The sequence below is a fragment of the Streptomyces sp. NPDC093586 genome, from assembly GCF_044764905.1.
Taxonomy (GTDB): domain Bacteria; phylum Actinomycetota; class Actinomycetes; order Streptomycetales; family Streptomycetaceae; genus Streptomyces.
In genome coordinates, this window is record NZ_JBIWJA010000024.1 from 1 (window position 1) to 56722 (window position 56722).

Consider the following 56722-nt stretch of genomic DNA (forward strand, 5'->3'; position numbering starts at 1 on the left):
GAAGACCCCAAGCCGTTCATCTGGACCAAGACCGCCGAGGAAATCCTCGACTCCCTCGCCCGCATCTGCCGACGGATCTCTGGCGCAGGACACTAGGGCCGCGGCAGGGGACGTTCGCCCCGTCGCGACGCCCGGCACGCTCCCCCGGAGGGGGTGCCCTCGCTCGCCGCACCGGCCGGAAGCCCGCGTACGTCCGGTACGAGGGCTTCCGGCCGGCACTCCCCCAGCCTCCGGCCGAGGGACCTCCAGAGCACGCACCGGACGCCGCTCCTCACCGGGCGAACGTCGCCTGCCGCGGCACCAGCGGCGGGAAGCCTCAGTCGGCCGTGGCGTCCAGTGCCACGGCCGGTGCGTTGACGGGGCGGGCCGTGCCCGAGGGGGCGAGGACGAACAGCGGGAGTTCCAGGAGCCCGGCGCGGGCGCGGGCGTCGTCGGTGTACCCGGCGAGGGAGAAGTAGAGGCCCTGCGCGGACTGTGCCATGGCCGTCAGCCACAGGCACTCCACGTCCCGCGCCGAGGCGGGGTCCGTCGCCGGGTCCACCCGGACCACGATCCCCGGCGCGGCCAGCCCGATCCCGGACGGCGGCCGCCGGTCGGCGCGGCGAACGTCCCGGTGGCCGAGGCTCCGCAGGTACAGGACGGCGGCGGTGACCGCGTCGCGGGCCGTGCGGATCGGGACGGCCCGGTGCGCCGGGACCCGTGAGCCGGGAGGCCGCCCGGTACGGCCCGCCGCCCGGTCCACCGGTACGCACAGCACCGCCCCGCAGGGGCAGCCCAGTTCAGGGCGCGGCCACTGGTTCTCGGTCCCGCAGGCCGTGCAGCGCACGTCGATCCACTCCTCGTCCCAGTCCCGGTGGGTGACCACCGTCGGACTCCCGTGGGGGTCCAGCGCCGGGGCGACGGGCGTGCCGCACGCGCACGGGTACGACGGTGCCGTGTAGCGGTGCCGGCGCCCGCAGGCGGCGCAGCACACCGAGAGGGACTCGGACATGCCCCCCATCGTCCTCCGGACGGCCCCGTCCTGTCCGCGTCTTGCCCGGTCCGTGTCCCGGCTCTCGTCCCGTCCGGATTCCGGCTCTCGTCCCGTCCGGGTTCCGGGTCCTGTCCGTGTCCCGGCGGTCCCGGTCTCTTGACGGCCCCCGGCCGCCCACTTACATTACTTCCAGATCGTAGAAAGCAAATTTCGCTATACGGAAAAGCTACGGAACGACTCACCGCGGGGCGCGACGGGAGTGCGAATCCGGCAGCCGGAGCAGGAGTACTCGATGGCTCGTATGACCGCTGCCCGAGCGGCAGTTGAGATCCTCAAGCGCGAGGGCGTCACCGACGCGTTCGGTGTGCCGGGCGCGGCGATCAACCCCTTCTACGCGGCGCTCAAGGCCTCCGGAGGCGTCAACCACACCCTCGCCCGGCACGTCGAGGGCGCCTCGCACATGGCCGAGGGCTACACCCGCACCCACGCCGGCAACATCGGCGTCTGCATCGGTACCTCGGGACCGGCCGGCACCGACATGATCACCGGCCTGTACTCGGCGATCGGCGACTCGATCCCGATCCTGTGCATCACCGGCCAGGCGCCGACCGCGGTGATCCACAAGGAGGACTTCCAGGCCGTCGACATCGCCTCCATCGCCAAGCCGGTGACCAAGATGGCGGTCACCGTCCTGGAGGCCGCGCAGGTCCCCGGCGTCTTCCAGCAGGCGTTCCACCTGATGCGCTCCGGCCGGCCCGGCCCCGTCCTGATCGACCTGCCGATCGACGTCCAGATGACGGAGATCGAGTTCGACCCCGACACCTACGAGCCGCTCCCGGTCTACAAGCCGGCCGCGTCCCGCGCCCAGATCGAGAAGGCGATCGGCATGCTCAACGCCGCCGAACGCCCCCTGATCGTGGCCGGCGGCGGTGTCATCAACGCCGACGCCGCCGACCTCCTCGTGGAGTTCGCCGAGCTGACCGGCACCCCGGTCGTGCCGACCCTGATGGGCTGGGGCATCCTGCCCGACGACCACGAGCTGAACGCCGGCATGGTCGGCCTGCAGACCTCGCACCGCTACGGCAACGCGACCTTCCTGGAGTCGGACTTCGTCCTCGGCATCGGCAACCGCTGGGCCAACCGCCACACCGGCAAGCTGGACGTCTACACCGCCGGACGCACGTTCGTCCACGTCGACGTCGAGCCCACCCAGATCGGCAAGATCTTCGCCCCGGACTACGGCATCGCCTCCGACGCCAAGGCCGCGCTGGAGCTGTTCGTCGAGGTCGCGAAGGAGCTGAAGGCGGCCGGGAAGCTGCCCGACCGCTCCGCGTGGGCCGCCTCCGCGCAGGAGCGCAGGGCCACCCTCCAGCGCCGTACGCACTTCGACGACATCCCGATCAAGCCGCAGCGCGTCTACGAGGAGATGAACAAGGCCTTCGGCCCGGAGACCCGGTACGTCTCCACCATCGGCCTCTCGCAGATCGCCGGCGCCCAGATGCTGCACGTCTACCGGCCGCGGCACTGGATCAACTGCGGCCAGGCCGGCCCCCTCGGCTGGACCGTCCCGGCCGCGCTCGGCGTCGCCAAGGCCGACCCCGAGGCGCAGGTCGTGGCGCTCTCCGGCGACTACGACTTCCAGTTCATGATCGAGGAACTGGCCGTCGGCGCGCAGCACAAGATCCCCTACGTCCACGTCCTGGTGAACAACTCCTACCTGGGCCTGATCCGTCAGGCGCAGCGCGGGTTCGACATGGACTTCCAGGTCAAGCTGGAGTTCGAGAACATCAACTCGCCCGAGCTGGGCGTCTACGGCGTCGACCACGTCAAGGTCGCCGAGGGCCTGGGCTGCAAGGCGATCCGGGTGACCGACCCGAACGAGCTGGGCGCCGCCCTGGAGCAGGCCAAGAAGCTCGCCGCCGAGCACCAGGTGCCGGTGATCGTCGAGGCGATCCTGGAGCGCGTCACCAACATCTCCATGTCGGGCACCAACGACATCGGCAACGTCGTGGAGTTCGAGGAACTGGCGACCGAGCCGGGCCACGCCCCGACCGCGATCCGCCCGCTGAAGGTCTGACCCGCACGACCCGTACGGTCTTCGAGGGCGGCCCGTCTCCCGGACGGGCCGCCCTCGCGCATGTCCGGGGCCGCTCAGTCCCCGCCCCCTGAACCGCAGCCGCCCGTGTGCTCCCCGTGGCCCGCACCCCAGTCGCCCGAGACCGATTCATCGTACTCGTCGCGCCACCTGAGGAACCTGCGCCGGCCCAGGGAGAAGCGCACGGCCCCGGCCGGGGCGCCCCGGGCGTCCCGGGCCGTCAGCCCGGCCCGCAGCGCGAAGCGCGGCAGGAGCAGGCGCAGGGCGGCATCCCCGTGCAGGGCGACCGCGAGCAGTGTGCCGTCGTCCGTCAGCCCGTGCCTGGCCGGCGGCAGCGGATGCCGCTCCCGCCAGAACGCCACGCGGCGGCGGGCGCTCCGGGTCGGCCTCAGTGTGGGATAGCGCAGCAGTCCCTCCTCCGCGAGCGGGATGCGGCTCAGGGCCAGCGCGAGGCGCACGTCCGGGTGCCGGACCAGTTCGCGAGCGGTGAGCGGCTCGCGCAGACAGTCGAGGACGGTCCCCTCGAACGGCCCCAGCCCCTCCGGCTCCGGCCCCGTGGCGCACAGCGTCCGGCGGGGGCCGGTCTCGACGGCGCCTTTCAGGTGCAGGGCGACCACGGCCACCGTGACGGCGGCCGGCGGCCCGCCGCCCAGCAGCGCGATCTCGTGCGGCTCCCATCCGATGTCCGCGGCACTGTCCATGGCCTCACCCCCACGTGTGCCCGGGGATGTGCCCGCCGCGGGGCGGTTCAAGCACGCGGCGGGCGTTCTCGGAGGAGGACGTGAGGGATCCGTACGCGCGTTCAGCCCTCGTGGTGCTCGTGGTGCTCGTGGTGTTCGTGCAGCCCCGGCCAGTCGTCCGGGCCGCCGCCCTGCCACTCGACGAGGTCACTGGTGGCGACGTCGGTCACGTACAGGTCGGCCAGCCGCAGGATCTCGGCGACGTCGTCGAGGTGCGAGGCGACCCCGAGCGTCTCCTCGCCCGAGGTGACCCGGCGGGAGCCGTCCAGGGCCGGGGGACGGACCACGATGCGGGGATGCTCCGGTGGATGTGCCATGACTCCAGGGTGCTGCGGCCGCGGGGGGACCGCACCCCCGGCCCGTACCGGTACACGTGGCGGGACGGGGCCGGGCGCGCGAGCGCCGGACACGAAGAGGCGCCGGATGCGGGACCGTCCGCATCCGGCGCCTCTCGGCCCGGTGAGGGTTTTGGTGGGGAGGGATTGCCCGGGTGGTTCCCGTCCGACGGCGCGAGGCTGGGCGCGACAGGTCGTTCGCGCCGCCGGACGGAGTCTGTGGGCCTCTCGGCGTCCGCGGGCCTCTCGGCTCGTCGGGTCGCCGGAGGCGGAGGGGCTGGGACCGCGGCGGTTCACGACGGGACCGGTGACTCCTCCCCTCAGGTCGTAGGAGAAGCCCCGGGCCCTTGACCACCGCACTGGCTCGCAGGCCGCCGCGGTCCTCGCCCTGCCCGCGCCGGCACCGGGCGGCCACCCCTCATCCGGGCCGTTCCGGTGCCTGCGCGGGCCGCGCACACGGCCTCGACCTCCCCGTCGAGTCCCGTGGGCGAGCTGGTGGATCAGTCCTCGCGCAGGGCGCGGACCGCCTCCTCCACGCGCTTGCCGTACTCCGTGTCGGCGGCGTGGAAGTGCGCGAGGTTCTTCTGGACGACGTCCTCGCGGGAGACCTGGGACAGGCCGCCGGCGATGTTGGCGATCAGGCGCTTCTTCTCGTCCTCGGACATCAGGCGGTAGAGCTCACCGGCCTGGAAGAAGTCGTCGTCCTTGGTGTGCAGCGGCGCCTCGTGGGTGCCGGTGTGGCCGGAGACCGGGAGCGGCGCGGCCAGCGGGCGACCGGTCTCGACCGGGCCGTCGTACGAGTTCGGCTCGTAGTTCTTGGCGGCGCGCCCCTGGGAGTTGGACGCCATGAAGCCGTCGCGGCCGTAGTTGTTCGCACCGCCGGGCACGGCCTTCGGGGCGTTCACCGCGAGCTGGGTGTGGTTGACGCCCAGGCGGTAGCGGTGCGCGTCCGCGTAGGCGAACAGGCGGCCCTGGAGCATCTTGTCGGGGGAGGGGCCGATGCCCGGAACGAAGTTGTTCGGGGAGAACGCGGCCTGCTCGACCTCGGCGAAGACGTTGTCCGGGTTGCGGTCCAGCACCAGCCGGCCCACGCGGCGCAGCGGGTAGTCGCTGTGCGGCCACACCTTGGTCACGTCGAACGGGTTGAAGCGGTAGTTGGCCGCCTCGGCCACCGGCATCAGCTGCACGTACAGCGTCCAGGACGGGTGCACGCCCCGCTCGATCGCCTGCACCAGGTCCGTCTGGTGCGAGGTCGGGTCCTCGCCCGCGAGCTTCGCGGCCTCTTCGGCGGTCAGGCAGCGGATGCCCTGGTCGGTCTTGAAGTGGTACTTGACGAAGAAGGACTCGCCCTTGGCGTTCGTCCACTGGTAGGTGTGCGAGCCGTAGCCGTTCATGTGGCGGTACGACGCCGGGATGCCGCGGTCACCCATCAGCCAGGTCACCTGGTGCGTGGCCTCGGGGGAGTGCGCCCAGAAGTCCCAGACGTTGTCCGGCTCCTGACGGCCCGTGAACGGGTCGCGCTTCTGCGAGTGGATGAAGTCGGGGAACTTGATGGGGTCCTTGATGAAGAACACCGGGGTGTTGTTGCCGACGAGGTCGTAGTTGCCCTCCTCGGTGTAGAACTTCACCGCGAAGCCGCGCGGGTCGCGGACCGCGTCCGCGCCGCCGAGCGAGTCGGCCACGGTGGAGAAGCGCAGGAAGACCTCGGTGCGCTTGCCGACGGTGTTCAGGAAGTCGGCGTGCGTGAAGCCGGTGACGTCGTCGGTCACCTCGAAGTGGCCGTAGGCGCCGGAGCCGCGGGCGTGCACGACGCGCTCCGGGATGCGCTCGCGGTTGAAGCGGGCGAGCTTCTCCAGCAGGTGCTGGTCCTGGATCAGGAGCGGGCCGCCGATGCCGGCGGAGGCGGAGTTCTGGTTGTCGGCGACCGGGGCGCCGGACTCTGTCGTGAGCACGCGCTGCGACATCGGGGACCTTCCGTGCGAGGGGTCAGCGGAAAGCTGTTTCCGCTTCGTGGAGCCTAGATTTGGGGTGCTGAGCACGTCAACAGTTTGTTGAAGCATGGTTCCGGGGGGCGCCGCCGCTCGGGCGCGACAGGACAGGTGTCAGCGGCGGCGCCACCCGGAGATCTCGGGGCGGTGCGTCAGACCTGGGCGCCGGAGAGGCGCTCGACGGCCCGCAGCAGGGCCGAGTGGTCCAGGCCGCCGTCGCCCTGGGCGCGCAGGGACGCGACCAGCTGGGCGACCACGGCGCCGACGGGCAGCGCGGCGCCGACGTTGCGGGCGGCGTCGGTGACGATGCCCATGTCCTTGTGGTGCAGGTCGATGCGGAAGCCCGGCTTGAAGTCGCGGGCCAGGAAGTTGTCCTTCTTCCGCGTCAGCACGGTCGAGCCGGCCAGGCCGCCGTTGAGGACGTCGAGGGCGGCCTTCAGGTCCACGCCCGACTTCTCCAGGAAGACCACGGCCTCGGCGCACGCCTGGATGTTCACGGCGACGATGAGCTGGTTGGCGGCCTTCACGGTCTGGCCCGAGCCGTGCGGACCGCACAGCACGATGGTCTTGCCGAGGGCCTCCAGGATCGGCTTGGCCTCGTCGAAGTCGGCCTGCTCACCGCCGACCATGATGGACAGGACGGCCTCGATGGCGCCGGCCTCGCCGCCGGAGACGGGGGCGTCCAGGACGCGGACGCCCTTGTCCTTGGCGGCCTTCGCGAGGTCCACGGAGGTCTGCGGGGTGATCGAGGACATGTCGATCAGCAGCGCGCCGGACCTCGCGTTCTCCAGGATGCCGTCGGGGCCGTAGGCGATGGCCTCGACCTGCGGCGACGCGGGCACCATGGTGATGACGACGTCGGCGTCGCGCACGGCCTCGGCGATCGAGCCGGCCGCGGTGCCGCCGGCGGCGGCCAGACGGTCCAGCTTCTCCTTCTCCAGCGTGTAGCCGGTGACCTGGTAACCCGCCTTGATCAGGTTCTCGGACATGGGGGAGCCCATGATGCCGAGGCCGATCCAGGCGATCTTGGGAAGCGTGCTCATGATGGGTGCCTCTCTGAAAACTCTGGAAAGTTCCTGCGGGGTGGCGCTCAGCGGGCCGCGCGGGCCTCGGCCGGCAGCCAGGCGAAGGACTCGGCGCTGGGGGTGTCGCCCGGCTTGTACTCCAGGCCGACCCAGCCGTCGTAACCGGCCTTCTTCAGCTGGTCGAGCAGCTCCTCCAGCGGGAGCGAGCCCGTGCCCGGGGCGCCGCGGCCGGGGTTGTCGGCGATCTGCACGTGGCCGGTCTTCGCGGCGTACGCGTCGATCACCTGCGGGAGGTCCTCGCCGTTCATGGACAGGTGGTAGAGGTCCATGAGGAACTTGGCGTTGCCGAGTCCCGTCGCCTCGTTGACCTTGTCGACGACCCCGATCGCGGCCGGCGCCGACACCAGCGGGTACAGCGGCGACTCGGGCTTGTTCAGCGCCTCGATCAGCAGGATCGCGCCGATCCGGTCGGCCGCGCGGGCGGCGAGGACCAGGTTCTCCAGGGCGAGCCGGTCCTGCTCGGCCGGGTCCACACCCTCGACGCGGTTGCCGTACAGGGCGTTGAGCGCCGTGCAGCCCAGGGACTGCGCGAAGTCGGCGGCCACGTCGATGTTGGCGCGGAAGCGGTCCGACTCCTCGCCGGGGACCGACAGGGCGCCCCGGTCGGGGCCCGGCAGCCGGCCGGCGTAGAAGTTCAGCCCGGTGAGCTGGACGCCCGCGTCCTCGATCGCCTTCTTCAGGGCGTCGAGCTCGGACTGCTCGGGGGTGGGGGAGTCGATCCAGGGCCACCACAGCTCGACCGCGGTGAAGCCGGCCGCGGCGGCGGCCGCGGGGCGCTCCAGGAGCGGGAGTTCCGTGAAGAGGATCGACAGGTTGACGTTGAAGCGCTGGTCTGCGAATCCCATCGGGTGCCGCGCTCCCTTCCGTTGCGAGGGTGTTTCCGTATTACGGAAGTTCGTTTCTGCTTAACGGAAGATTGCCGAAGTCGGGCGGAGCTTGTCAAGAGGGGGCGGCGGAAAACGGGCACCGCGCGTTAGGTTGACCGGGTGCGATTGAGAGTGGAGTTCACGACCGAGCCCTTCGATCTCGACGAGGCGCCCGCCCACGCGGTCGTCGCCCGGGAGGTCGTCGAGGCCGCGGAGCTGGACGAGGTCGACGTCGGCCCGTTCGGCAACACCGCCGAGGGCGGCGCCGACGCGGTGCTCGACGCCGTGGACGCGCTGCTGCGCCGCTCGCTGGAGGCCGGCGCCACCCGGATCTCCCTCCAGGTCAACGTGATCGAGGAGGGCGAGCGGTGACCGGCCCCGCCGAGGAGCCCTTCATCGCGGCCGTGAAGCCCCTGGTCGACGCCATCGGCGGCGAGATGCTCCCGCCGGACGAGGCGAGTGGGGACGACGTCGTGCTCGCCTGGGAGGGCGCCGACGTCGTCGCCGTACGCCTGCCCCAGCTCGCCGACTCCCTCGACCACATCCTCGCCGCCATGGAACGCCGGCAGGGCAGGCCGCTGTCCGAACTGGACCGCAGGGCCAAGCAGGAGGTCGTCCGTACGCTGGAAGCGCGCGGCGCCTTCTCCGTGCGGCACGGCGTGGAGACCGTCGCGAGCGCGCTCGGCGTCAGCCGTTTCACCGTCTACAACTACCTCAACCGCGAGAAGGACTCCTGACCCGCACGGGAGCTCCACACGGCCCGCCGCCGTCCCGTAACCGGGCGGCGGCTTTTGTTACCCCGAATTTTCAACAAAGTGTTGACGCGTTGTTTCCGAGGGCGTTAGCTATCGGCACGCCCGTCCAGCACAAGGCCACGGAGGCTCCCGTGACGTCCACTTCCGCGTCGGGCCTGGCCCGTTTCAACGCTCTCGAGGAGACCGCGGCGCTCGCGGAACTCCATGAGGCGTGTGCCTCCACGGCGTGGGCCCGGCAACTGATCAGCGCCCGCCCCTTCGCCACCCCCGAGGACCTCTACACCGCGTCCGACGCCGCCATGGCCGAGCTGACCGCGGCGGACCTCGAGGAGGCGATGGCCGGGCACCCGCCGATCGGCCGCCCCAAGCCCGGCGACCCCACCTCCTCCCGCGAACAGGCGGGAATGGCCGGGGCCTCCGAGGAACTCAAGGCGGAGATGCTCGAACTGAACCTGGCCTACCAGGAGAAGTTCGGCCACGTGTTCCTCATCTGCGCCACCGGCCGGACCGGCGAGCAGATGCGGGACGCCGTCAAGGAACGGATCGGCAACTCGCCCGAGCAGGAACGGGAGATCGTCCGCACCGAACTGGGGAAGATCAACCGTATCCGGCTGGCCCGGCTGCTCGACGCCGCCTGACCCACCGCAAGCCGACCGACGTCGCTGCACACCGCAAGAGGACATCGCATGAGCACCGAGACCACCGCTTCCGTGTCCACGCACATCCTGGACACCAGCGTCGGCCGCCCCGCCGAGGGCGTCGCCGTCCACCTCTCCGCCCGCGGCGGACCCGAGGCGGACTGGCAGGCGCTCGGCGGCTCCGCGACCGACGCGGACGGGCGGTGCAAGGACCTGCCGGCACTGCCGGAGGGCACCACACACGTACGGCTCGACTTCGACACCGAGACGTACTTCGCCAAGAAACAAGCCGCGGCCCAGCAGGACGCCCCCGCGCTCCGGGACAGCGAGAACGGCCGGCCGGTGTTCTTCCCCGAGGTCACCATCACCTTCGCGGTGGTGCCCGGTGAGCACTACCACGTTCCGCTGCTGCTCAACCCGTTCGGCTACTCCGTTTACCGAGGGAGCTGACCGACACATGACCCGTTTCGTCCTGGGACAGAACCAGTACGGCAAGGCAGAGAACCGCGTAGTCAAGATCACGCGTGACGGCGACACGCACCACATCAAGGACCTGAACGTCTCCGTCGCCCTGTCCGGCGACATGGAGGAGGTCCACCGCAGCGGTTCGAACGCGAACGTCCTGCCCACCGACACCACCAAGAACACGGTGTACGCCTTCGCCAAGGAGCACGGGATCGAGAGCGCCGAGGACTTCGGCGTCAAGCTCGCCCGCCACTTCGTGGACAACACCGCGTCCATCACCCGGGCCCGCATCCGCATCGAGGAGTACGGCTGGGAGCGGATCGAGACCTCGCAGTCCGGCGCCCGCTTCGTCGGCTCCGACGAGATCGCCCACTCCTTCGTCCGCAAGGGCCAGGAGACCCGCGTCGCGCAGATCACCTACGACGGCCACGGCATCCAGGTGCTCTCCGGCTTCAAGGACCTGACCGTCCTGAACACGACCAACTCCGAGTTCTGGGGCTACCTGAAGGACAAGTACACCACCCTGAAGGAGGACTACGACCGCATCCTCGCCACCACCGTGTCCACCTGGTGGCGGCACAACTGGGACGGCATCGACTCCCACGCCCCGGCCTGGGACCGCTCGTACAACGGAGTGCGCAAGCACGCGCTCCAGGCGTTCGCCGAGACCTACTCGTACTCGCTCCAGCAGACCCTCTTCGAGATGGGTGTGCGGGTGCTGAACTCGCGCGACGAGGTCGACGAGATCCGCTTCTCGATGCCCAACAAGCACCACTTCCGCTCGGACCTGTCGCCCTTCGGGATCGACAACGAGGCCAAGGACGGCGCCGTGTACTACGCCGCCGACCGCCCGTACGGCCTGATCGAGGCCACCATCCTGCGCGACGGCGCCGAGCAACTCATCCCGGTCGACATGACCAACCTCTGACGCGGGAAGCACGCCGTCGGCCCGGCCTCCACGGGCCGGCGGCGCGCCACACCGGAGGGAACACCATGGCACAGCCTGCAACGGAGCCGGCGAAAGGCTCCTGTTCCACCCCGCCGGAGCACATCGAGGACGCCGTCACGTCCGTGCACCCGGTGGACGAGAAGCTCCACCCCTCGCGGCTCGTCCCCGCCGCACTCCAGCACATCGCCGCCATGTACGCGGGCGTTGTCACTCCTCCGCTCATCATCGGCCAGGCCTGCGGACTCGACCTCGAGGCCCGCACCCGGCTGATCGCCGCGTCGCTGCTCATCGCCGGCGTCGCGACGCTCCTGCAGACCCTCGGCGTCAAGGGCTTCGTCGGCAACCGGCTGCCCTTCGTCAACGCCGCCTCGTCGGCCGGCATCGCGCCGATCCTCGCGATCGCCGAGACCAACGACAAGGGCGACCAACTCCCCGCGATCTACGGCGCGGTGATGGTCGCGGGCGTCTTCTGCCTCGCCGTCGGCCCCTTCTTCGGGCGGCTGCTCAGGTTCTTCCCGCCCCTGGTGACCGGCGTCGTCATCACCCTGATCGGCGTCACCCTGATGCCGGTCCCGGTCGGCTGGGCCCAGGGCGGCGACAAGACCGCCGCCGACTTCGGCGCGATGAGCAACCTCGCGCTCGCCGCCTTCACCCTCGGCGTCATCCTCGTGATGCAGCGCTTCGGACGCGGCTTCTTCAAGCAGGTCGCCCTGCTCTTCGGCCTGTTGATCGGCACCCTGGCCGCCATCCCCTTCGGCATGGCCGACTTCAGCGCCCTCAGGACCGCCCCGGTCGCTGCCCTGCCGACGCCCTTCGCCTTCGGCGCTCCCGAGTTCCAGCCCGCGGCCATCCTGTCGCTGTGCATCGTGATGCTGGTCCTGATGACCGAGTCCAGCGCCGGCATGCTCGCCCTCGGCGAGATCTGCGACCGCCGCGCCGACGCCAAGGTCATCACCCGCGGCCTGCGCACCGACGGCCTCGCCACCCTGCTCGGCCCCGTCTTCGGCGGCTTCCCCACCTCCGCCTTCGCCCAGAACGTCGGCGTCGTCTCCCTGACCCGGGTCCGCAGCCGCTACGTCGTCGCCGTCGCCGGCGCCACCCTGCTGGTCCTCGGCGCCTTCCCGGTCCTCGGCGCGGTCGTCTCCCTGGTCCCCATGCCGGTCCTCGGCGGCGCGGGCATCGTCCTCTTCGGCTCCATCGCCGTCAGCGGCATCCGCACCCTGTCCGAGGCCGGACTGGACGACAGCTCCAACATCATCCTGGTCGCCGTGGCGCTCGGCGCGGGCATCATCCCGCTGGCCGCGCCCACCTTCTACGCCGACTTCCCGGCCTGGGCGCAGACCGTGCTCGGCTCCGGCATCAGCGCCGGCGCGCTCGTCGCGGTCACGCTCAACCTGTTCTTCCACCACCTCGGCACCCGGAGCCGCAGCACGGTTCCGGCACTCGAATCCTCCTAGGGTCCTGCCGTGCCCACCCCATGGGTACCCGACTCCCCGCCCGTGGGCCGCACTGACAGACAAGGAAGCAGCATGGCAGCAGCAGCGCCGGCCGAGCGCACGGTCATCGAGAACTGCGCGATCGCCACCGTGGACGCGCACGACACCGAGTACGCCTCGGGCCACGTGGTGATCGCGGGCAACCGGATCGAGTCCGTCGGTGCGGGAGCGGCACCCGAGGCCCTGGAGAACGTGGTCCGCCGGATCGACGCGACCGGGCACCTGGCCACCCCCGGCCTGGTCAACACCCACCACCACTTCTACCAGTGGATCACCCGCGGCCTGGCCACCGACCACAACCTGTTCGACTGGCTGGTCGCCCTGTACCCGACCTGGGCGCGCATCGACGAGCCGATGGTGTACGCCGCGGCACAGGGCTCGCTCGCCATGATGGCCCGCGGCGGCGTCACCACCGCCGCGGACCACCACTACGTCCACCCGCGGGGCTCCGGCGACCTGTCCGGCGCGATCATCCGCGCCGCCCGCGAGATGGGCGTCCGCTTCACCCTCGCCCGGGGTTCCATGGACCGCGGCGAGTCGGACGGCGGGCTGCCGCCGGACTTCGCGGTGGAGAGCCTGGACGACGCCCTCGCCGCCACCGAGGCCACCGTCCGCGAACACCACGACGCCTCCTTCGACGCGATGACCCAGGTCGCCGTCGCCCCCTGCTCCCCCTTCTCCGTCTCCACCGAACTGATGCGGCAGGGCGCCGAGCTGGCCCGCCGGCTCGGGGCGCGGCTGCACACCCACGGTTCGGAGACCGTGGAGGAGGAGAAGTTCTGCCACGAGCTGTTCGGCATGGGCCCGACCGACTACTTCGAGTCCACCGGCTGGCTCGGCGAGGACGTGTGGATGGCGCACTGCGTCCACATGAACGACGCGGACGTCGCCGCCTTCGCCCGTACGAGGACCGGCGTCGCGCACTGCCCGTCCTCCAACGCCCGCCTCGCCGCCGGCATCGCCCGCGTCCCCGACCTGCTCGCCGCCGGCGTCCCGGTCGGCCTCGGCGTCGACGGCACCGCCTCCAACGAGTCGGGCGAACTCCACACCGAACTGCGCAACGCCCTGCTCATCAACCGCCTCGGTGCCCACCGCGAGGCCGCGCTGACCGCCCGCACGGCGCTGCGCCTGGGCACCCACGGCGGCGCACAGGTCCTCGGCCGCGCCGCCGAGACCGGCTCCCTGGAGGCGGGCAAGCTCGCCGACCTGGTGCTGTGGCGGATGGACACCCTCGCCCACTCCTCGATCGCCGACCCGGTGACGGCCCTCGTCCTCGGCGCCGCCGCCCCGGTCACGGCGTCGTTCGTGAACGGCCGGCAGATCGTCGAGGACGGCAGGCTGCTCACCGTCGACGAGGACGCCGTCGCCCGCTCCACGCGGGACGAGGCACGCCGGCTCGCGCGGATCGCCGCGCGGGGCTGACCGCCGTACCGGGCTGAACACCGTACGACCGAACACCACATGATCTCCGGCCAGGAGGGACGGCTCCCAGGCCGGTAGCCGTGGACCCGAGCGGGGTCCACGGTGGCCGTCTCCGGGGTGCGCGCATCCGTGCGCGCCCCCCGGAACGGTGCCGTTCTCCCCGAACGGACCGTCCCGGTCCCGCACGACCACCCGCACCACCTCCACTGACACCCACGTCAGAGTCGACGTGTACCCGACCGGAGGAACGCCGCCGTGGCCGACCACCCTGTTGACGAAAAACTTCCACCGCTCAAGATGGCGACGACCGGCCTGCAGCACGTGGCCGCCATGTACGCCGGAGTCGTCGCCCCGCCCCTGATCGTCGGTGCGGCCATCGGCCTGAGCGCCACCGAGCTGACCTTCCTCACCGGGGCCTGCCTGTTCACCGCGGGCCTCGCCACCTTCCTGCAGACCCTCGGCATCTGGAAGATCGGAGCCCGCCTCCCCTTCGTCAACGGCGTCACCTTCGCCGGTGTCGCCCCCATGACCGCCGTCGTCGCCTCCACCGAGGACAAGTCCGACGCCCTGCCGATCATCTTCGGCGCGGTCATCGTCGCCGGCCTGCTCGGCTTCCTGGCCGCACCCGTCTTCTGCAAGGCGATCCGCTTCTTCCCGCCGGTCGTCACCGGCACGGTGATCACCCTCATCGGCATCTCCCTGCTCCCGGTCGCCTTCGGCTGGGCCCAGGGCCCCAGTCCCACGGCCGACGACTTCGGATCGGCGACCAACCTGGGCCTGGCGGGGATCACGCTCGTCATCGTCCTGCTGCTGCGCCGCTTCACCCGCGGTTTCGTGAAGCAGATCGCGGTGCTGCTCGGCCTGATCGCGGGCACGCTCATCGCGATCCCCTTCGGCGTCACGGACTTCGGCCCGGTCGCCGACGCGAACGTCGTCGGCTTCCCGACGCCGTTCCACTTCGGCGCCCCGCAGTTCCAGGTCGCCGCGATCCTGTCGATGTGCGTGGTGATGGTGGTCTCGATGACCGAGTCCACCGCCGACATGCTCGCCCTGGGCGAGATCGTGGACCGCCCGGCCGACGAGAAGACCATCGCGGCCGGCCTGCGCGCCGACACCCTCGGCTCGGCACTCAGCCCGGTCTTCAACGGCTTCATGTGCAGCGCCTTCGCACAGAACATCGGCCTCGTCGCGATGACGAAGATCCGCAGCCGCTTCGTCGTGGCCGCGGGCGGCGGCTTCCTGGTCCTGATGGGCCTGTGCCCGATGGCCGCCTCGCTGATCGCCGTCGTCCCCCGCCCGGTGCTCGGCGGCGCCGGCGTCGTCCTGTTCGGCTCGGTCGCGGCGAGCGGCATCCAGACCCTGGTCCGGGCGAGCCTGGACAAGGACAACAACGTCCTGATCGTGGCGGTCTCCCTGGCCGTCGGCATCATCCCGATCGCGGCGCCGGAGTTCTACCACGCCTTCCCGGAGAACGCGAAGATCATCCTGGACTCGGGCATCTCGACGGGCTGTGTGGCCGCCGTCCTGCTCAACCTGGTCTTCAACCACATCGGCGGCAAGAGCCGGGACGCCGAGGACGTGACCCACCCGATGGAGGCGGGGGAGGAGATCAGCGAAACGTCCCGCACCGCCGTCGCACAGTGACGACGGGACCCGGGGCACCCGGGGCATTACGGCGGGCCGGCGCCCGGAGAACAGGCGCCGGCCCGCACTTGTCCGTGCCGGGCGGGCCGGAAGGGGAGGCAGGCCAGCGGGGGCGCTCGCTACAGCCCGAACAGCTCCGGCTCCGCCGCCAGTTCCTTGAACCGCTGCCGCGGATCGGCCACCAGCCTGCGCTCCCGCAGGTCCATGAGCCCGCCGACCGCCTCGATCTCGGCCGCCACGGTGCCGTCGGCCTTGCGGACGGTCTGCAGGATCCGGAACGTCTTCCCCTCACCCCACTCGAAGGCGCACGTCACCTCGACCTCGTCACCGGCGAGCAGCTCCCGCCGGAAGCGGATCGTCGTCTCCAGGGACACGGGCCCGACACCCCGGGCCACCAGGTCGGCCTGCCGGACACCGGCCGCCTGGAGCAGCGACCAACGGGCGTGCTCGGCGTAGTTGAGGTACACGGCCTGGTTCAGGTGCCCCTGCGTATCGGTCTCGTACCCGCGCACCGTCACGGGCACGGAAAACGGCTCGCTCACCGCTACTGCCTCTCCTCGTGGACGTACTGACCGGCCGATCCTGACACGACCGCGGCTCACACCTTGCGGGGGGAGGCCAACAGGTAACGGACCCGCGTACGCGGCTCGGTGTGCTCCCCGACCTGCCAGCCCGCCGCCTCCAGCGTCGCCGCGCAGGCCGCCCGCGCCGTGTCGTCGGCCTCGTACACGGCGACGGCCTCCGGCTGCGGCGTCGCCCGCACCCGGTACCCGTCGTCGCCGTCCGGACCCGCGGGACGGTGCCCGGCGGCCTCCAGCGCGAGCGCGGCGGCCCGCACGAGATGCGCCCGCTCCCACCCGCACGGCCGGTCCACGGCCCCGTCCGGATGGGTCATCCGGCGCAGCTCCAGCAGCCCCTCCCAGGCCCCGCGCACCTCCCGCAGCCGCGCGGGCCCGGCATCACCCGGCCCGACCTCCTCACCACCGACCCGAGCGGCGAACACGCCGTCGGCGGTGGCGGGCGCCGCAGGCTCCGGAGCCTGGTCCGTCTCCGTCCCGGCGGGAGCCTCCCGTATCCGATGCCCGGCCGGTGTCAGGAAGCAGTCGTGCGGAGGCCGTGGGTGCCGGAAGGCGAGCCCCCGCTTCACCAGCGCCGCGAGCTGCGCCTGAGTCCCCCGCAACCGTCCGGTGACGGGATCGGCGGCGTCGATGACACGCCGCTGCGCGGCGGTCGGCGGCCGTGTCACGGCGTCCCCCTTCCTCACCGGCCCCTCACCGGTCGACACCTTCGAAGACTACGACGTGGGTCTGACATTCCACGCGGCGATCACCGGCCGCCCGTGCTCGGTGCCCAGTCGGCACAGCGTCCCTGTCCCCAGCTGGAACAGCGCCCCGTGCGACGGCGGAAGCCCCAGGTGCCGTGCGGTGAGCACCCGCAGGAAGTGTCCGTGCGCCACCAGCACCACGCACCCCTCGGTGTCGGCGAACGCGGCCTCCGCCCGGGCCAGCACCCGGTCGGCCCGCTCGCCGACCTGCTCCGGCGTCTCCCCGGGGTGCTCGGGCGGCCCCGGCGGGACGCCGTCCGTGAACAGGAACCAGTCGGGCCGGGTCCGGTGGATCTCGACCGTCGTGATGCCCTCGTACGCCCCGTAGTCCCACTCGTGCAGGTCGGGATCGACGCGGGGCGCGTGCAGACCGATCAGCTCGGCCGTCTCCCGCGCCCGCTGCGACGGGCTGACGAACGCGGCCCCGATCCGGTGCGACCGGATCAACGGCACCAGGCTCCGTGCCTGCTCCCGCCCGTTCTCGGTCAGCGGGACGTCCGTCAGCCCGGTGTGCCGCCCGGACCGCGACCACTCGGTCTCACCGTGCCGGACCAGAAAAAGATCACCCATACCCCCAGGCTACGGCTGCTCGGCGGGGCCGGCCGTACGGCGCCCCCCCGCCCGGCCGGCACGCCTGAGACCGCGATGCCCGCCCGGCTCACCGGCACGGCGTCACGCGTCTGCCGCGGCCCGTACGACCGACTCGGCCAAACGGCGGTTCTCCGGGGACTCGCCCTGACTCGACGGGAACGCGAAGCGGCGTCGCGTGTAGGCGTACGCCACCCCGCTCGCCGGGTCCGCGAAGGCGAACGACCCCGCGGCCCCGCTGTGCCCGAAGGAGTGCTCCCCGAGGAACGGGTACTGCTCGGCGAGGTACTCGAACCCGAGGCCGAAGTGATTCTCCTGCCCCGTCACGAGGTCCGGGCCGGGGGTGCGCAGCCCGGCGAACTCGGCGATCGTCGCGGAGGTGAGCAGCGGCCCCCTGCCGTCGACCGTGCCGATCGCGGCCGCGTACATGCCGGCCACACCCCGCGCGTTGCCCACCCCGCCGGAGGACGTGGGACCGAGCGCCCGCACCGTCCGGGTGTTGGCGAAGTCGACCAGGTCGGTGGTCTGCGGGGCGTGGGCGTTGAAGGCGACGCCCCGCAGGCTGTCGGGCGCCGCCGCCCGCGCCGCCAGCGCCTCCGCCTCCTCCGGCGTGGGCACCAGGGGCAGCACCTCCCGCCAGCGCGGCTCCAGCTCCTCCGGGAAGCCCACGTAGAAGTCCAGGCCGTACGGCGCGCGCACCCGCTCCTCGTACAGCTCCGCGATGGACCGTCCGGTCGCCCGCCGCACCACCTCCCCGGTGAGCGCGCCGATCACGAACGCGTGGTAGCCGTACCCCGCCCCCGGCTCCCACCACGGCTTCTGCCCCGCCAGCCGCGCGGCCATCGCACGGTCGTCGGCCAGCTCCCCGGCGCTGAACCCGCCGTCCACGCCGACGAGCCCCGCCCGGTGCGTGATCAGCTCGCGCAGCGTGATCCGGCCCTTGCCCTCGGCCGCGAACTCGGGCCAGTAGTACGCCACTTCCCGGTCGAGGTCGAGCACCCCGTCCTGCACCAGCAGCGCCACGACCAGATGCGCGGCGCCCTTGGTGAGGGAGAACAGGGTGGTCACCGAGTCCCCGTCGACCCCGTCCCCGGCCCACAGGTCCACCACCCGGCGCCCGTGGTGGTACACGGCCAACTGGGCGCCGGGGTCGTCCCGTTCGCCGCCGAGAAACGCGGCGAACTCCTCCCGGACCCCTTCGAACCCGTCGGCCACCGTTCCGTGCACGCGCTGCGTCATGTCTTTCCCCCAAGCCGGTGTTCGAGTACGGAGATCACCAACTCGGCGAGTCCTGCCGGGTATTCCCGCCGACCGCACGCCGATGCGGAGCACGAGGGCGACGCGATGCCGCGACGAGGACGCGGACGCGGGGGGAGGATGCCCCCTTCCTCCCGGCGCAGGGACTGGAGAACGGGATCGCGTACGTGCCGCCGGCAGTCCGCGTCACTCCGCAAGTTGCTTGCGCGTGAGAGCGGATCACCTGTCGGCGCTTGACCGGTGCGCGTCCGGGGACGGCGATCCGACCGGCGCCCCAGCCGGCCGTCGCCCCCTGTGCGGCCCGAGGACCAGCGGGAGGAACGACGAGCCCGTCTCCGAGGCCGACACCCTCACCACGGTCCAGTGGTACGCGGGCGGCCCCCACCCGTGAGGAGCGTCAGTTTTCGGCGGGGTCGTCCTGGATCCGCAGGCCGGCCACCCAGAGCGGCATCAGCCAGTGCACGGTGAGGGCGGCGAACAGCACCGGTACGACCAGGCCGTCGAACCGCACGTCCCCGAACCGTCCGGCCGCGCCCGCGCCGACCGCCGCCAGCAGCAGGAGCACCCCGGTGATCCGGTGGGCGATGCCGTGGACGCGGTCCCGCTCGGCGAGCTGACGCTCGTCCAGCATCCGGCCGCGCAGTTCGAGCAGTCCGCGGGTGGCTCCGTTGATGACGCCGGTGGCCACCACCCAAAGGGGCAGCACGGCCAGCACGGCGAACAGCGGCCAGCGCGCATCGCTGAAGAGCGTGACGGCCCAGGCGGCGAAGCCGGCCGCGGTGAGCAGGAGATGGGCGCCGATGACGGCCCGCCTGCGCGTGGCCGTCGCGTACATCGGTGCCGCCGCCCGGTCGTTCATGATGGCGTACATCCGCCGGTCGTACTTCGTCGCGGTCGTCACTGCTTCCTCCCGTAGACCTCGTCGGTGAGCGGCCGGAACGGCTCGAGGGAGAACAGCGCCTCCACCGGCAGTTCGCAGAACCTGGCGATCTTCAACGCCAGGTCGAGGCTGGGGTTGTACTGCCCCCGCTCGATGTAGCCGATGGTTTGGTAATGGACCCCCACCGCCTCGGCGAGGGCCTGCCGTGACACCTTGCGCTCAGCCCTCACCACCGCCAGCCTGTTGTGCACCTGCTCGCTCATGTATAAGGAGTACTACATTGATGAGTAGTCACACAACACGAAGTACGCGACTGTCACCGCGCGGCGTTCCTCCGGGCCCCACCGTGAACAGGACCGTGCGGCCCTTGCTCGTGTGCCTCCTGGCAGTACTGCTCACCGCATGCGCCGCCTTCGACGCTCCACGCCACGAGCAGCTCACACCCATGCCTGACAACGTCCCCAGGGCACCTCGGTACCGGACGGCGGACGACGTGGTCATGGCGCTCGGGCGGGGAGGCGTCGACTGCGCAGTGCTACGACGCAGAGCCGGCGGCCTGGACTGCAGGGCCCGGATCGACGGAGCGTGGGTGGAGAACGAGATCCAGGTGCTGGACCCCGGGAAGTTCAGCCGGAACGAGGTCGGGGACTCGATCGCCGGCTGGCGCACCAGCGGCAACACCGTTGTGGCGGCCGGAAACTGGTTCATCCGCGTCCTGCCGAACGGCACACCCGCCTACTCCCAGAGGATCGCCGAGGCCGTCGACGCGGTCGTCCTCCCTCCCCTGTACCATCTGCCCTCGATCCCCGAGACGCCCAGGTACGGGAATGCCGACGCCCTCGCCGACGCCCTGGACGCGTCCGTCGGCTGCGCTCGGCGGAAGAAGCCATCGGCCGAACTGCTGTGCAGCACGAAGGCGGCCACGACTCGTCCCTGTGGCGCATCAGGTGACGGACGCGACGCCGGGCTGAGGCTCCACGCCAGTGCCTCAGCCCGCGATGACTACATCCGGCTGCTTCTCAGCGACGACCACGTATCCCGCCACCTCGTCACCGCCGGTAACTGGACGATCCGTTTCTGCGACTCCGCCACGGGGCGGGAAGCGGCCCGAGGGCTGGGAGGGGTCGTGGTGGAGCACACGGCGGACAAGCGTTGACGACACCCGCCACGGCCTTCCAGACAACGCTGATCTCTCAAGACTCGCGCCCGCGCCCGCGCCCGGGCCGGGGGCGTGGGGGAGGGTGAACCGGCCCGGGGGACCGGGTCGGGGACCGGCGCGGTGGTCGTCATCGCGGAGGTGTCCGGGCGGTACGGGGCGTAGGCCGGGACTCCCAGCGTTCACCGCGAGCTTCGTCGCCGCAGGTGTCACTGGCTGACGAGGCCGAGCGGGTGGTGCGGGTCGCGGGGGCAGACGGCGACGGTCAGCCGGCCGCGGCCCGGGGAGACCTCGGTGGGACCGTTGGCCCACATGGTGTCTGTGTCGTGCTGATCCTCCATGGGAATCCAACTGGTGGTACTGGGATCCCACTCACGTTCGTCAGCCGTCAGAAGCGGGGCGAGTTCCGCTCCGCAGTCGGAGCAGATCAGCGGTCGCGGACCAGTGAGGTTCCAGGCGATGTATCCGCCGACCTTCCAGCCGGGAGCCGTGGACAAGTCGGAGATGTATCGGTCGCCTTCGTCGTCAGGACCTGCCCACGCCATGATGCGGTCCTGCAGGTTGGGGTCCAGGGCCATCAGGTAAGGATGCTCGACGATCTCCTCGGGGTGGAGCACGCAAGGGTTAGGGACGAGTTCTTCGCGGCCGACGACCTCAGGGGCCGGGTTTTCGGCCAACGGTGTGTCGACGTCCTCGGCCCACCGCCATCGCAGGTGCACATACGGTTCATGGCGAGTGTGACCATGCCGTTCGAAGCCGCACCAGAACACCTGGAGCAGATCGCCCGTCCCTGCATCGGGCAGGCCGGGGACGTCACGGCGATATAGCTGGGCCACGGCAAGCAGGGGAATGGGGTCCGTGTCGGTGAGGTGCGGCGCGTGTCGGCCTCGCTTGAACCCGGCCAATTCCTCGCGCTCCTCGGCGTTCGGCCCGGATCGTGGATCGCGCCGCCAGGCATGTTCCAGAATCTCCCGCTCGCGCAGCACGTCGGAGTAGCGGTAACCGCTGCCTCGCTTATGCGGAATCGTGCAGACGGGCCAAGGCTCGGTAGACGGCCACAGGAACGGACCCCCGACAGAACTGTCATGCATCGTGGGAGTTCCACGCCGCGGGTGCAGTCGGGTTGCGGTCCGGCGCATAGCGGCCAACTCGGGAAAGACCGCTTCGACATCGGTGGGGCGGGGTGGGGTGGTACGTGGCATGAGCCAAGGCTCCCAGGACTCGGTTGGCGGTTCGGGCGGGGATGCGGGGCCGGGGACTGGGTGTGGACTTTACTTGTTCAGGGGCTCCAGCCGGGTATGGCGGTGCGTACTCCAGCGGCGGGATTGTCGAGCCAGCCGGTCAGCTCGAATCCCTGGTTACCGTAAGCCGAATATTCGAGACGGATGGGGATGGGGTTGTTCCCCTCGTAGATCGGAGTGATGTCGTACTGGACGATTTCTCCCCTCTTCTTCACGGCCTTGTAGATCTCGCCCTCGACGAGGTCACGCTGGTACGGGGAATTGGTGGGGTCCTGGGTCTGGGTCACCAGGTTGTGCTTGGCGTTGTGCTTCTTGCCCGCGCCGCCGAGGCGGTCGGCGAGGAGATGACCGCGGGCCTCGTTGAACGCGGTCCCATGGCCGCGCCAGCCAGGTGGTGTGGTCCCTCCCGCCGGGGTGCCCGACTTCAGCATCTCCGGGCGGATGCAGGCGGAGACGCCGGTCGGGCGGCCGAGGTGATCCAGCGGCTTGTACCGGATGCTGCCGCCCCGTCCGTTGCTGCCCTGGGTCCACTCGTAGTGCTCCTTGCGGCATGGAGCGAGGCCGACGGGGTCGTAGAGGTCCAAGGGGTTGTGGACATAGGCGACAGGATTGGGTGCGGGCGCCAGCCCCAGCGGGTCGGGGCTGACGTACCGGGCGGTCTCCGGGTCGTAGTACCGGAAGTAGTTGTAGTGGAGGCCGGTCTCGGGGTCGGCGTACTGGCCGGGGTGGCGCAGTGGGGTGTGGGCGGTGGCGTCCGGGTTGACGGCTGTGGTGCCCCAGACCGTCGTGCGGGTGTGCCAGGCGACCGTCCCGGCCTCGTCGACGAGTTCGGTGGGGGTGCCGACCAGGTCGGAGACGATGGCGAAGAAGCGGGAGTCGACCTCCCGGTCGGACAGCGGCTTGCGCTCGTACTGGACCAGCGGCCGGAAGCCGTCGTGTTCCCAGGTGAGCGTGGTGCCGGTGGCGGTCGTCGTCTGCTCGGCCAAACGGGTGCCGTCCCAGGTGAAGCGAGTCTCGTCGACGACGGACCCGAACTCGTCCAGGCGGTACTTGGCGGTGCGTCGGCCCAGCGGGTCGTACCGGTAGTGCCAGGCGGCACCGTCCGGTGTGGTGCAGGAGAGGAGGCGGTTCTCGGCGTCCCATGCGTAGCGCCACACATCGGGCTTGCGGGACAGCCGCTTCTTGACGCGCTCGACCAGGCGTCCGGCATCGTCGTAGCGGTAGTGGGTGTTTCCGGCGCGCAGGACGCGGGTGCCGGTGTAGTCACGTTCGCCGCGGGCGGCGGGATCGGCGGCGCGGTCCGGCCAGTCGGCGGCGAGCTGGTTGCCCGAGGCGTCGTAGGCGTACGTCTCCGGTCCGGCGGGACCTGTGGCGCGCAGCGGCCGGCCGACCGGATCGAGAGTGTAGGTGGTGCCGCTTCCGGTGACTTCTTCGCGGACGGCGGTGAGATGGCTGTCGGCCCGGTAGGCATAAGTACGGGCGCGGATCCGGTGGCCCGGCCGGGCGGTGAGGCTCTGGTGAGTGAGCCGGCCCACCGCGTCCCAGTCCGATGTGAGGCGAAGGCTCCCGCTGACGACGCGTTCGGTCTCGCGGCCGAGGAAGTCGTGGCCGAAGGTCAGGATGTGCCGGCCGTCGACGGTGAGGGCGGTGCGGTTGCCCACCTCGTCCCAGCCCAGCTCGGTCCGGGCGCCGGTGGGTGTGGTGCGCGAGATCCGCCGGCCGGCCGGGTCGTGGCCGAGGCGAAGGGTGGCTCCGTCAACGGTCTGGGACAGCAGGCGCCCCGCCACGTCGTAGGAGAACTCCAGGGAGCGCTGCGGGCTTTCGGCCGCTGTCAGGCGGGACGCGGCGTCGTAGGAGAATGAGATGCGCGTGGACCCCACAGTCTTGGCGACGAGCCGGCCGTTCACGTCGAACTGGAAACCGACCTCCTCCCCGGCCGCGTTGGTCCGTGTGACGAGCTGCCCGGCGGCGTCGTAGGAGCACCGGCTGGTGCGGCCGTCGAAGTCGGTCTCGGCGATCACCCTGCCGACGGGATCGAATTCGTAAGTCCACGCGAGTCCGCCCGGGTTGACGACCTGGACGAGGCGCTGCTCCGTGTCATGGACGAAGACGTGCGTGTGGCCGTCCGGCGTCGTCCGCGAGGACAACAGATCGAACGGCCCGAACGTGCAGCTGGTGACACCACCGAGCAGGTCGGTGTGGCGGACGCAGTTGCCTTCGCCGTCCCATTCCCACATCTCGCGGCGGCCGTCAGCGGCGATACGCGCGCGGAGCCTGCCCTCGGCGTCCCATTCGAGTCGGCTGCTCCGGCCCAGTGCGTCGGTCAGTTCGACGGGTCGGCCGAAGGAGTCCCGACGGCACACGGTGCGGGCGCCGCGGGCGTCCTCCACACCTACTGGGAGCCCGGCTGTGTCGGCTTCCAGACGAAGAACCGCTCCGAGCGGGTCGGTGATGCTCGCCAAAGCGCCGGTGGAGTGGTGGGTGAAGCGGTAGACGGCGCCGTCCGGGCCGATGACCGCGGTGCGGTTGCCTCGCGCGTCGTACTCCTGACGGGTCCGGGCGCCGTCCGGCCCAGTGAGGGAGACCGGCAGATGCAGGGCGTTGTAGGTGATGCGGGTGACGGTCCCGTCGGGGGCGGTGACGGAGACCAGGTCACCGGCCTTGTCCCATTCCCAGCGGATGGTGCGCCCGAGCGCGTCGGTGTGGGACACCAGGTGGTCGTTGCGGTCCCACTGCTGGGTGGTGGTGTGGCCGAGTGGGTCGGTGATCGCGATGACCTGGCCGTGGCGGTTGGCGCGGTAGACCGTGGCATGACCGATGGAGTCGGTGTAGGTGACGGTGCTGGTGCCGTCGTCCTGCGGGTCGCCGTACGTCACCCGGGAGTTGAGGATGCCGTCGGTCCCGTGGGTCTCGATCACCCGACTGTAGGCGTCATACGTGTAGGAGAACTCGGTACCGTTGGAGTCCTGCCAGCCGGTAATGCGGTGGGCATCGTCATATGCGAAGCGCGTCGCGGCGCCGACCGCGTTGCGTATCTCGGTCAGGTCGTCGGCCTCGTCGTAACGAAAGGAACGTACTCGCACCGGCTCGTCCCCGGCCTGCACCGACAACCCGGTGACGCGGCCCCGTACGGAATCGACCCGGACCCGGTAGCCGCCGCTGTGGGCGACGGTGAGCGGCACGTCGTGTTCGTCGCGTTCCACGGTGACGGCGTTGCCGTTGCGGTCCTCGACACCGACCAGCCACCACACACCGTCATGCGACGTCGCAGGCTCGAAGTGACGTACGAGTCCGCTGTGGGGATCCTGCACCGTCAGGGCGTAGCTGCTGCCCCGTGTCACATAGGTGAGCGGCAGCCGCATACCTTCGGCAGGGGCGACCCGGTCACCGGGCAGGTCGGGAAGACGGGGGTAGGCGAGGGCCGAGCCGTCCTGCCGATACCACCAGAAGCCGCCCAACGCGTCGTCTCTCTCGATGCGTTCGTCGAGTGACGAGGCCCACGACGGCCCGAAGGAACGCCCTGCGGTGTAGCCGGACAGATGGGTGCGGCGCAGCGTCAACGGCAGGACGCCGGGCAGGTCCACATCGGTCTGCGCGAGGATCATTTGGCCGCTGGCCATGTCGATCGGGTCGCCGCACGTCTCCTTGCCCTCCAACGCACGGGCCTGACGGGACAGCTCCGTCGAGTCGATCTTCAGCCCCGCGTCCGGTTTGCGTCCGGATGTGAGAGTGCCGCCGCGCTCCGAACCGCCTTCGGTGTCACCCGCGCTGACGCGGACGTTCCTGGCCCGGTTGCCGACGTCGATGTCAGTGTGCTTGTGCAACCGGGAAGCGGCTTTCACCCGGTCCGGCACGGTCTCGGTGACATGCTTGGTTATCCTGCCGAACGCCTTCTCCGAGCCCTTGAGCGCGCCGTGCAGCACACTGTCGAACGCCTCAGTGAACGGATCGCGGCCCTTGCTCCGCCCGAATGCCTCCCTGGCTCGCGACAGCGGCGACGAGGCGGCCAAGTGCAGCTCACCGCCGTGCCGCGAGACCCTGCCCGCGCCGTCCTCGAACTCGAAGTGGTCGATCCGCGTGGCCTTCTGGGGGCCGTCGGTCCCGCTGCTGCCGGAACCACCGCCGGCCGAGGCGAGCTGCATCCCACTGTGTCCGCCATGCCCCCGGCACCGTCACCGCCTCCCTCTTCGGGCGGCAGCGAGAACGCCCCCTCGGCCAGGTCGAGGGCCATGTCCTCGACCATCGCCTCCAGCTTCGCGTTGACCGGCTCGGTGACCTTGGTCAAAACCTCCTCGACGATCCGGTCGACGGCCTCGTCGATGATCCGCTTGGCCACTTGGCGCATCGCCGCGATCTCGGCCGCGCCGAGCACCGCGGACAGACCGCCGGTCATGAAGGAAAGACCGAGGGACAGCCCCACCGACCCGGCCATGATGGCGAGTTCGGCCTCGGCCTTCCTCTTCATGCCGAAGACGATGTCTGCGAGGACGTCGCAGGCGTCGGCGAACAGCCGTGCCAGTTCCGGCAGTTTCTCCAGGTGGCCGGACTTCACATGGGACCAGTGCTTCTCCAGCGCGCCGACGGTCCAGCCCTCGGAGGAGGACAGGATCCGGGAGACCACCTTGTGGGCGTCACCTCCATGACCTTCGAACGTCTCCGCGAAGTCCCGCATGGCTTCAGCCATGTCGCGGTAATCGTCCTCGTCGACGTTCGGAAACTTGATCCCGATGAAGTCCAGGACCTCGTCCAGCCAATCCGGGATCGTGTACCCCATGCCTGCAGCCCCCGTTGACCTGTGCGTGGTTGCCTCGTACGTCTTCGCGGCAATCGAACTCGTGTTTCTGGCGAGACTCTAATAGGGGGAAGTGGCACCTGTGAAAACGACATAGTTCCTGGTGCTGAGCCACTCATGCCATCGGCCCACCAATACGTTCGAAGGAGGCATGAAGCGCGTCGGCGGGGAGTCCGGTCGCGGCCTGCTGCTCGTCGAGGCGTTGGCTGACCACTGGGATGACGTGGAGAGACCCGTATGCCGAGACTGTGTGGTGCGAGATCGCCCTCAGGGGACGACTCGGCCCTCCTTGGCACTGAACGCGGCGGTCACTGCCGGTACCCGCTCAGGAACCGGCCGATCCGGCCGATCGCCGCCTCCAGGTCGTCCGCGTACGGGAGGGTCAGGATGCGGAAGTGGTCGGGGGAGGGCCAGTTGAAGCCGGTGCCCTGGACGACCTGGATCTTCTCGCGCAGGAGCAGGTCGAGGACGAACTTCTCGTCGTCGTGGATCCGGTGGACCTTCGGGTCGATGCGCGGGAAGGCGTACAGCGCGCCCTTGGGTTTGACGCAGGAGACGCCGGGGATCTCGTTCAGCTTCTCCCAGGCCACGTCGCGCTGTTCGCGCAGCCGGCCGCCCGGGGCGGTCAGTTCGCGGATGGACTGGCGGCCGCCGAGCGCGGCCTGGATGGCGTACTGGGCGGGCGCGTTGGCGCACAGGCGCATGGAGGCCAGCATGGTCAGGCCCTCCAGATAGTCGCGCGCGTGCTGCTTGGGGCCCGTGACGACCAGCCAGCCGGAGCGGAAGCCCGCCACCCGGTACGTCTTGGACAGGCCGCAGAAGGTGAGGACGACGAGGTCGGGGGCGAGGGACGCGGCCGCGTGGTGGACGGCGTCGTCGTACAGGATCTGGTCGTAGATCTCGTCGGCGAAGACCATCAGGCCGTGGCGGCGGGCGAGGTCGAGGATGCCCTCGATGACCTCCTTCGGGTACACCGCGCCGGTGGGGTTGTTCGGGTTGATGATGACGACCGCCTTGGTGCGGTCGGTGATCTTCGACTCCATGTCGGCCAGGTCGGGGTACCACTCCGCCTGCTCGTCGCAGAGGTAGTGGACCGCCTTGCCGCCGGCGAGGGTCGTCACCGCCGTCCACAGGGGGAAGTCGGGGGCGGGGATCAGGACCTCGTCGCGGTCCTCCAGCAGGGCCTGTACGGCCATGGAGACCAGCTCGGAGACGCCGTTGCCGAGGAAGACGTCGTCCACGCCGACCTCCAGGCCGAGGGCCTGGTAGCGCTGGGCGACGGCGCGGCGGGCGGAGAGGACGCCGCGCGAGTCGGTGTAGCCGTGCGCCTGCGGCAGCATCCGGATCATGTCCTGGAGGATCTCCTCCGGCGCCTCGAAACCGAAGGCGGCCGGGTTGCCGGTGTTCAGGCGCAGCACACTGTGCCCCGCCGCCTCCAGCGCGTCGGCCTGCTCGATCACCGGGCCGCGGATCTCGTAACAGACCTCGCTGAGCTTGTTCGACTGCCGGAACTCCATGCGCCGCTTCCCCTCCGCCAACTGGTGTTGCTTGGTTTTACCAAGTGGGAGCTTGGAAAGTCCAACAACCTGTCTAGACTGCGTCGCATGTCACCTCGCCGAAGCTACGACCAGTACTGTTCCGCCGCCCGCGCGCTCGACGCCGTCGGCGACCGCTGGACCCTGCTGATCGTCCGGGAGCTCCTCGCCGGACCGCGGCGCTACACCGACCTGCACGCCGACCTGCCCGGCGTCAGCACGGACGTCCTGGCCTCGCGGCTGAAGGACATGGAGCGTGAGGGGCTGACGACCCGGCGCCGGCTGCCGCCGCCCGGAGCGGCGTACGTCTACGAACTCACCGGGCGCGGGCGCGCGTTGCTGCCGGTGCTGGAGGCGCTGGGGGCGTGGGGTGCCGGGGAGCTGGGGGAGCGGCGGCCCACGGACGCGGTGCGGGCGCACTGGTTCGCGCTGCCCCTGCTGCGGGCCCTGCGGGCGGCGGGCGCGGCGGAGGGGGTCGTCGAAGTCCGGCTGGAGGAGGGCGATTTCCACCTGTTCGCCGGTGCGGAGGACGGCCCGGTGTACGGCGACGGTCCCGCGCCCGGAGAGCCCGACGCCCGGCTGGTACTGGACGCCGGCACCTGCGCGGCCCTCAGTCGGGGGGAGTTGGATCTGCGGGACGCGGTGCGGGACGGGCGTGTCGAGGTGACCGGCGACGGCACGGCGGCCAAGGCGCTCGGCGAGGCCGCCTGAAACGGCGGGAGGCCCGCTCCCCCCTGGAATCCCCAGGTAGGGACGGGCCTCCCGGCCGGGACGCACCGGGGCTCAGGCGCCCGGCGGCACCCGTGACGGGCGTCCGGAGCCGCGTGTCAGCGCGTATCCGCCGATGCCCGCCAGCGCGGCCAGCACCGCGCCGATCCCGGTCCACACCCACCGGTCGGACCACCAGCCCGACGACCAGCCGTCCTCGGGCTCGATCGCGGACAGCACGGCGTCGCGGTCCGAGTCCGAACCGCCCTCGTCCTTGCCGGACTTCATCGCGATGCCCGGCACCAGCGGCTCGGCCAGCGAGCCGTCGACGGCGGCCGCTCCGCCCATGTCCTTGGAGTCGACCTGGATCTCGGCGCCGACCGGCACGCCGAGGTCGGACGTCGGCAGGTTCACCGCCGTCAGCCGGACGTAGTACGTGCCCGGCAGCGGGTCGTTGGCCCACGGCTCGGACCAGGCGCGGACCGTGCGCAGCACGCACGTCAGCTCCACGGAGGGCGTGCCCGGGGCCGCCGTGCGGGTCTGGGCGCCCCACTGGCAGGCCTGTCGGCGGCGCAGGCCGTCGTACACGTCGATCCGCCAGGTCTGGGCGGCGTGCGTCTCGGGCAGCTTCACCGTGGTCTTCACGGTCGGCCGCTGTTCGGCGTCCGCGGGGAACGACCAGTACAGGTAGTCGCCCGCGGAGGCGTTCGCGGTGGCCCGCTGTCCCTGCTCGATCTCCGTCGCCGTACGGAAGGACGTGCCCGCCGCGGTCGGCGCACCGCCCTTTTGGGACGGGCTCGCCGACGGCGAGGAGTCGGCCGCCGCGGGGGCCGCGGCGAGGCCGAGCAGCAGTACGGCGGTGCTCAACGCTCGGGTGATACGCATCAGTTGGTCCTCCAGACCGCGAACCGCCAGCGCGACAGCCAGCCCCACAGCAGGCCGGCGAGGAAACCGACGAGCACCAGCACGCCCAGCAGCCACCAGCCGCGGCCGAGACCGAACGCGGCCACGTCGTCGGCCTGGTTCGGGCCGTCCACGATGTCGACCGTCAGCTCCAGCGGCAGACCGGGGGTGGTCTTCACGCCGGGCGCGACGGAGAAGGAGTTGGTGACCTGGAGGCACACGGTCTCGGCCGGGGCGTCCTCCTCGTCGCTCTCCGCCTTCGGGTAGCGCAGACCGGTCGAGACCACGTCCGTACGGCCGTTGTCCGCCGCCTCGCCGCGCACGATCTCCCGGCCGTGCACCGTGACCGCCCGCAGCAGCACGCTGTAGGACGGGTTCACGGCCCGGTCGGCGGAGACGCTGACGGAGGCGCGCAGCTCGTGGCCCGGCTCCACGTCCACCCGGTACCAGCGCTGCTTGCCGAACTCCTCGCGGTCGGTGTACAGGCCCGACTTCAGCGTCGGCGCCTTCGCGCACGCGTCCGCGCCGTCGACGGCGACCGGCGTCACCACCGGGTCGGCCGCGCGGTCCACCAACTGGTTCACCTTGTCGGTGAGTTCGTCGGTGTGCTCCACGGACGTGTAGGTGCCGCCGGTGGCCTCGGCGATGCAGCTGAGCTGCTGGCGCATCTTGGTGTTGGGGACCAGGCCGAGGGTGTCGATGGTCAGCCCGATGCCCTTGGCGGCGATCTCGCGGGCCACCTCGCACGGGTCGAGCGGGGCGCAGGTGTCCTCGCCGTCGCTGATCAGCACGATCCGCTTGGAACCGTTCCCGCCGTCGAGGTCGTCGGCCGCTTTGAGCAGCGCGGGGCCGATCGGCGTCCAGCCGGTGGGCGACAGGGTCGCCACCGCCGTCTTGGCCTCGGTGCGGTTCAGCGGGCCCACCGGGTAGAGCTGCGCGGTGTCCTTGCAGCCCGTCTTGCGGTCGTCACCGGGGTAGTCGGCGCCCAGTGTCCGGATGCCCAGTTGCACCTCCTCGGGCGTCGCGTCGAGCACCTCGTTGAACGCCTGCTTCGCCGCGGCCATCCGCGTGCCGCCGTCGATGTCCCGGGTGCGCATCGACCCGCTGACGTCGAGCACGAGGTCGACCTTCGGCGCGTCCTCGCCCGTGGGTTCACCGGCGGCAGCACCGGCCGGCAGGGCGATCCCGGCCGTCAGTGCGGCGAGCAGGGCGCAGGCGCCCACCGCCAGCCGTGTTCTTGTGATCATCGGCGGATCTTATTGATCAAAGGTGTCCGGCTCCAAAACGACGGACGGCGGTCGCCGGCCGCTCGACGGACGCGCCGTCAGGCCGTACCGCCGTCCTCCGCGGCCGACGTGAACAGCCCTGCCTGAGGAGCCCGGTGGTGGGCGGCGGCCGTGAACCCGTCGGTGATCCTCCCGTCGGCCACCCTCGCCCCCGCCCCGGCCGGTGGCACCGCGGCCACCCCGCCGATCGCCCTCCCCTCGGCCGGCGCACCGACGGCGGTTCTGGATCACTTTCCGTGCCGGGGCCACGGAGGGTCACCGAAACCGCGATCACGAACGGCTGTGGGTGATGTCCTCCTCCAGGACCTGTGGCTCCACCAGGTCGAAGGTGTCATGATTGAAGACGTCGTTCCTGACGGCGAGTTGGTGGCCGTGCGAGCCCGCGCGGCGGCGGAGCGGGTCGTGTGTCCGGCGTGCGGGACACAGTCGTCCCGGGTGCACAGCCGATACGTACGTCGGCTCGCCGACAACGCGGTCGGTGGCCGCCCAGTACTGATCGGGTTACAGGTGCGGCGCTTTTGCTGCGGTCAAAGTCCTTGCAGCCAGGCGGCGTTCGCCGAGCAGGTCGACGGACTGACCGTCCGGCACGGCAGACGCAGCGCCAGGCTGCAGAGGGTGCTGGAGCACGTGGCGGTGATGCTGGCCGGCCGCCCCGGCGCCCGCTTGTCCCACGTCCTGACGGCCGGGGTGAGCAGGTCGACGCTGCTGCGGTTGATCCGCCGCCTGCCTGAGCCCCAGACCTCGACACCGCGGGTGCTCGGGGTGGACGACTTCGCGCTCCGCAAGGGCCACGACTACGGCACGATCCTGATCGACATCGAAACCCATCAGCCCATCGGCCTGCTGCCGGACCGGACGACGTCGACGGTCGCCCGGTGGCTCGCCGATCATCCCGGCGTCGAGGTGATCTGCAGAGACCGCTCCACGGCCCGTGCCGAGGCCGGACGGCTCGGCGCCCCGGACGCCACCCACGTCGCGGACCGGTGGCACATCTGGTCGAACCTGGCCGAGGCCGTCGAGAAGACGGTCGTCCAGCATCGAGCTTTGCTGCGGGAACCGCACGACCCCGCCGCCACCAGGGTCGCCACAGAGATGGTGAACGCGAACCTCGAACCGTCCCCTCCCACCGGGCCGCGGACAACCGGCCGGCTCTCCGACCGGGTCCGGGAACAGCACGCGGCCGTCCACGCCCCCCTCGACCAGGGCGTCGGACTGCGCGCGATCGCCCGCCGGCTCGATCTGGCCCGCAACACGGTCCGCCGCTTCGCAGGCGCCGCGGACCCGGACGAGCTCCTGGTCGGCCGGTGGACCGGTCGCACCGGCATCCTTGACCCCTACAAGCCCCACCTCCACCAGCGGTGGGCCGAGGGCTGCACCGTCGCCCGCCGCCTGTTCGAGGAAGTCCGCGAGCGTGGCTACCCTGGCGGTGAGAGCGTCGTGAAGAAGTACGTGGCCAAGCTCCGCGAGAACTTCCCTCACGACCCACCCCGCAAAGCACCGTCCGTGCGGGACGTGACCGGCCGGCTCACCCGCCACCCCGACCGCCTCACCGACGACCAGGCCCAGCAGCTCAAGGACATCCTGGCCCGCTGCCCCGCCTTGGACCGCACAGCCCACCACGTCCGCGCATTCGCCGAGTTGATGAACGACCGCCAGGGCAGACACCTCGACCAGTGGATCACCGGCGTCCAGGCCGATGACCTGCCCGCCCTGCACACCTTCGTCACCGGCCTCGGCCAGGACCTCGACGCCGTCGTCGCCGGCCTCAGCCTCCGCTACAGCTCCGGCGCCGTCGAAGGCCACAACAACAAGATCAAGTTGCTGAAGCGGCAGATGTTCGGCCGAGCCAACTTCGACCTGCTCCGCGAACGCGTCCTCCTCGCCGCGCGAAGCCGTTCATGATCGCGGTTTCGGTGACCCTCCGTGGCCCCGGCACGGAAAGTGATCCAGAACCATGAACGGTTCCGGCGGGAGTGTCAGGTTGAGCTGGTACGGCGCGTGCGAGGGGTGGACTTGGGTGTCGGCGAGGGCTTGCAGGTGCGGCAGGTCTTCGGGGACCGCGTACGGTGCGTGTCTGGTCGTGCGGGTCCACGGAGTGAGCACCTGATCCCCCGCTATCCGCGTCGTCATGGCATGCAAGCCTACGAGCACCCTGCGAGCGGACCGTTACCGTGTCAGCCAGCCATCGGCGCAGGGAGCCCTTCCCATCTTGATCAGGTGGCGAGTTCGAGGGCAACGACGGCAGGGACAGCGGCAGTGATCCCGGTGGTGCTGCAGCGGAGTTTCCGCAGGAGCCGCCAAGACTCGAGGATGGCCATGGCGCATTCGCCGAGGCTGCGGATCTTGGCGTGATCGCGATTGTGGCGTCGGCGCCAGCCGCGCAGGTGCTTGCCACGGATCGGGAAACGGATCGCAGGGCCGGCGCTCTGGTGCGCCTTCGGCCCGGCACTTGATGTCGTCTGCGGCGAGGGCGGCGAGTATGCCGTGGCTCCCGGCAGTGCGTCCGAGGCCCAGATCAGGCGTCCGGCGGCATCGGCGAGGACTTGCCCGTTCATCCCGTGGTGCTTCTTCTCCCGGAGTGGTACGGCTGGTCGGCGGCGACGCGGTCGATAGGTAGCACGGTGCCGTCGAGGATCACGTACGCCTTTTTCCGGACGGTCGCTATGGCCTGCTCCAGCGTGGGCGCGAGGGTGGCCAGCAGGTCGACGACCTCGCATATGTAGTGGTAGGCCGTGGCGATCCGAGCGGAAGCCCGCGGCAAGGCGAGCGTAGGTGTTGCCGCAGCGCAGGCGGGCCAGGACGAGCAGGGCCTGCCGGCCGCAGGCCAGGCGACGCCAGCGTGAACCGATCCGACGACGGTGACCTGCGAGAAGACCGGAGAGATGCCCCAGAGTGCGGCTGGACAGATCTATGCCGGACGGGTAGACAAGCACGCGAGACGAAAGCTCCTGGCGGACTGGTGATTTTGGCCATGAGCCCGTCCTTCAGGAGCCTTCTTCATGCCCGCCGCCGGGGCTGCCAGCCTAACCGCCCGTGAGGTCTAGAAGAGATCCACTGTCGCCGCCGGTCTCCCGATCAGCCCCACATTCCAAAGCCGATTTCCTCGAAGAGTCTGCTCCATTCGCTGTCTTCATCGGCGAAAGGAGTTTCGTCAACCTCGGAGATCTGCTGTCTGATACGGTCCACGACACGAGCGCGTTCACCTTCTTCGTCCACCGGGAGCCCCTTGTACTCTCTCTTTCCCTGTTCCAGAGCGATGAGGGAATGAACGAGTGAGGAAAGGTCCGCGTGCATGGCGGTATAATTCTCTTCCCCTTCGGGGAAGGAGTAGATCCGCCCGTCGCTCGGGTCAATGGCGATCGTTGCGTAGTTGAAGACTCCCAGGATCTCCCACCCTTCGGATTCGGGCGGGCATTCGGCACCGTCTGCCTCGAACGCGGCCTTCAGCGTCGGCCTGTCGTCGATCCTTTCCAGGGAGTCGTCCTCGAGGTCGAAGCGGCAGGAGAAGAACGAACTCTCAGGCAGGCCGACATCTGACAGGAATTGCGCCGCCTCGCTCTGCATGTGACTGCCGGCAGAGCGAGGGAAGTACGTGACGCAGGTAAGGCCGAAGCTGTCGACTACCTGGCGTGGGGTGATGTTGATCAACAATTCCGTGACTCCTGCTAAGGGTGCCCTTGTTTCTTGTGTGCGCGTTCCAGGTCCCTCATGTAGTCGCGGTGCTCCTTGTCCCTACCGCCACTTCTGTCTGTCTGGTCATATTTGTTGGCATACTCTACCTCCAGTTTGGGATTCTTGGATTTAAAGTACTCATCAAGCCATTGATCGCACTTCGGGGACAGTTGGCACGGTTCTCTCTCAGTGTATATCTTGTTTATTCTATGCGCTTCGCCGTGTCGAAGGACCGGATACCCTATAAGGCGCTCGGAGTGTGGGCCTTCACTGTCGCCTACGAGGATGATGGGTTTCTTGCTGCCGGTGGGTAGGTACTCGGCAGCTGCAAAGTTGGTACCGCCGTAGTCCTTCTTGGCGAAGCGGGCTACCTCCGTGGCGTGCGACAGGGGGGTGCTGCCTGGGCTGATTTTCGTGGAACTTACCTTTGGACCTTTGCGTCCCTTGGGTATCGGATACGGGTTATTCCGCTTGGGAGCGCGCCATATGGTGCCATCCGTCTCGAGTATGTTCCATATGCCAGATTTATCTGTTTTTGAGACGCTGCTCACGGTGCCGTCCGGCATCAACTGCTGTACGGATCCGTCGGCGTTGAGCAGGTACATCGGCACATTGCCGCTGTCGCACGCGTCGATGTCCTTCTTGGTCTTCTCGTCCCGCTCCTTGTGTTCCTTCTTGCCCTTGTCGATCGCCCCACCGTGCTTCTCCAGCACGTCGACCGTCTCGTCGGCCTTCTTGTCGACGGCGTCCTCGCACTTGTCCATGACGGTGGCGAGCTTGTGGAAGCGGCTGTCCTTCTTGACGGAGGAGCGGCGTTTGGCTCCGCCGGTCTTGTGGGCGCCCTTCTTCTTGTCGAAGTTCTCGCGGGTCGTCCCGTAGTCGCCGGTGGCACGGTCGAACTCGTCGAATTCGATGACCAGGTCCTGGGCCATGTCCGAGCCGCCGGCTGTGTAGCGGGAGAGGTCTTCATCGTCGGCGTCGAGGCGGTCGGTGAAGACGTCCTCGATCTTGGCGAGGATCTTGGTCTCGATCCGGTCCGTGACGATCGCGGTGATCCGCTCGACCGCGTAGTCGATGGCCTCGTGCAGGGCGACGCGGCAGGCGGCGATCGCGGCGGCACTGAGGAGGCCGCTGAGTCCGGCGGTGAAGAACATGCCGATGATGCCGGCGGTCGCGCTGGCGGCGGTGGCCGTGAGTTCGGCGATGCAGGCGACTTTGCAGCCCTCGATGAGGCCGGCGCAGTCGTCGAGGGCGTCACCCAGGTCATCCAGCGCCTTGGCGAAAGTGGACAGGTCCTTGGTGGTGAGCTTGCCCCAGCGGCGGTCCAGCGCGTCGACCGTCTTGCCCTTGCTGCGGCCGCCGACTATGTGCGAGCAGGCCTTGTTGCCCTCGGCTATGACGTCCCGTATGCCCTCGGCAAGATTGCGGTAGTCCTTGGCGGTATCGCGTACCTCGTCCTCGTCGATGTTCGGCCACTGCACACCGACCAGGTCGAGGACCTCGACAAGATCATCGGGCAGCTTCTTGCCCACGTGTCACATCCCCCCCATGATCAACCTCCCCTCACCTTCACGATCGGACACGTGTACGTCAAGCGGAAGAGTTCTCGTCCGCCACCTTGTTGACGGCCCATCACAGAACCCACATCTCTTCCCACATCGCATGCCGGTGATGATCCGTTCGAAGGCTGCCTTCTCCCCGCCCTCCGGGTACGCAAAGGGCAGGGAGCCGCCCTTCGGAAGCTGACTCTGCGGAATGACTTCGTGCCGACGGCCCCGTCATGCCGGGCGGAGGCACGTCAGCAACTCGTCCGTGCCGACCAGCAGTTCCCCGGTATGCGTCAACGCCAACGCGTTGACCGGCTGTCCGGGGTGAAAGGTGCGCCGCTCAGTGGTGTCCAAGCGCCGGTGCTCGACAAGGCCGTCCGCCCAGGCGATCGACAGGGTCGGACCGGCAGCCGTCATTCGCGCTGCCAACGCGCGCACTGCAGACACGCGCTCCGCCACCGGCACGTCCATCGGCTTGCTGTCGGGGCACCACACGCGCACCCGCCCGTCCGCACCCCCGCTGTACACCAGGCTGATCTCCGGCCCCGATTCGGCCACCGGGACGTCCGCCACTGCCAGGGCTGTGACCGGCCCCTCGTGCAGGTGCTCGGTTGGCATCGCCCGGCCGGGGTCGGCGAGGAGTGCGACATGCACCCTTCCCATGTGATCCGCCAAGGCCACCGCGCGCTCGGAAGCCGCGAGAGCGGTGATCTGTGTGCGTGTCATGGCTGCCGACAGGGTCTCCATCGCCCGCACCCCGGCGCCAGGGCCGTCGTCGAGGAGTGCTGCCAAACCGGAGGGGCGAGGTGCGGTCGGTGCTTGGTGAGTGTGCAAGCGTCCATCGCCGTCGAGCACCACCACCGTTCCGTCCGGCAGACAGGCCAGGCCGAGGGCGTCGGGCGCGAGGCCGGGCAGCCGGCCGCCCGGGACAGCGTCGGAGCACGACATGGACCGGAGAGTGCCCTGGTGGTCCGCCACCAGCAGTTGCTCCGGGGGCGGCCCCGATATGACCGTGAGCGCCATGGCCGGCCCAGGCCACGGCGGTGTCACGTCCCCGCGTACTCGGGACCAGACCAAGCGCCATGAGGCCCCGGTCGCGAGCCGCTCAAGTGCGGGGCCCAGGCGTGGATCGGCTCCGTCACCGAGGGCGGCCAGCAGAACCAGGGCACGGTCGGCCGGTCCCTGATCACGCAAGAGCGATTGCCCTGCTCGCAGCCACGCTCGCCTCAGCCCGCCTCGTGGTTCCGTGTCCGTTTCATAGGCCGTCGTCACCTGGTCCGGGTCGGCCGCGCAGACCTCAACGGGATCGTCCAGGTCCGGGGAGGCGTCATCTGTCTCCTTCGGACTCGATGCCATCGACTCGTGTCGCGCGGGGTGAACCGCTCGCCACGCCTCGGCGCGGGCCAGGTCCGTCCACCGAGGGTCGTCGAGGTCCATCTCCGCCGGGGCGAGCGCCTTCAGCACCGGTATGGCCCCATGGCCGGTCCGCATCTCCACCAAGACCCGCACGTGCTCCAAGCCGGCCAACGCGCCGACCAGGTCGGCCAGGGCGTACGGGTCGGTGGACGAGTGGAGGTCCGGCAGGACGAGCACCGTGCACCGCCGGTCGGCCGACAGCCCGGCGAGCAGTTCTTCCGGCGCCCGTGCCACCACCCCGAGTTGATCGGCCAGGTTCCACAAAGCCGTCCGTACGCCCTGCCCTGCCAGTGGGACGAAGCCGTGTACCCGGCGCTCCGGTGCCGTACCGGGACGGGTTCCGTGTGCCGCCAGCCACGCCAGCAACTGCGACTTCCCGCAGTTCTCGCTACCGGTCACCAGGCACAGACGGGGTGCCGCCGGGTCGGCCAGCCAGCCGAGCAGCGCCGCACCCGCCGGTTCGCGGCCCGCAGCGGGACGGGCCCAGGTGTCGGCGGTCAACGGCGGGCCGCCTGCTGAGCGGTGTAGGTGATCAGCTCCTTCAAGCCCTGCTCCCGGGAGTCGGCGTCCTCACCGTAGTCGAAGCTGTGCGTGAACTCCGCCTGGGGGCAGGCCTGTTGCAGCCACACCGCACAGTAATGTCCTGGCATCATGCACGGCTGCAGCTCGCAGTACACCCGCCGGACGCGGTCCGCCGGGACTCCCTCCGACTCCAGACGCTGCCGGATGATCTCCTCGGGGTGGAGGCGCCCCGGCCCGGTGGCCTCCGTGACGATCTGCTTCTTCCCGGCCTCGTCGACGTACTCGAAGGCGGCCGAGAAGGGGAAATTGAGGGTGTGCCGTACGTCGTCCAGGACACGCGGCCACCAGTTCTCCCGTCCCGTGAAAGCCGAGGGATCGATGGTGCGTAGTTCCTCGTTCAGCTCCCCGAAGGCCACCGCCGCCTCCTGCAGATGCGGCGCGGCGGCGATGACGGGCAGGGCGCGGTCCAGAGCCACGAGGCAGGCGAGCAAGGAGGGGAGGTCGGTGGCGACGAACATGTCGGCCGCCTCCGCGGCGAGGAACACCGCCTGCACAGCACCATCCGGGCGCACGCAGAGTTGTGCCAGCCGGTCGTGGCCGATGCGTGCCCAGCCCTCCGTTCCGGTCGGCACCTCCTCCGCACCGTTGTGTCGCGCGTAGGTCCCCAGCGGCACGGCGTCCGTCTCCTCCGCCGCGCGGAAGTACGGAGCGACGTGGATCGGAACGCCGGTCTCGGTCAGCGGTCCGCGCGCATCCTCGGGAAGCCGCAGGCCATGGGCGCCGGTGAGGGAGAAGCGGCGCATCCCGGCGGCGCCGAAGTGGGCGACGGCCTGGTCAGGTGAGGGGACGGACATGGATGAACCTCACGGCACAGTTCGAACGAGCGGTCGCCCTCACCTTAGGGCTTGCCGAAGAACAACATGTGGGCAGGCGGTGTGCTGAGGGGGGACTGGATCAACACCTTGCACGCGTTCAAGCCGCATATGAAGCCGCCCGCCTGTGCCGGCGGCCACCAGGAACCGCCTGCGCCCCGGCGGACCCGCGGGGCGACCAGGAGTGGGAGCTGTACCCGGCGGCCCGACACGACCGCCCCGGTGATGCACCCCGCCGAAGCGGAGGTACTGCGGATGGCTGCCGAACCGGACCCTCTGCTGTAGCAGGCGTGTGCCCGGCGTCCGGGACCGGAGGGCCTCCCGGTGGTCCCGTCCGCCGCAAGCGGATGCCCGGCCGGGCAGGAACGTGCACGCTTCACTCCGGAGGCCGCGGGAGAGCCGCAGCGGGATCAGTAGTACGTGATGTCCCAGTGGTTCGCCCAGCGCTCGTCGGCGTAGTCGACGACTGTCTTGCCGCCGGACGTCACGCGCCAGACCCAGGCACCGTCGCCTCGCTCGTGGTGCTTCTTGGCGTGCTTCTGGATGTGGTTGGTGACGCAGGAGGTGCGGCTGATGTCGGCCTTGTAGCCGTTCCAGTGGCTGTACGTACCGCCGACGTGGCCGGTTTCCGTGCCGCCGGTGACGACGACCTTGCAGCCGCTCTTCTTCTTCAGGGCGATGACGCCGTTGACGGTGCCGACACGGATGCCCTGGAGGCTGGTGCAGCTCTTGCGGTTGCGGTCGGTGCAGTTCCCGCTGGAGACGCGGCTGATACCGGCCGCCTTCAGCCTGGCCGACGCCTGGGCGTCGCTGAGCTTCCCGCCGCCTCCGGGCTTGCCGCCCCCGCCGCCGCTGTCGCCTCCGCGGACGAGGGCGGCCCAGGTGGTGGGGCCGGCGATGCCGTCGGCGGTGAGGTGGTGGGTCTTCTGGAAGGCCTTCACGTTCGCCGTGGTGCCGGTGCCGAACACGCCGTCGGCCTTGGTGGTGTGGCCTCGTGCCGTCAGCAGCAGCTGCACGGTGGTGACGTCGGTACCCCGCTGCCCCGACTTCACCGTCGGCCAGGACGCCTGAGTGGCGGCTGCGGGCGCCACGGCCGCGGGTGCGGAGACCGGTGCCTGGGGAGCTGCTGTCGCCGCGGCTCCGGCCGAGAGGGGGGAGTGTCAACTTTTACAGTCCCTGATGGCGCGCTTCCGGCGGGCCGGCCTCGTGACGTTCGGGCGTACCGCCACACCGGAGATGACCTACAGCATCACGACGGCACCCGTGCTGTACGGCCCCACCCGCAACCCGTGGGACCTGGAGCGGATCGCGGGCGGATCCAGCGGGGGCGCGGGCGCGGCCGTCGCCGCCGGGGTGGTCCCCGTCGCCCACGCCACCGACGCCGCCGGGTCGCTGCGCATACCCGCCGCCTGCAACGGCCTCTTCGGCCTGAAGCCCACCCGTGGCCGGGTCTCCATGGGCCCCGACGCCGACGAGACGTTCAGCGGCCTGGCCGTGCACGGCAGCGTCAGCCGCACCGTCCGCGACAGCGCGGCGCTGCTCGACCGGATGCGCGGCCCGGAACCGGGCGACCCCTACTTCGCCCAGCAGCCGTCCCGGCCCTACGCCGAGGAGGTCACCCGCGACCCGGGCAGGCTGCGGATCGGTGTCCTCCCCCAGGGGTGGGGCGGGCGCCGCACCGGCGCACCCGTGGCCGACGCGCTCGCCCGCACCGTGCGCCTGCTCGGATCGCTCGGTCACCAGGTGGGGGAGACCGAGGCCGGCCTGGGCGTCGACTGGGAGGAGTTCGTCCTGGCCACCGCCCGTCTGTCGACGGTGAACCTCACGGCCTCGGTCGACGGGCCGGCCGCCGCCTTCGGCCGGCCCGTCGACGCCACGGCCCTCGAACCGGCGACCCTCGCCGGTTACCACTACGGGCGGCGGGTCAGCGGCGCCCAGTTCGTCACCGCCCTCGCGGTCCGCAACCGGGTCGCCCGGAGCCTGGCCCGGTACTTCGACGCCCACGACGTCCTGCTCACCCCGACCCTGCCGGAGCTCCCCATGCCCCTGGGCGCGTACGCCGAGGGCGCCGAGGCGCTGGACGGCCTCGGCTGGATCGACCGCCTCAACGACCGCTCGCCGTTCACCATGGCGTTCAACGTGGCGGGTACGCCCGCCATGTCCGTGCCCGTGACGGCCGACGCCGGGACCGGGCTCCCGGTCGGCATGCAGTTCGCCGCCGGTCACGGGCGCGAAGACCTCCTCTTCCGCCTCGCCGGACAGCTCGAACGGGCGAGCCCCTGGTCGGGCCGGACCCCGGCGGTGTGGGCGGGGAACCCCACGCGCCCCTGAGCTTTTCCGGCACGGCCGCCGCGCGGCCCTCCGCCCCGCCGGGCCCGGTCAGCCCGACGCCGGCGGCCCGGCCGTCAGGGGACTCGGCAGCACGGTCCAGACGTCCCCCGTACGACCGGGTGTCAGCCGCATCGCCGTCAACGCCTTCACCGGCAGCGGTGCCGCGCACAGCGCGCGCAGGTCCCCGGTGCGCGGCAGCTCCCGCACGGCCTCCTCCAGCGCCGCGCCCAGCACCGGGCCCGAACCCGCGACCGACGCCAGCGCGCCCCCCACCAGCGAGCCGAACAGCTTGCGGCGCAGGGCTGCCGGATCGTCGGTCAGCATGCGCGCGGGCAGGTCCGGGACCGGCATGCCGTGCCGGGCGAGGCGGGCCGGGCTGACGCGGATGTCGGCCAGGTCGCGGTAGACCAGTCGCAGCGGCTCGCCCGACGTCGAGAGCACCACGAGCAGGTTCTGGCCGTGCGCCTCCAGCGCCACGCCCAGCTCCAGCAGCCCCAGCCCGACGGTCAGGCACAGGCGCGCGAAACCGGCCGGCCACCCGGGCGAGCGGGGCAGCCCGGTGGTCGCCAGCGCCGCCACCGGGACGACGTGCTCGCCGGGCGCCGCGTACGCCCGGGGCGACTCGCGCAGGACGGCGGCCAGGTCGGGGGAGTGCGCGGTGGCCGCGCCCAGGGTGCGGGTGACGTCCAGCAGCCCGCCCGTGCGCGCCGCCACCGCCTGACCGAAGACCGACAGGGTGTCCGACGCGGCGACCGAGGCGACGGAGATGTCCCGCACCGAGGACGTCAGCCGGGTGCTCAGCGCCGTCTTCACGTGCGGCCCGCCGGGCACGGCGAGCGTGCGCAGGGACATCAGCGGGTGCGCGGCCAGCGTCGCTTCCCCGCCCGGCCGCTTCAGCACGTGCGCCGCCTGCCACGGATGCACGGGCAGCAGCAGCCGCCCCCCGTCCCGCAGCTCCCGCGGCCACGCCCCCGTCACCAGGCACTCCGCCGCCGGGACGGGCAGCAGCCCCAGCTCCACGACCGGCCCGTGCTCGGGCCCGTAGGCCAGCTGCTCGGCCACCGAGAAACCGGGCCGCGCACGGCAGTTGGGGTGGAACGGGTGACCGTCGACCACCCGCTGCTCCCAGCCCCACTCGCTCTCCGGCCACTCGTCCGGGTGATTCTCCCGCCCCGCCCGCGCCAGGGCCGTGGACGCGGCGCTGTGCCCCAGCTCGGCGGCGAAACCCGCCGAGTGCGGCACGGCGAGGTCCGTCACCAGCCGCGCGGGATCGTCGTACGGCGTCCCGTCGAGCCGTACGGCGGTGACGTACGCGTCGGTGCGGTACGGGTCGGCGGCCGGACCGTCCAGCCGACGGCCGTCCGTGAGGCGCAGGACGAGTCCGTCCCGTACGGACTCCCGGCCGGTGATCCACGGCAGCGGTTCGTACGCGAGCGCCCGCCACAGCCGGGTCAGCACCGCCGCGCGGGCACCGGGCAGTGCGGCCGCGTACCGGGGGACGAGACCGGGCCGGACGGCGGCCAGTTCGTCGGCGACCTCGGCCTCGGCGGTGTCGGGACGGTGCACGGGCGGGCTCCTCGGGTACGGGTCGGGTACGGGGGCGAGAACGAGCAGGGCGTCACGGCGAGGGGACCACGGCAGACATACTGTTCGCCCCCGCCCTCTGTCAGACCGTAGGGAACGAGTGGAACGCGTGGATCTCCTGCCCCCGCACCCCGGCGCCGTATTCCCGGACGACGTCGCGGAACGCGCCGACGCCTACGCCGCGGTGCCGCTGCTGAACTGCCTGCTGCGAGAGGTCGCCGTACCGCGCCCGGCCGCCGGCGACCGCCCGGTGTACCGGCTGCCCGGCGGCCGGCTGCTGCGGGTCCGCGGCGGCCGGCGCCCCGCCGAGCCGGAGGTGTACGCGGCGGACGGCTGGCGGCGCGTCGGCCACGACGAACTGGTGAAACTCGTCGCCGAGGAACTGTGCCACCACACCGGCCGGCCCAACCACGACCTGCCCGCCGAGATGACCGGCAGCCGGGACGCGGTCGCCGCGCTGCTGACGGCACGCGCGGCGGCGACCCCGCCCGACGACCCGTACCTGCGCTCCGAACAGTGCCTCCTCACCGGCCACACCCACCACCCCGCCCCCAAGGCGCGCGGCGGCGGCCCGCACACCGGCTGGCTCCCCTACGCACCGGAGGCGCACGCCCGGTTCCCGCTGGCGCTGCTCGCCGTGCGGGCCGACACGGTCGTCGAGGAGGGCGACACCACCGCCCTGGACGCCCTCGCGGAGGCCCCGCCCGGCTACCGCCTGCTGCCCGCCCACCCCTGGCAGCTCGACCTGACGGCGCCGGCCCTCGCCCCGGCCTTCGCCGACGGGCGCCTGATCCGGCTGGGCACGACCGCGTTCCCGGTGTGGCCCACGGCGGCGATCCGCACGGTGTACGCGCCCGAGTACCTTCCCGGGCGCGACCTCTTCCTGAAGTTCAGCCTCGACGTGCGCATCACCAACGACATCCGCCGCCTGTGGCGCCACGACCTGCTGAGACTGCGCCGCACCGACACGGCGGTCACGGAGGCCTTCGAGGCGATCGGCCCACCGGCCGCCTGGCTCGCCGACCGCGGCCACCGCACCGCCGACTTCGCCTTCGAGGAACTCGCCGTCGTCGTCCGCGACGGCCTGCGCACCCGCCTGCTGCCCGGCGCGACCCCGCTGCTCGCCGCGGCCCTCGTGGAGGGCTTCCCCGGCAGCCCGCTGGCGGCCACGGCGGACCCGGCGGCCTGGTGGGAGGCGTACCTCGGCGCCGTCGTCCCGCCCGTCCTGACCGCCTTCGCCGACGACGGTGTCGTCCTGGAGGCGCACCTCCAGAACACCCTGGTCGCCGTGGACGCGGCCGGCACCCCGGTGCAGGCCCTCTTCCGGGACGCCGAGGGCGTCAAGCTCCTCCCCGACACGCCCCGCGCGGCCGGCTGGGAACGGCTGGTGTACTGCCTGGTCGTCAACCACCTGCTGGAGATCGCCGGCGCCCTCGCCGAGCACCACCCCGGCTTCGACCCGCGGCCCGCCCTCCGCGCCGCCCTGGCCCGCCACGACCTGCCCGAGATCCCGGCCCTGCTCACCGCGCCGTCCCTGCCCGCGAAGACCAACCTCCTGCTCCGCTGGACCGGCGCGGACGGCGCCGCCGCCCGCTACCTGCCGTTGCCCAACCCGCTGCCGGGGGCGTGAGGAGGAGCCGCGGAGCGGGCGGACCGCTCGTCCCGGGGCGGTCCCGGAACCGGCTCCGGGAAGGCCGGCCTCCCACCCGCCACGCCGGGGAAAGCCGGTGCCCCGGAGGGGACGGGCCACGGGCGGACATCCGGAGGCGGCGGGATGAGACCAGGAGCCGATCGTGAACTCCCTCCGGCTGCCTGTATGTTCGAAGCGACCTTTGTCACGGGGTGGGATCGCCGAGGACGACGGGATCGCTGAGGGCGAGGAGACACATGGACACGGCTGGCGTCACGACGGCGCTGGACGAGGCGCGTACGGCCGACTCCAGGACGCGCGACCGCATCTGCGACGAGGCGGCGGCGGCACTGCTGGCGGCGGGCGCTCCGCCCTCCTTCGAGGTGGGCTCCGCCGACCTCCGCCTCGACCCCTACTTCATGTGCGCCGACCGCTACTGGCGCCGGCGGTTCCTGGAGCGGCCGACGGCGCGTACGGCCCTGGAGTGTGCCCGATGGATGTCGGAGCACGTACAGGACGGGGCCTGGGGCGCCGTTGCCGAGCAGTGGGCCCTCGGCAACGGGTTCCTCAACCGGGCGAGCGTGGAATCGACGGAGCGGATCGCGCAGGCGGTGGCAGAGGCGGGCGCCGGACCCGGAGCGGAGCGCGTCGCCCACTTCATCGTCCTCTTCCACGCGGGGAAGCTGCGGGCGAACTTCTGCTTCGACGAGTTGCACGCCTTCCTGGCGTCCTCGCCGTCGTCCTCGCCGGCCGGTTCCCTCCGAGAGGAGCCCGTGCTGCAGGCGCTCCGGTCGTTCGCCGCGTTCGGCAGCCGGGCGCTGACCGTCTCCTACGCCGTCGACCTCCTGAACCGGGCCTGGTCCGCGCCCGGGCGGACCCGCCACACCGTGGACATCTGCCTCAACGGGCTGGCGTTCGCCGTTCCCTTCGAGGAGCAGGGCGAACTGCTCCGCCGCCATGCGGAGGAGGCGGTGGAGGCGTACCCGGACGACCACATGTTCCACGCCCGTCTGGCCGCGGGACTGCACCTGTGCGGCCGTCACGACGAGGCACTGGAGAGCATCGACACCGCCCTCACCCTGCTCGCGGCGAGCCCCACGGCCAGCCTCGGCGTGCTGCAGGACCAGTACCTGACCAAGCGGGACGCCATCCAGGAGGGACGGCTGAGAGCCGCACGGGACGCGGAGCATCGGCGGCGGTGGGAACAGCAGACGGCGGCCAACGCCCGGCTGGAACGCTCGCTGCACACCTCCGCGGTGCGCGCCGTCGAGGTCGTCGCCGTGTTCACCGCGGCGATCGCCTTCGCCGTCGGCTCCCTGCAGGTCACCCTGACCGGCGACCTTCCGCTGGCCGACCGCCTGTGGCTGCTGGCCGCACAGGGCGCGGGCCTGGCCCTGTTCGCGCTGCTGATCGTCGGCGGAACATGGCTCATCACCCGCAGCCGTCACCGATAGGGAGACGAGGCCGGTGCACCACGGCCACCGGCCCCTGCCACCACCCCGCAGCACGTCGCGGCCGCCTCCGGACCGGAGCGGTCCCGCCGACCCGGTGGGCCTGCCGGGTCAGGACACCGTCCGTCCGACCGTCCGGCGCACGGACTGACCGTCCAGCGCACGGACCGTCTCCATCACACGGTCGACGTCCGCGTCCGGCGCGACACGTCCGATGAGTTCCGGGGTGACCGGTTCCTTGCGCAGGACCGCGCCCACGGCCGTGGAATCCACCCGGCGCCCGTAGAAGTCCTCCAGGTGGTCGGCGACCGAGTCGGGGCTGACGTTCCGCCGCAGGGGCCCGAGCACCCAGTCGGTGAGCTCGGCCTCTTCGCCGTCCCGGGGCTGCGGGGCGCCGTGGCGCCAGGAACCGCCGTCGTGCCAGAGCGCCAGCGTGATGGCCGGGTACGAGCTCTCGTCCGCAGGGAGGCGGGTCAGCGGTTCCAGGGGCTCCGGGAGCCCGTCGAGCAGGCCGGGCCACAGGGCGTCGTCGGCGTAGGGGCTCAACGGGGACTCGTGGTCGAAGGCGCGGAAGAAGGTCAGCGACGGGCCGAAGAAGACGTGGTAGTCGTCGCCGCCGCCGTTCTCGAACGCGAAGTGCTCGAAGCCGCTCTCGTCGGCCGGTGTGTACGTGTAGCGGGGCCACGTCGAGTCGAGGCACGTCTCGACGACGGTGAGGCCGCGCAGCCACTGACGGAGCCGTTCCGGTGGGGGGAAGGAGGCGGCGAGATCGGAGAGAGCAGACATGCTGCGCAGCTTAGGGAAGGTGATCGGCAGGTCAGCCGCCGGGATCGTCGAACATGGCCAGCAGCGACTGCTCGTCCGTCTCCGGCCCGGCCTGCCCCCGCTGCGGGACCTGCTCGGCCCACACCGTCTTGCCCTGTGGCGTGTAGCGGGCGCCCCAGCTCTTGGTGAACTGCGCCACCAGGAACAGGCCGCGCCCGCCCTCCTCGGTCGTGGCCGCCCGCCTCAGGCGCGGAGAGGTGTTGCTGCGGTCGGAGACCTCGCAGATCAGCGACTCGTCGCGCAGCAACCGCAGACACACCGGCCCCTGGCCGCCGTACCGCACGGCGTTGGTGACCAGCTCGCTGACCACCAGCCCGGTGTTGAAATCCAGCTCCGACATGTCCCAGGCGGCGAGCTGGTCACGGGTGAGCGCCCTGGCCCGCGCCACGACCGAGGAGTCGGACGGAAACTCCCAGGACGCCACTCGGTCCTCGGGCAGCGGGTGCACACGGGCCAGCAGGAGGGCCACGTCGTCGTGCGGACCGCCGGGCAGGAGGGTGCCCGTGATCCGGTCGCAGACGTCCTCCAGCGCCGGACCGCCGCGGTCCAGCGAGGCCAGCAGCCGCCCGGTGCGCGCGTCGGTGTCCCCGTAGCCGCGGCTCTCCTTGAGCAGGCCGTCGGTGTACATCGCCAGCAGGCTGTCCGCGGGCAGGTCGACGACGACGGACTCGTACGGCTGGATCCCGCCGAGCCCGAGCGGCGGGCCGGCCGGCAGGTCGATCAGCCGCGCCCGGCCGCCCGGCGTCAGCAGGGCGGGCGGCGGATGACCGGCCCGTGCGGCCGTACAGGTGCAGGTCACCGGGTCGTACACCACGTACAGGCAGGTCGCCCCGGTCGCGGGGTCCTGTTCGCCGACCGACTCGTCGAGGGTGCGGCTGACCAGGTCGTCCAGATGGGCCAGCACCTCCTCGGGGGGCAGGTCCTGCCCGGCCAGCGTCCGCACCGCCGTCCGCAGCCGGCCCATGGTCGCCGCCGCCTGCAGACCGTTGCCGGGCACGTCCCCGACGACCAGCGCCACGCGCGTCCCGGACAGCGGGATCGCGTCGAACCAGTCCCCGCCCACGCCCGCGCTGGCGTCCGCGGGCAGATAGCGGAAGGCGAGGTCGACGGCGCTCAGCCGGGGCAGGACGCGCGGCAGCAGGCTGCGCTGCAGGGTGAGGGAGGCGTGGCGCTCCCGGCGGTAGTGGCGGGCGTTGTCCACGCTGATCGCGGCGCGGTCCGCCAACTCGCCCGCCAGCGTCAGGTCGTCCTGCTCGTACGGCCTGGCCCTGCCGCGGCGGTAGAACCCCGCCAGGCCCAGGACGGAGCCCCGCGCGCACAGCGGAGCGCCCAGGTAGGAGTGCACACCCTCGCCGAGCGGACCGACGGGGTGCACCCGGTCGGCCGGGTGCCCGGCCAGGGCGGCGGTCACCACCGAGTCCGTGACCGGCCGCCCGGACTCCAGGCACCGGGCCTGGGGCGTGCCGGCGGGGTAGCCGACCGGCTCGTCCACGCCGCCGCCCGGGGCGCCGCGGGAACCATCGCCCACCCAGGCGGCCACCCGGCGCAGCACCACGCCGGGGGACGGCCTCCCGGGCGGTGGCTCCTCGCCCGCCAGGACGCTTTCCACCAGGTCGACGACGACCAGGTCGGCGAAGCGCGGCACGGCGATCTTCGCCAGCTCCTCGGCGGTACGCCCTATGTCCAGGGTGGTGCCGAGCCTGATGCCCGCCTCGTTCAGCAGGGACAGCCGCCCGCGCGCCTCGGCGGCGAGCCGGCCGACGCCCGGCTCGCCCACCAGCAGCAGCCACGCGTCGGCCGGCCCGGCGGCGTGCGGTTCCGCCGTCGCACCGGGCGCGTCCGCCCCCGCCGTCACGGTGGGACTGTCCAGGAGCGGCACATGACGGCCGTCGGGGGCGGTCGCGGTGGTCGGGCCCGCCGCCCCCGTGCCGCGGACGTCCTCGAAGCTGACCTCGACCGCCGCGCCCTCCGCGTCGCCGTGATGCAGCTCCCGGCGGCGCAGCACGGCCGTGCGACCGCCCCCGAGCGGGACCTCGGCGAACGCCTCACCGGTCGAGGAGATCAGCTCGACGGCACGCTCCAGCAGCAGCGACCGCTCCTGCGAGGCCAGCCGGGGCGGCGGTCCGCCGCGTCGGGACAGCTCTCCCGAGCCGAGGTCCAGCTCGGCGTGCCCACCGCGCTCCCTGGCCCGGTGGAAGGAGCGCATCAGCTCGAGCTCGCGGGCCGCGCCCAGCTCCAGCAGACGTTCCCCGATGCGTTCGGTGGCCTCCTGCAGGGCCAGCGCCATGCCGGGGTCGGCCAGCTCCCGGGGCACGGAGAGGTTGACCGCGCCCCGCACGGCGCCGCCCACCGGGTCGCGCACCGGCGCGGCCATGCAGGTCAGCACCTTGAGGTCGTGCAGGAAGTGTTCGTGGCCGACGACCACGAACGGCTCCCTGGTGCTCAGCACCATGCTGACGCTGCTGGTCCCCATGAACCGCTCGTCGACATTGGCACCCGGCACCAGGGAGGCGGCGTCCATCAGCCTCAGCCCCGCCGGGGCGCCCCACCGGTCCACGATGTTCGCCCGCGAGTCGGCCAGCACCACGGTCACCGGCATGCCCGAGAGTCGTTCGTACAGGCGTTCCAGTATCGGCGCGGCGGCCCTGATCAGGCGGGAGTCGGGATCCAGGTCGCCGGCGACCGGCAGGGCGGCCTTCTCGCGGTCGATGCCGAGCGACTGCGAGCGCTGCCAGGAGGCGAGGATCTCCGGACGCACCCCGGCACCCGGCGGCGTCAGGCCGTCGTGACCGCTGTCCGGAGGAGTTGCGTGCGGCTCCACAGAATCAGGGTAAGCGGGCAAAAGGGACGTCCGCCTGGTGCGGACGCCCGGTTATGAATGTTTCGGGAGTGAAGGGCCGGGCCTGCCGGGAACACGGGCCGCCGTACCGCCGGGCGGCGGGGGCACCCCGTCCCGGCGGCGGCTCCCGGGCCGGGGGCGCCCGGTCGCGCGGCGGTGTCAGGCGTGGGTCGCGTACGTGAGGAAGCGGGTCCAGGCCGCCGGGGAGACGGCGAGCTGTGCGTCCTGCGGCGCCTTCGAGTCACGGACGTGGACGGTCCCGGGGCACGACGCCACCTCGACGCAGTCGCCTTGGCTGCCGCTGCTGTAGCTGGACTTGTGCCAGGACAGGGCCACTTCGACGCAGTCGCCGTCCCCGCTGCTGCTGTAAGTGCTCTTGAACCAGACCAGTTCCGTGGTGCTCATAGGGCTCCTCGCATCTGCTGCAACAGGCCCAGGGAGTCGTCGAGGGAGAGAGCCTGTGAGCGCATCCTTGCGTACCTCATCTGAAGGACGCTGACCTCTTTTCGGTCGGAGATGAACATACCTCCGCGCTGTCCCTCGTTGTAGGCGAGCCAGCGTGCCTCGGGCGTCTCCAGGAGCTGCATCGGGCCAGCCATCCCGGCATGTGCGTTCCGCACCAACGGCATCACCTGCACCTCCACATTCCGCAGCTCCGCCAGCTCCAGCACATGATCGATCAGCTCCCGTGTCACCTCCACCCCGCCGGTGCGCCGCAGGAACAGGTGCTCCTCCAGGATGAAGCTGAACGCCGTGTTCGGCCGCTCCGTCAGCAGCCGTTGCCGTTCCGCCCGCGCCTCCCACTGAGCCACGATCTGATCGTCTCCCAGCGGCGGCAGTTGGTTCACGAACAGCGTGCGCGCATACGCCTCCGTCTGCAGCAGGCCCGGGATCAGACGGCATTCGTACGTGGAGAGGTTCACGGCCTCCGTCTCCAGCCGGGCCCACTGCCTAAACCAGCTCGCCAGCCCCGGTTGCCGGGACAGGTGCCGTGCCGCACCCCGCAGCGCCCCGAAGGCGTCGAGGATCTCCTCCGCGCGGTCCACGAAGTCGGCCGGAGGGAAGCGCCGCCCCTGCTCGATGGAGGCCACCGTCGGCAGCGAGTACCGCACCTGTGGCGCGAACTCCTCCTGCGTGAGCCCCGCCCGTCTGCGGAACGCCTTGACGACCTCACCGAACGCCTTGAGGCTGTCCGACACCTCCGGTTCACCGCCCCCGCACAGCACGCCGGCGTCGCCCGTACCGTTCGTCACCCGCCACACCTCCCGCACGTCTCACCCGACGGGCCCATGCTCACGGACGGTTACTCCCACTGTCCACCCTCCGTACCCGTACGCTGACCCTGCGTACGGGTCGCCGATCTGGTGGGACGCCGTCGCCGCAGGTGGGATGTGCGGCATGAGACCAGCCTCCACGCCCCGACCCCCGGTCACCGCACGTGTGTTCACGCAGCGGTTCAGCTCCACCCCGCGCGGCGCCCGACTGGCCCGGCATCTCGCCCTGCACCGCCTGGACGCGTGGGGCATCCCGTACGGCTCGGCCGTCTCCGACACCGCCGCGCTGCTCGTCGCCGAGCTGGCGGCGAACGCCGTGACGCACGGACGGGTGCCGGGACGCGACATCGAGGTGCTGCTGCGGCTCGACGCGTACACGCTGCGGATCGACGTGTCCGACAGCCGGGGGGAACGCCGGCCGCCCGCGCCGGGAGGGGCGGGGGCGGCGTCGGAGGACGCCGAGGGCGGGCGGGGGCTGCTGCTCGTGGAGGCGCTGGCCGACCGGTGGGGCGTCTTCGACCGCGTCCCCGTCGGCAAGACGGTCCGCGCCGAACTGGACCTGTGAGGTCTGCTGGCACACTCCTGGCCATGGCCACGATCACGCTGTCCGACATCGAGAAGGCCCTGCGGTCCGGTTGGGGCGCCGACACGTGCGCCCCCGAGGACGTGGGCGGTTGGCGCCCGGACAATCCCGCGCGCGGCCAGTGCGGAGTGACCGCTCTGATCGTGAACGATCTCCTCGGCGGCGAACTGGTGCGCGGAGAGGTGCGCGTCGAGGGCGAGCTGGCCGACTACCACTGGTGGAACCGGTTCGCCGGTGTCGAAGTCGACCTGACCAGGGAGCAGTTCGGGCCGGAGGAGAGGGTCGGCCCCGGGACGATCGTGGAACGGCCGCCGGGCCCGCCCGGTCGCTGCCGTGAGCAGTACGAGCTGCTGCGTCACCGCGCCCTCACACACCTCGGCCTGCCCGCCGAGGACGCCGAGGCCGGGCAACCGGGGTCGGCGGAACGGTAGGTGCTCGGGTCGTCCGTCTACACCGTGGGTATGACATGCCGCGCTCCTGCCACGCCTGTTGCAGACCCCGGTACACCCTCGGGTGGACGACGCCGCCGCCTCGGCCTCCTACGCTCGGCTGGCCGGATGTGAGGTCGCGGTCTGCTCGCACCACACCGGTGGAATGGGGGGGATCGCCCGTGGACCTGGTTCTGCTCCTGCTGTGGATCGGTCTGCCGTTCGTCGGGTTCCTCGGCATCGTCGTGCTGGTGGGCGTGTTGCTGTGGAAGTTCGGCGGTGGCGGTGACGGCGGGCACGGCCCGGGCGGCGGTTTCACCGGCGGCTCGGCGGGCTTCTGACCCGCGGCCCGCACGTACTGCCCGGAGACCCAGGACACCGGCCTCCGGCCTGACCAGCAGCGGAAGAGGTCCAACAGGTGACGAAGGATGGGAGCGACGTGAGCAGCCGGAGTCGGCAGGAGGAGCCCACGAGCTACGGACTTCAGCCGCCGGCGGTACCCGCGCCCGCCACCGGTGACGCGCCCGCTCCGGCGGGCGGGCACGAACCGACGGCCGCCCGGCCGCCGCACGCCCGCACCGAGACCGGAGCGGATCCGCAGACGGGTGCGGGCCGGTTGATCGGAGGCCGCTACCGGCTGCTGGAGCGGCTCGGTGCCGGCGGGATGGGTACGGTGTGGCGGGCCCGGGACGAGGTCGTCGAACGCGACGTGGCCGTCAAGGAACCGCAGGTTCCGCCGAACCTGGGGGCGGCCGAGCGCCGTACCGCCTTCCTGCGCATCGAGCGCGAGGCCCGGGCCGCCGCACGGATCGACCACCCCTCGGTCGTGACCATCCACGACGTGGTCACCGAAGGGGGCCGGCCCTGGATCGTGATGGAGCTGCTGCGCGGGAAGTCGCTGGCCGAGCTCCTGGACGAGGGCACCCTGGCCCCGGCGGAGGCCGCCCGGATCGGACTGGCCGTCCTCGGCGCCCTCGCCGCCGCCCACGAGGCGGGAGTGCTGCACCGGGACGTGAAGCCGGGCAACGTGATGGTCGGCCGCCATGACCGGGTGGTCCTCACCGACTTCGGGATCGCGCAGGTCGAGGGCGAGCAGAAGCTCACCGAGACCGGTGCCTTCATCGGCTCGCCCGAGTACATCGCCCCCGAACGCGTCCTGGGCCGCCGTCCCGGGCCGGAGTCCGACCTGTGGTCGCTGGGCATCATGCTGTACCAGGCCGTGGAGGGGGTGTCCCCGTTCCGCCGTCAGACCACTCCCTCCACGCTGCAGGCCGTCCTGCTGGCCGAGCTCCCGCCCCCGCAGAACGCGGGAGAGCTCACCGGCCTGATCACCGGGCTGCTGCGCAAGGAACCGGAGGGCCGCCTGACCGCCCAGGCCGCCCAGCCGCTGCTGCACACCCTCACCCTCCCCGTACCGCCGCCGCCCCCGACGTTGCGGCACCCGTCCGCCGAACCGGCCGGACCCGCCGCGGCCACGCGGCAGCCGGTCTGGCGCAGGAACCCCCGCGTCTCCGTCGCGGTGGCCGCGGCGGTGGCCCTCACGGTCACGGCGGTCACCGTGGTGCTGACGAACCAGGACGACCTGCCGGACGGGTGGAAGAGGTACGACGAGTACCGGATGAACCTGTCCGTGGCCGCGCCCGCCGACTGGACCATCACCACCGAGGACGATCTCGGCGGAGAGAACGGCCCCTACCGCGGCACCCGCTACACCTCCCCCAAGGGGGACGTCTCCTTGCTGGTCGACCGCAAGGAGAAGGTCACCGAGACCCCGCGGGCCGTCGCCGACCGCTGGAAGCAGGAGAGCGAGGCCGCCGTCCCGCCCACCGGCGGCAAGCCGAGCGTCGTCGGCATCGAGTCGGCCACTCACCAGGGCCGGGACGCGGCCGTCGTCACCGAGTCCTACAGCGAGAACAGCGAGGGGGCACCCCGCCGTTTCAGGAAGGTCCTCATCGTCACCACCTCGGGGCAGGAACGCCTGACCCTGGGGGTCAACCTGCCCGACGGCAAGTCGGCCCGGAAGACCGCCGACGACCTGCTCGGCAAGGCCCGGGCGTCCTTCCGGATCCGCAACCTGTGAGGTCCCCGCCCGTCACGCGGGTCTCAGCAGGCTCCCTGGGCCCTGGCCGGTGGGTGGAAACAGGCGATGACCGTCTTGCCGTGGGGGCAGGGACGGGCCTCCCAGCTGTCGGTCAGGGCGTCGACCAGGAGCATCCCCCGTCCCCCGGGCTGGTCGTCGGTCGCGGCACGCTGGGTGGGCAACGTGGCGGAGGCGTCGTGGACGGCGACGTGCAGGCACCTCCCGTCCCAGGTCATCACCAGCTGGGCGTGGGAGTGGGCGTGCACATGGGCGTTGGTGACCAGCTCCGAGACGGTCAGCAGGACATCGTCCACCGTCTGGGGAGCGCGGTCGGTCCATGCCAGGGACCGCAGATGGTGCAGGGCCCAGTCACGCGCCTCCTTGGGACCGGTGTCCATCGGCAGCGACCGCGCCCAGCCCACCGCCCGGAGCGAGGAATCGTCATCCACTGCAAGCCCTCCCTGGCTCATCCGCTGCAGTGCGTCTTCCCCATCCGGGCCGCCCGACGCCGTCCGTGTGCCGAAACGACCGCCGAAATCCGGTGCGGGCGGCGCCGTCAGGCCGCGGTCACTCCCGTGACCGGCGCCTTCCGGACCGACCGGATGACCGGCCGACCGGACGCTGCGGCCTGCGGCCCGGCCGAGGTCGGGAGGCGGTCCCCGGAGGGGAGCCGGCCGGTTCGTGCGGGGCCGCGGGCAACCGAGTGGCGGCGGAACCCGTCTTCGTGATCACAGCAGGTCACAGGACGGGAATGAGGGGAACGGACATGGATGAGGCTGCGGCGTCGGCGGTCGTGCGCGCGCTGAAGGGCGTGGGCCTGCTCGCGTACAACGTGGTCGGCTCGGTGGGCGACATGCTCGCCGTCCACGTCCCGTGGAACAGGTGGCGCGGGCGCTCCGCCAAGGAGCAGTAGCACCGCCGTCGGAGGAACCGGTGGGACCCGGCCTCACCGTTCCCGCGGCCGGCCCTCGCCGTCGTGCGGGTGCGGGACCGCCGGCGCCGTGCGGGTCTCGCGCTCCTCCAGGGGGCGGGTGAGCGCGGAGGTCAGGAGGGGGGTGACGGTGCGGCCCAGCCGCTGAGCGCCGTCCTCCGTACCGTGGATCAGCCCGAGGGCCGTGAGCCCCTCGGACAGGGCGGTGACCAGACGGGCCAGGTCCGTCGCGTCGATCGCGGGCCGGAGTCCGCCACTGCGCAGAACGGCGGTGATGACGTCGGCCAGTCCCTGGGTCAGGCGTTCCTCGTGCACGGCCAGGGCGCCGGCGAGCTGCGGGTGGCGGGCCGCGTGGAGGGTGAACTCCATCGACACCAGGAACCAGTCGCGTTCCTGGACGCTGCGGCCGGGGAGGTGGTCCAGGAGCCGGCCGACCGGATCCCGGCCGGGGGTGATGTCCGACGCCGCGTCCCGCAGGGTGGCCAGCACCGCGTCGGCGTGGGCGTCGTAGAGGGCGAGGAAGAGCTCTTCCTTGTCCTTGTAGTTGGAGTAGAAGGCACCTCGGGTCAGCCCGGCCCGTTCGACGATGTCGCTGATGGACGTGGCGTGAAAGCCGCGCTCCTTGAAGAGCGCCAGTCCGCTCTCGTTGAGCGCGGCCACGGTCCTGGGGCGTCGTTTCGTGGGCGACTTGGGCACGGGGGATGCCTTTCTGCCTGGTGAGCGGGGCACGATGCTACGCGAAAGGCCTGCCCCGCCCGCCGGTCAGCCGACGCCGGCGTAGTCGTCGTAGAAGCCCCGGCCGGTCTTCACGCCCAGGTGACCGGCGTCCACGTACCGGTGCAGCAGTTCACGGGGCCCGGCGGGAAGTCCGGGGCGTTCGGCGGCGCAGTGGTTCTCGATGTCCAGGACGACGTCCGGGCCCACCTGGTCCATCATGCGGAACGGTCCCGCCTGCGCACCCGTGTTGATCATCCACATGCTGTCCACGTCCTGCGGGGTGGCCACGCCTTCGGCGACCACGGCCGGCGACTCGCGCTGGTCCTCCTGGCCGGCCTCGCCGTCACGGCCGTGCTCATCACGTGGGCGAAGGACAGCCGCGGCGGCGGTGGTGCCTCGACCCGAAACCGGGTGGGAGGAGCCGACACGCTGCGCGTACGAGGTCTTGAGGACGGCATCACTGGCGGCCCGTCCCGTGATCGAGCGAGGGCGCTGTGCCCTGAGCGGTCAGGGTCGGCCGGTCCGCGCGGCGGCCTCCTCCAGGTCGGTGACGGTCCCCGACATGATCGTCCGTACGTGCCTGGTGATGTGCTGCACGGGCCAGTCCCACCACGCCACGGCGAGGAGCCGGGCGACGTCCGCGGCGTCGTAGCGGGTGCGGATGAGCCGGGCCGGGTTGCCGCCGACGATGCCGTAGTCGGGGACGTCGCCGGTGACCACGGCGCCGGCGGCGATGATCGCGCCGTGCCCGATCCGTACACCGGGCATGACCGTGGCGCCGTGCCCGAACCACACGTCGTTGCCGACGACGGTGTCGCCCCGGCCCGGCAGGTCGGTGATCAGGTCGAAGTGCTCCGCCCAGGAGCCCCCCATGGTGGGGAACGGGAAGGTGGAAGGAC

General features: G+C 71.4%; 51 protein-coding genes and 2 pseudogenes (1 of these 53 cut by a window edge). 20 read left to right on the forward strand and 33 right to left on the reverse strand.

The genetic code is table 11. The annotated features are described in order from the left end of the window. Nucleotides 1-316: 316 nt before the first annotated feature. Nucleotides 317-1000 carry a hypothetical protein gene (locus tag ACIRFH_RS23555; protein ID WP_403524100.1) on the reverse strand — a complete coding sequence of 228 codons (684 nt, stop codon included), beginning with the start codon at nt 998-1000 and terminating at the stop codon, nt 317-319. A 265-nt stretch (nt 1001-1265) separates the two neighbouring features. On the opposite strand from ACIRFH_RS23555, the gene gcl reads away from it, so the two are divergent. Next, a complete protein-coding gene (gene gcl, locus ACIRFH_RS23560; RefSeq protein WP_403524103.1) occupies nt 1266-3050 on the forward strand; it encodes a glyoxylate carboligase in 1785 nt (594 codons plus the stop codon). A gap of 74 nt (nt 3051-3124) precedes the next feature. On the opposite strand, the gene ACIRFH_RS23565 is transcribed toward gcl, so the two are convergent. The 5 genes from ACIRFH_RS23565 to ACIRFH_RS23585 form a co-directional block, all read right to left on the reverse strand. Further along, the gene (locus ACIRFH_RS23565) at nt 3125-3769 is read right to left on the reverse strand and encodes a TIGR04222 domain-containing membrane protein (protein ID WP_403524105.1); all 645 of its coding nucleotides are present in this window, start codon (nt 3767-3769) and stop codon (nt 3125-3127) included. A 101-nt stretch (nt 3770-3870) separates the two neighbouring features. After that, entirely contained in the window at nt 3871-4125 is a 255-nt protein-coding gene (locus tag ACIRFH_RS23570; RefSeq protein ID WP_403524107.1) for a hypothetical protein, read from the reverse strand. A gap of 518 nt (nt 4126-4643) precedes the next feature. Continuing rightward, nucleotides 4644-6107, reverse strand: a complete 1464-nt coding sequence (locus tag ACIRFH_RS23575; protein ID WP_403524110.1) for a catalase — start codon at nt 6105-6107, stop codon at nt 4644-4646. A 176-nt stretch (nt 6108-6283) separates the two neighbouring features. Beyond that, nucleotides 6284-7174: a 2-hydroxy-3-oxopropionate reductase gene (locus tag ACIRFH_RS23580; RefSeq protein WP_403524113.1), complete on the reverse strand. Its 891-nt coding sequence runs from the start codon at nt 7172-7174 to the stop codon at nt 6284-6286. A 47-nt stretch (nt 7175-7221) separates the two neighbouring features. Further along, nucleotides 7222-8061, reverse strand: coding sequence for a TIM barrel protein (locus ACIRFH_RS23585; protein ID WP_403524116.1), 840 nt, complete (start codon nt 8059-8061; stop codon nt 7222-7224). Nucleotides 8062-8202: 141 nt separating this feature from the next. Between ACIRFH_RS23585 and ACIRFH_RS23590 the strand changes: the two genes are divergently transcribed. From ACIRFH_RS23590 to ACIRFH_RS23625, 8 genes are all read left to right on the forward strand, one after another. Then, nucleotides 8203-8454: a hypothetical protein gene (locus ACIRFH_RS23590; protein ID WP_403524119.1), complete on the forward strand. Its 252-nt coding sequence runs from the start codon at nt 8203-8205 to the stop codon at nt 8452-8454. Then, entirely contained in the window at nt 8451-8819 is a 369-nt protein-coding gene (locus ACIRFH_RS23595) for a helix-turn-helix domain-containing protein (RefSeq protein ID WP_403524122.1), read from the forward strand. The genes ACIRFH_RS23590 and ACIRFH_RS23595 overlap by 4 nt, the downstream gene beginning before the upstream one ends. Before the next feature lie 149 nt (nt 8820-8968). Next, nucleotides 8969-9475, forward strand: coding sequence for a 2-oxo-4-hydroxy-4-carboxy-5-ureidoimidazoline decarboxylase (uraD, locus tag ACIRFH_RS23600; protein ID WP_403524125.1), 507 nt, complete (start codon nt 8969-8971; stop codon nt 9473-9475). Nucleotides 9476-9523: 48 nt separating this feature from the next. Next, nucleotides 9524-9925, forward strand: a complete 402-nt coding sequence (gene uraH / locus ACIRFH_RS23605; RefSeq protein ID WP_403524128.1) for a hydroxyisourate hydrolase — start codon at nt 9524-9526, stop codon at nt 9923-9925. A 7-nt stretch (nt 9926-9932) separates the two neighbouring features. Beyond that, nucleotides 9933-10868, forward strand: coding sequence for a factor-independent urate hydroxylase (gene pucL / locus ACIRFH_RS23610; protein WP_403524131.1), 936 nt, complete (start codon nt 9933-9935; stop codon nt 10866-10868). Between the two features lie 65 nt (nt 10869-10933). Then, nucleotides 10934-12346: a nucleobase:cation symporter-2 family protein gene (locus tag ACIRFH_RS23615; protein WP_403524134.1), complete on the forward strand. Its 1413-nt coding sequence runs from the start codon at nt 10934-10936 to the stop codon at nt 12344-12346. 72 nt (nt 12347-12418) lie between these two features. Further along, the gene (locus tag ACIRFH_RS23620; protein WP_403524137.1) at nt 12419-13807 is read left to right on the forward strand and encodes an 8-oxoguanine deaminase; all 1389 of its coding nucleotides are present in this window, start codon (nt 12419-12421) and stop codon (nt 13805-13807) included. Nucleotides 13808-14062: 255 nt separating this feature from the next. Beyond that, nucleotides 14063-15451, forward strand: coding sequence for a nucleobase:cation symporter-2 family protein (locus ACIRFH_RS23625; RefSeq protein WP_403524140.1), 1389 nt, complete (start codon nt 14063-14065; stop codon nt 15449-15451). Nucleotides 15452-15570: 119 nt separating this feature from the next. Here the strand turns inward: ACIRFH_RS23625 and ACIRFH_RS23630 are convergent, their stop codons facing one another. From ACIRFH_RS23630 to ACIRFH_RS23655, 6 genes are all read right to left on the reverse strand, one after another. After that, nucleotides 15571-15993, reverse strand: coding sequence for an acyl-CoA thioesterase (locus tag ACIRFH_RS23630; protein ID WP_403524143.1), 423 nt, complete (start codon nt 15991-15993; stop codon nt 15571-15573). 56 nt (nt 15994-16049) lie between these two features. Further along, nucleotides 16050-16697 carry a hypothetical protein gene (locus ACIRFH_RS23635; protein ID WP_403524146.1) on the reverse strand — a complete coding sequence of 216 codons (648 nt, stop codon included), beginning with the start codon at nt 16695-16697 and terminating at the stop codon, nt 16050-16052. 48 nt (nt 16698-16745) lie between these two features. Further along, the gene (locus ACIRFH_RS23640; protein ID WP_403524148.1) at nt 16746-17345 is read right to left on the reverse strand and encodes a histidine phosphatase family protein; all 600 of its coding nucleotides are present in this window, start codon (nt 17343-17345) and stop codon (nt 16746-16748) included. 102 nt (nt 17346-17447) lie between these two features. Further along, on the reverse strand, nt 17448-18602 hold the full coding sequence (locus ACIRFH_RS23645) for a serine hydrolase domain-containing protein (protein ID WP_403524151.1): 1155 nt from the start codon (nt 18600-18602) through the stop codon (nt 17448-17450). Nucleotides 18603-19017: 415 nt separating this feature from the next. Beyond that, entirely contained in the window at nt 19018-19521 is a 504-nt protein-coding gene (locus ACIRFH_RS23650; protein WP_403524154.1) for a hypothetical protein, read from the reverse strand. Continuing rightward, entirely contained in the window at nt 19518-19763 is a 246-nt protein-coding gene (locus ACIRFH_RS23655) for a helix-turn-helix transcriptional regulator (protein WP_403524157.1), read from the reverse strand. The genes ACIRFH_RS23650 and ACIRFH_RS23655 overlap by 4 nt, the downstream gene beginning before the upstream one ends. Nucleotides 19764-20089: 326 nt before the next feature. Here ACIRFH_RS23655 and ACIRFH_RS23660 point away from each other — a divergent pair, with 326 nt between their 5' ends. After that, entirely contained in the window at nt 20090-20656 is a 567-nt protein-coding gene (locus tag ACIRFH_RS23660) for a hypothetical protein (protein WP_403524159.1), read from the forward strand. Nucleotides 20657-20865: 209 nt separating this feature from the next. On the opposite strand, the gene ACIRFH_RS23665 is transcribed toward ACIRFH_RS23660, so the two are convergent. The 4 genes from ACIRFH_RS23665 to ACIRFH_RS23680 all read right to left on the reverse strand — a co-directional run bounded on the left by ACIRFH_RS23665 (nt 20866) and on the right by ACIRFH_RS23680 (nt 28206). Then, nucleotides 20866-21747, reverse strand: a complete 882-nt coding sequence (locus ACIRFH_RS23665) for a hypothetical protein (RefSeq protein WP_403524162.1) — start codon at nt 21745-21747, stop codon at nt 20866-20868. Nucleotides 21748-21935: 188 nt separating this feature from the next. Continuing rightward, nucleotides 21936-25721, reverse strand: coding sequence for an RHS repeat-associated core domain-containing protein (locus tag ACIRFH_RS23670; protein WP_403524164.1), 3786 nt, complete (start codon nt 25719-25721; stop codon nt 21936-21938). Between the two features lie 50 nt (nt 25722-25771). Further along, complete coding sequence (locus ACIRFH_RS23675; protein ID WP_403524167.1) at nt 25772-26671, reverse strand: hypothetical protein; 900 nt, start codon at nt 26669-26671, stop codon at nt 25772-25774. A gap of 326 nt (nt 26672-26997) precedes the next feature. Beyond that, complete coding sequence (locus ACIRFH_RS23680; protein ID WP_403524170.1) at nt 26998-28206, reverse strand: pyridoxal phosphate-dependent aminotransferase; 1209 nt, start codon at nt 28204-28206, stop codon at nt 26998-27000. A gap of 87 nt (nt 28207-28293) precedes the next feature. On the opposite strand from ACIRFH_RS23680, the gene ACIRFH_RS23685 reads away from it, so the two are divergent. Beyond that, nucleotides 28294-28935 carry a winged helix-turn-helix transcriptional regulator gene (locus ACIRFH_RS23685; protein WP_403524173.1) on the forward strand — a complete coding sequence of 214 codons (642 nt, stop codon included), beginning with the start codon at nt 28294-28296 and terminating at the stop codon, nt 28933-28935. Nucleotides 28936-29007: 72 nt separating this feature from the next. Here the strand turns inward: ACIRFH_RS23685 and ACIRFH_RS23690 are convergent, their stop codons facing one another. Next, nucleotides 29008-29817, reverse strand: a complete 810-nt coding sequence (locus ACIRFH_RS23690) for a hypothetical protein (protein ID WP_403524176.1) — start codon at nt 29815-29817, stop codon at nt 29008-29010. Then, a complete protein-coding gene (locus tag ACIRFH_RS23695) occupies nt 29817-31082 on the reverse strand; it encodes a vWA domain-containing protein (RefSeq protein WP_403524179.1) in 1266 nt (421 codons plus the stop codon). The genes ACIRFH_RS23690 and ACIRFH_RS23695 overlap by 1 nt, the downstream gene beginning before the upstream one ends. A 372-nt stretch (nt 31083-31454) precedes the next feature. Between ACIRFH_RS23695 and ACIRFH_RS23700 the strand changes: the two genes are divergently transcribed. Then, nucleotides 31455-33023: an ISL3 family transposase gene (locus tag ACIRFH_RS23700; protein WP_403524181.1), complete on the forward strand. Its 1569-nt coding sequence runs from the start codon at nt 31455-31457 to the stop codon at nt 33021-33023. A 311-nt stretch (nt 33024-33334) separates the two neighbouring features. Here ACIRFH_RS23700 and ACIRFH_RS23705 read toward each other — a convergent pair. From ACIRFH_RS23705 to ACIRFH_RS23730, 6 genes and pseudogenes are all read right to left on the reverse strand, one after another. Further along, nucleotides 33335-34054, reverse strand: a pseudogene (locus ACIRFH_RS23705) (transposase family protein). A 142-nt stretch (nt 34055-34196) separates the two neighbouring features. Next, on the reverse strand, nt 34197-34769 hold the full coding sequence (locus ACIRFH_RS23710; RefSeq protein WP_403524184.1) for an SUKH-4 family immunity protein: 573 nt from the start codon (nt 34767-34769) through the stop codon (nt 34197-34199). Nucleotides 34770-34786: 17 nt separating this feature from the next. Further along, nucleotides 34787-36325 (reverse strand): nucleic acid/nucleotide deaminase domain-containing protein, encoded by a 1539-nt coding sequence (locus ACIRFH_RS23715; RefSeq protein WP_403524187.1) that lies wholly within the window; start codon nt 36323-36325, stop codon nt 34787-34789. 246 nt (nt 36326-36571) lie between these two features. After that, on the reverse strand, nt 36572-38257 hold the full coding sequence (locus ACIRFH_RS23720; RefSeq protein WP_403524190.1) for a WD40 repeat domain-containing protein: 1686 nt from the start codon (nt 38255-38257) through the stop codon (nt 36572-36574). Further along, a complete protein-coding gene (locus ACIRFH_RS23725; protein WP_403524193.1) occupies nt 38254-39132 on the reverse strand; it encodes an SUKH-4 family immunity protein in 879 nt (292 codons plus the stop codon). The genes ACIRFH_RS23720 and ACIRFH_RS23725 overlap by 4 nt, the downstream gene beginning before the upstream one ends. A gap of 428 nt (nt 39133-39560) precedes the next feature. Next, on the reverse strand, nt 39561-40241 hold the full coding sequence (locus tag ACIRFH_RS23730) for a peptidoglycan-binding protein (RefSeq protein WP_403524196.1): 681 nt from the start codon (nt 40239-40241) through the stop codon (nt 39561-39563). Nucleotides 40242-40326: 85 nt separating this feature from the next. Here ACIRFH_RS23730 and ACIRFH_RS23735 point away from each other — a divergent pair. Further along, nucleotides 40327-41481 (forward strand): annotated as a pseudogene (locus ACIRFH_RS23735) (amidase); the annotation flags it as partial. Between the two features lie 48 nt (nt 41482-41529). On the opposite strand, the gene ACIRFH_RS23740 reads toward ACIRFH_RS23735, so the two are convergent. Further along, on the reverse strand, nt 41530-43047 hold the full coding sequence (locus ACIRFH_RS23740) for an IucA/IucC family protein (protein ID WP_403524198.1): 1518 nt from the start codon (nt 43045-43047) through the stop codon (nt 41530-41532). 118 nt (nt 43048-43165) lie between these two features. Here ACIRFH_RS23740 and ACIRFH_RS23745 point away from each other — a divergent pair, with 118 nt between their 5' ends. Together ACIRFH_RS23745 and ACIRFH_RS23750 are read left to right on the forward strand one after the other, a co-directional pair. Continuing rightward, on the forward strand, nt 43166-44695 hold the full coding sequence (locus tag ACIRFH_RS23745; protein WP_403524201.1) for an IucA/IucC family protein: 1530 nt from the start codon (nt 43166-43168) through the stop codon (nt 44693-44695). A 257-nt stretch (nt 44696-44952) separates the two neighbouring features. Beyond that, on the forward strand, nt 44953-46149 hold the full coding sequence (locus tag ACIRFH_RS23750; protein WP_403524204.1) for a hypothetical protein: 1197 nt from the start codon (nt 44953-44955) through the stop codon (nt 46147-46149). Nucleotides 46150-46257: 108 nt separating this feature from the next. Here ACIRFH_RS23750 and ACIRFH_RS23755 read toward each other — a convergent pair whose 3' ends face one another. The 4 genes from ACIRFH_RS23755 to ACIRFH_RS23770 form a co-directional block, all read right to left on the reverse strand. After that, the gene (locus tag ACIRFH_RS23755; protein ID WP_403524207.1) at nt 46258-46932 is read right to left on the reverse strand and encodes a hypothetical protein; all 675 of its coding nucleotides are present in this window, start codon (nt 46930-46932) and stop codon (nt 46258-46260) included. A gap of 31 nt (nt 46933-46963) precedes the next feature. Further along, a complete protein-coding gene (locus tag ACIRFH_RS23760; RefSeq protein ID WP_403524210.1) occupies nt 46964-49792 on the reverse strand; it encodes a SpoIIE family protein phosphatase in 2829 nt (942 codons plus the stop codon). Nucleotides 49793-49969: 177 nt separating this feature from the next. Beyond that, a complete protein-coding gene (locus ACIRFH_RS23765) occupies nt 49970-50215 on the reverse strand; it encodes a DUF397 domain-containing protein (RefSeq protein WP_403524213.1) in 246 nt (81 codons plus the stop codon). Continuing rightward, nucleotides 50212-51063 (reverse strand): Scr1 family TA system antitoxin-like transcriptional regulator, encoded by an 852-nt coding sequence (locus ACIRFH_RS23770; RefSeq protein ID WP_403524216.1) that lies wholly within the window; start codon nt 51061-51063, stop codon nt 50212-50214. Before ACIRFH_RS23770 ends, ACIRFH_RS23765 begins: the two co-directional genes overlap by 4 nt. 145 nt (nt 51064-51208) lie before the next feature. Here ACIRFH_RS23770 and ACIRFH_RS23775 point away from each other — a divergent pair, with 145 nt between their 5' ends. From ACIRFH_RS23775 to ACIRFH_RS23790, 4 genes are all read left to right on the forward strand, one after another. Next, on the forward strand, nt 51209-51649 hold the full coding sequence (locus ACIRFH_RS23775; protein WP_403524218.1) for an ATP-binding protein: 441 nt from the start codon (nt 51209-51211) through the stop codon (nt 51647-51649). 23 nt (nt 51650-51672) lie between these two features. Further along, nucleotides 51673-52098, forward strand: coding sequence for a hypothetical protein (locus ACIRFH_RS23780; protein WP_403524221.1), 426 nt, complete (start codon nt 51673-51675; stop codon nt 52096-52098). A 179-nt stretch (nt 52099-52277) separates the two neighbouring features. Further along, nucleotides 52278-52436, forward strand: coding sequence for a hypothetical protein (locus ACIRFH_RS23785; protein WP_403524224.1), 159 nt, complete (start codon nt 52278-52280; stop codon nt 52434-52436). Nucleotides 52437-52534: 98 nt separating this feature from the next. Next, nucleotides 52535-54175: a serine/threonine-protein kinase gene (locus ACIRFH_RS23790; protein WP_403524227.1), complete on the forward strand. Its 1641-nt coding sequence runs from the start codon at nt 52535-52537 to the stop codon at nt 54173-54175. 23 nt (nt 54176-54198) lie between these two features. Here the strand turns inward: ACIRFH_RS23790 and ACIRFH_RS23795 are convergent, their stop codons facing one another. Further along, complete coding sequence (locus tag ACIRFH_RS23795; protein ID WP_403524373.1) at nt 54199-54573, reverse strand: ATP-binding protein; 375 nt, start codon at nt 54571-54573, stop codon at nt 54199-54201. A 368-nt stretch (nt 54574-54941) separates the two neighbouring features. On the opposite strand from ACIRFH_RS23795, the gene ACIRFH_RS23800 reads away from it, so the two are divergent. Beyond that, a complete protein-coding gene (locus tag ACIRFH_RS23800; RefSeq protein WP_403524229.1) occupies nt 54942-55088 on the forward strand; it encodes a hypothetical protein in 147 nt (48 codons plus the stop codon). Between the two features lie 33 nt (nt 55089-55121). Here ACIRFH_RS23800 and ACIRFH_RS23805 read toward each other — a convergent pair whose 3' ends face one another. The 3 genes from ACIRFH_RS23805 to ACIRFH_RS23815 all read right to left on the reverse strand — a co-directional run. Beyond that, nucleotides 55122-55802 carry a TetR/AcrR family transcriptional regulator gene (locus tag ACIRFH_RS23805; RefSeq protein ID WP_403524232.1) on the reverse strand — a complete coding sequence of 227 codons (681 nt, stop codon included), beginning with the start codon at nt 55800-55802 and terminating at the stop codon, nt 55122-55124. Between the two features lie 66 nt (nt 55803-55868). Beyond that, nucleotides 55869-56126, reverse strand: a complete 258-nt coding sequence (locus ACIRFH_RS23810; protein WP_403524235.1) for a 3-hydroxyacyl-CoA dehydrogenase family protein — start codon at nt 56124-56126, stop codon at nt 55869-55871. 204 nt (nt 56127-56330) lie between these two features. Beyond that, on the reverse strand, nt 56331-56722 hold the 3' portion of the coding sequence (locus tag ACIRFH_RS23815) for a CatB-related O-acetyltransferase (protein WP_403524238.1). It continues 262 nt past the right edge of the window; 392 of the gene's 654 nt are visible here — the last part of the coding sequence; the start codon falls outside the window, past its right edge — the gene reads right to left on this strand; its stop codon occupies nt 56331-56333.

Coding starts and splice junctions, on each gene's coding strand:
- ACIRFH_RS23555 (WP_403524100.1), bottom strand. CDS start 1,000: ATGGGGGGCATGTCCGAGTCCCTCTCGGTGTGCTGCGCCGCCTGCGGG.
- gcl (WP_403524103.1), top strand. CDS start 1,266: ATGGCTCGTATGACCGCTGCCCGAGCGGCAGTTGAGATCCTCAAGCGC.
- ACIRFH_RS23565 (WP_403524105.1), bottom strand. CDS start 3,769: ATGGACAGTGCCGCGGACATCGGATGGGAGCCGCACGAGATCGCGCTG.
- ACIRFH_RS23570 (WP_403524107.1), bottom strand. CDS start 4,125: ATGGCACATCCACCGGAGCATCCCCGCATCGTGGTCCGTCCCCCGGCC.
- ACIRFH_RS23575 (WP_403524110.1), bottom strand. CDS start 6,107: ATGTCGCAGCGCGTGCTCACGACAGAGTCCGGCGCCCCGGTCGCCGAC.
- ACIRFH_RS23580 (WP_403524113.1), bottom strand. CDS start 7,174: ATGAGCACGCTTCCCAAGATCGCCTGGATCGGCCTCGGCATCATGGGC.
- ACIRFH_RS23585 (WP_403524116.1), bottom strand. CDS start 8,061: ATGGGATTCGCAGACCAGCGCTTCAACGTCAACCTGTCGATCCTCTTC.
- uraH (WP_403524128.1), top strand. CDS start 9,524: ATGAGCACCGAGACCACCGCTTCCGTGTCCACGCACATCCTGGACACC.
- pucL (WP_403524131.1), top strand. CDS start 9,933: ATGACCCGTTTCGTCCTGGGACAGAACCAGTACGGCAAGGCAGAGAAC.
- ACIRFH_RS23615 (WP_403524134.1), top strand. CDS start 10,934: ATGGCACAGCCTGCAACGGAGCCGGCGAAAGGCTCCTGTTCCACCCCG.
- ACIRFH_RS23620 (WP_403524137.1), top strand. CDS start 12,419: ATGGCAGCAGCAGCGCCGGCCGAGCGCACGGTCATCGAGAACTGCGCG.
- ACIRFH_RS23640 (WP_403524148.1), bottom strand. CDS start 17,345: ATGGGTGATCTTTTTCTGGTCCGGCACGGTGAGACCGAGTGGTCGCGG.
- ACIRFH_RS23645 (WP_403524151.1), bottom strand. CDS start 18,602: ATGACGCAGCGCGTGCACGGAACGGTGGCCGACGGGTTCGAAGGGGTC.
- ACIRFH_RS23655 (WP_403524157.1), bottom strand. CDS start 19,763: ATGAGCGAGCAGGTGCACAACAGGCTGGCGGTGGTGAGGGCTGAGCGC.
- ACIRFH_RS23665 (WP_403524162.1), bottom strand. CDS start 21,747: ATGCATGACAGTTCTGTCGGGGGTCCGTTCCTGTGGCCGTCTACCGAG.
- ACIRFH_RS23675 (WP_403524167.1), bottom strand. CDS start 26,671: ATGGGGTACACGATCCCGGATTGGCTGGACGAGGTCCTGGACTTCATC.
- ACIRFH_RS23680 (WP_403524170.1), bottom strand. CDS start 28,206: ATGGAGTTCCGGCAGTCGAACAAGCTCAGCGAGGTCTGTTACGAGATC.
- ACIRFH_RS23685 (WP_403524173.1), top strand. CDS start 28,294: ATGTCACCTCGCCGAAGCTACGACCAGTACTGTTCCGCCGCCCGCGCG.
- ACIRFH_RS23690 (WP_403524176.1), bottom strand. CDS start 29,817: ATGCGTATCACCCGAGCGTTGAGCACCGCCGTACTGCTGCTCGGCCTC.
- ACIRFH_RS23695 (WP_403524179.1), bottom strand. CDS start 31,082: ATGATCACAAGAACACGGCTGGCGGTGGGCGCCTGCGCCCTGCTCGCC.
- ACIRFH_RS23700 (WP_403524181.1), top strand. CDS start 31,455: ATGATTGAAGACGTCGTTCCTGACGGCGAGTTGGTGGCCGTGCGAGCC.
- ACIRFH_RS23725 (WP_403524193.1), bottom strand. CDS start 39,132: ATGTCCGTCCCCTCACCTGACCAGGCCGTCGCCCACTTCGGCGCCGCC.
- ACIRFH_RS23750 (WP_403524204.1), top strand. CDS start 44,953: ATGGACACGGCTGGCGTCACGACGGCGCTGGACGAGGCGCGTACGGCC.
- ACIRFH_RS23755 (WP_403524207.1), bottom strand. CDS start 46,932: ATGTCTGCTCTCTCCGATCTCGCCGCCTCCTTCCCCCCACCGGAACGG.
- ACIRFH_RS23765 (WP_403524213.1), bottom strand. CDS start 50,215: ATGAGCACCACGGAACTGGTCTGGTTCAAGAGCACTTACAGCAGCAGC.
- ACIRFH_RS23775 (WP_403524218.1), top strand. CDS start 51,209: ATGAGACCAGCCTCCACGCCCCGACCCCCGGTCACCGCACGTGTGTTC.
- ACIRFH_RS23780 (WP_403524221.1), top strand. CDS start 51,673: ATGGCCACGATCACGCTGTCCGACATCGAGAAGGCCCTGCGGTCCGGT.
- ACIRFH_RS23795 (WP_403524373.1), bottom strand. CDS start 54,573: ATGGACACCGGTCCCAAGGAGGCGCGTGACTGGGCCCTGCACCATCTG.
- ACIRFH_RS23800 (WP_403524229.1), top strand. CDS start 54,942: ATGGATGAGGCTGCGGCGTCGGCGGTCGTGCGCGCGCTGAAGGGCGTG.